Annotated in this window: 55 protein-coding genes and 1 pseudogene (1 of these 56 only partly in view); 31 read left to right on the top strand and 25 right to left on the bottom strand. The window is 59.1% G+C overall.

Features of this window, described 5'->3' with window-relative positions; all coding sequences use genetic code 11:
* From KVG95_RS26415 to KVG95_RS26400, 4 genes are all read right to left on the bottom strand, one after another.
* On the bottom strand, positions 1-68 hold the start of the coding sequence (locus tag KVG95_RS26415) for a CoA-acylating methylmalonate-semialdehyde dehydrogenase (RefSeq protein ID WP_217858485.1). The gene continues 1435 nt to the left of window position 1, outside the view; 68 of the gene's 1503 nt are visible here — the first part of the coding sequence; it begins with the start codon at positions 66-68; its stop codon lies off the left edge, out of view.
* A gap of 30 nt (positions 69-98) precedes the next feature.
* Positions 99-908 (bottom strand): 5-deoxy-glucuronate isomerase, encoded by an 810-nt coding sequence (gene iolB, locus KVG95_RS26410; RefSeq protein ID WP_217858484.1) that lies wholly within the window; start codon positions 906-908, stop codon positions 99-101.
* The gene (iolE, locus tag KVG95_RS26405) at positions 905-1798 is read right to left on the bottom strand and encodes a myo-inosose-2 dehydratase (protein ID WP_050681562.1); all 894 of its coding nucleotides are present in this window, start codon (positions 1796-1798) and stop codon (positions 905-907) included. The genes iolB and iolE overlap by 4 nt, the downstream gene beginning before the upstream one ends.
* A 176-nt stretch (positions 1799-1974) precedes the next feature.
* Entirely contained in the window at positions 1975-3912 is a 1938-nt protein-coding gene (locus KVG95_RS26400; RefSeq protein ID WP_217858483.1) for a bifunctional 5-dehydro-2-deoxygluconokinase/5-dehydro-2-deoxyphosphogluconate aldolase, read from the bottom strand.
* A gap of 310 nt (positions 3913-4222) precedes the next feature.
* On the opposite strand from KVG95_RS26400, the gene KVG95_RS26395 reads away from it, so the two are divergent.
* Positions 4223-5143, top strand: a complete 921-nt coding sequence (locus KVG95_RS26395) for a MurR/RpiR family transcriptional regulator (protein WP_052966863.1) — start codon at positions 4223-4225, stop codon at positions 5141-5143.
* A 96-nt stretch (positions 5144-5239) separates the two neighbouring features.
* On the top strand, positions 5240-5851 hold the full coding sequence (locus KVG95_RS26390; RefSeq protein WP_217858482.1) for a glutathione S-transferase: 612 nt from the start codon (positions 5240-5242) through the stop codon (positions 5849-5851).
* Positions 5852-6000: 149 nt separating this feature from the next.
* On the opposite strand, the gene KVG95_RS26385 is transcribed toward KVG95_RS26390, so the two are convergent.
* Together KVG95_RS26385 and KVG95_RS26380 are read right to left on the bottom strand one after the other, a co-directional pair.
* The gene (locus tag KVG95_RS26385; RefSeq protein ID WP_217858481.1) at positions 6001-6540 is read right to left on the bottom strand and encodes a hypothetical protein; all 540 of its coding nucleotides are present in this window, start codon (positions 6538-6540) and stop codon (positions 6001-6003) included.
* Positions 6541-6772: 232 nt separating this feature from the next.
* The gene (locus KVG95_RS26380; protein WP_217858480.1) at positions 6773-7723 is read right to left on the bottom strand and encodes a hypothetical protein; all 951 of its coding nucleotides are present in this window, start codon (positions 7721-7723) and stop codon (positions 6773-6775) included.
* A gap of 271 nt (positions 7724-7994) precedes the next feature.
* Between KVG95_RS26380 and KVG95_RS26375 the strand changes: the two genes are divergently transcribed.
* Together KVG95_RS26375 and KVG95_RS26370 are read left to right on the top strand one after the other, a co-directional pair.
* Positions 7995-8678, top strand: coding sequence for a response regulator transcription factor (locus KVG95_RS26375; protein ID WP_052966859.1), 684 nt, complete (start codon positions 7995-7997; stop codon positions 8676-8678).
* Positions 8656-10050, top strand: a complete 1395-nt coding sequence (locus tag KVG95_RS26370; RefSeq protein ID WP_217858479.1) for a sensor histidine kinase — start codon at positions 8656-8658, stop codon at positions 10048-10050. The genes KVG95_RS26375 and KVG95_RS26370 overlap by 23 nt, the downstream gene beginning before the upstream one ends.
* Positions 10051-10196: 146 nt before the next feature.
* Here KVG95_RS26370 and KVG95_RS26365 read toward each other — a convergent pair whose 3' ends face one another.
* A complete protein-coding gene (locus tag KVG95_RS26365; protein WP_052966857.1) occupies positions 10197-10703 on the bottom strand; it encodes a DinB family protein in 507 nt (168 codons plus the stop codon).
* A gap of 242 nt (positions 10704-10945) precedes the next feature.
* Entirely contained in the window at positions 10946-12055 is a 1110-nt protein-coding gene (locus KVG95_RS26360) for an NAD(P)/FAD-dependent oxidoreductase (protein ID WP_217858478.1), read from the bottom strand.
* Positions 12056-12509: 454 nt separating this feature from the next.
* On the opposite strand from KVG95_RS26360, the gene KVG95_RS26355 reads away from it, so the two are divergent.
* From KVG95_RS26355 to KVG95_RS26335, 5 genes are all read left to right on the top strand, one after another.
* Positions 12510-12803, top strand: a complete 294-nt coding sequence (locus KVG95_RS26355; RefSeq protein WP_217858477.1) for a hypothetical protein — start codon at positions 12510-12512, stop codon at positions 12801-12803.
* 293 nt (positions 12804-13096) lie between these two features.
* On the top strand, positions 13097-15817 hold the full coding sequence (gene mgtA, locus KVG95_RS26350) for a magnesium-translocating P-type ATPase (protein ID WP_217858476.1): 2721 nt from the start codon (positions 13097-13099) through the stop codon (positions 15815-15817).
* 223 nt (positions 15818-16040) lie between these two features.
* Entirely contained in the window at positions 16041-17696 is a 1656-nt protein-coding gene (locus KVG95_RS26345) for a Na/Pi cotransporter family protein (RefSeq protein ID WP_217858475.1), read from the top strand.
* Positions 17684-18037, top strand: a complete 354-nt coding sequence (locus KVG95_RS26340; RefSeq protein ID WP_217858474.1) for a DUF2493 domain-containing protein — start codon at positions 17684-17686, stop codon at positions 18035-18037. Before KVG95_RS26345 ends, KVG95_RS26340 begins: the two co-directional genes overlap by 13 nt.
* Before the next feature lie 291 nt (positions 18038-18328).
* Entirely contained in the window at positions 18329-18625 is a 297-nt protein-coding gene (locus tag KVG95_RS26335; protein ID WP_008012177.1) for a DUF2388 domain-containing protein, read from the top strand.
* A gap of 69 nt (positions 18626-18694) precedes the next feature.
* Here KVG95_RS26335 and KVG95_RS26330 read toward each other — a convergent pair whose 3' ends face one another.
* Positions 18695-19627 (bottom strand): pyridoxal-phosphate dependent enzyme, encoded by a 933-nt coding sequence (locus KVG95_RS26330; protein WP_052966856.1) that lies wholly within the window; start codon positions 19625-19627, stop codon positions 18695-18697.
* Positions 19628-19805: 178 nt separating this feature from the next.
* Here KVG95_RS26330 and KVG95_RS26325 point away from each other — a divergent pair, with 178 nt between their 5' ends.
* On the top strand, positions 19806-20465 hold the full coding sequence (locus tag KVG95_RS26325; RefSeq protein ID WP_217858473.1) for a methyltransferase family protein: 660 nt from the start codon (positions 19806-19808) through the stop codon (positions 20463-20465).
* A 106-nt stretch (positions 20466-20571) separates the two neighbouring features.
* Here the strand turns inward: KVG95_RS26325 and KVG95_RS26320 are convergent.
* Together KVG95_RS26320 and KVG95_RS26315 are read right to left on the bottom strand one after the other, a co-directional pair.
* A pseudogene (locus tag KVG95_RS26320) lies at positions 20572-21241 on the bottom strand (HAD-IA family hydrolase).
* A gap of 132 nt (positions 21242-21373) precedes the next feature.
* Positions 21374-21781, bottom strand: coding sequence for a response regulator (locus KVG95_RS26315; protein ID WP_052966854.1), 408 nt, complete (start codon positions 21779-21781; stop codon positions 21374-21376).
* 266 nt (positions 21782-22047) lie between these two features.
* On the opposite strand from KVG95_RS26315, the gene KVG95_RS26310 reads away from it, so the two are divergent.
* From KVG95_RS26310 to KVG95_RS26295, 4 genes are all read left to right on the top strand, one after another.
* Positions 22048-22581, top strand: a complete 534-nt coding sequence (locus tag KVG95_RS26310; protein WP_217858472.1) for a sigma-70 family RNA polymerase sigma factor — start codon at positions 22048-22050, stop codon at positions 22579-22581.
* Complete coding sequence (locus KVG95_RS26305) at positions 22574-23110, top strand: FecR family protein (protein ID WP_217858471.1); 537 nt, start codon at positions 22574-22576, stop codon at positions 23108-23110. Before KVG95_RS26310 ends, KVG95_RS26305 begins: the two co-directional genes overlap by 8 nt.
* A gap of 84 nt (positions 23111-23194) precedes the next feature.
* On the top strand, positions 23195-25558 hold the full coding sequence (locus tag KVG95_RS26300; protein ID WP_217858470.1) for a TonB-dependent receptor: 2364 nt from the start codon (positions 23195-23197) through the stop codon (positions 25556-25558).
* A 75-nt stretch (positions 25559-25633) separates the two neighbouring features.
* A complete protein-coding gene (locus tag KVG95_RS26295) occupies positions 25634-26572 on the top strand; it encodes a class I SAM-dependent methyltransferase (RefSeq protein ID WP_217858469.1) in 939 nt (312 codons plus the stop codon).
* Positions 26573-26847: 275 nt separating this feature from the next.
* Here KVG95_RS26295 and KVG95_RS26290 read toward each other — a convergent pair whose 3' ends face one another.
* Positions 26848-27501 (bottom strand): NAD(P)H-dependent oxidoreductase, encoded by a 654-nt coding sequence (locus tag KVG95_RS26290; protein ID WP_217858468.1) that lies wholly within the window; start codon positions 27499-27501, stop codon positions 26848-26850.
* A gap of 100 nt (positions 27502-27601) precedes the next feature.
* Here KVG95_RS26290 and KVG95_RS26285 point away from each other — a divergent pair, with 100 nt between their 5' ends.
* The 11 genes from KVG95_RS26285 (at position 27602) to KVG95_RS26235 (ending at position 40610) form a co-directional block, all read left to right on the top strand.
* Positions 27602-28243 carry a TetR/AcrR family transcriptional regulator gene (locus KVG95_RS26285; RefSeq protein WP_217858467.1) on the top strand — a complete coding sequence of 214 codons (642 nt, stop codon included), beginning with the start codon at positions 27602-27604 and terminating at the stop codon, positions 28241-28243.
* 135 nt (positions 28244-28378) lie between these two features.
* Complete coding sequence (locus KVG95_RS26280) at positions 28379-30136, top strand: L-lactate permease (RefSeq protein WP_217858545.1); 1758 nt, start codon at positions 28379-28381, stop codon at positions 30134-30136.
* Positions 30137-30362: 226 nt separating this feature from the next.
* Positions 30363-31736, top strand: a complete 1374-nt coding sequence (locus KVG95_RS26275; protein WP_217858466.1) for a glutamine synthetase family protein — start codon at positions 30363-30365, stop codon at positions 31734-31736.
* A gap of 9 nt (positions 31737-31745) precedes the next feature.
* Entirely contained in the window at positions 31746-33137 is a 1392-nt protein-coding gene (locus tag KVG95_RS26270) for an aldehyde dehydrogenase family protein (RefSeq protein ID WP_217858465.1), read from the top strand.
* Between the two features lie 3 nt (positions 33138-33140).
* On the top strand, positions 33141-34301 hold the full coding sequence (locus KVG95_RS26265; protein ID WP_217858464.1) for an iron-containing alcohol dehydrogenase: 1161 nt from the start codon (positions 33141-33143) through the stop codon (positions 34299-34301).
* A 157-nt stretch (positions 34302-34458) separates the two neighbouring features.
* Positions 34459-36024, top strand: a complete 1566-nt coding sequence (locus tag KVG95_RS26260) for an amino acid permease (RefSeq protein ID WP_217858463.1) — start codon at positions 34459-34461, stop codon at positions 36022-36024.
* Positions 36025-36263: 239 nt separating this feature from the next.
* The gene (gene yghX, locus KVG95_RS26255; protein WP_217858462.1) at positions 36264-37151 is read left to right on the top strand and encodes a YghX family hydrolase; all 888 of its coding nucleotides are present in this window, start codon (positions 36264-36266) and stop codon (positions 37149-37151) included.
* A 236-nt stretch (positions 37152-37387) separates the two neighbouring features.
* On the top strand, positions 37388-37576 hold the full coding sequence (locus KVG95_RS26250) for a DUF1843 domain-containing protein (protein WP_217858461.1): 189 nt from the start codon (positions 37388-37390) through the stop codon (positions 37574-37576).
* A 41-nt stretch (positions 37577-37617) separates the two neighbouring features.
* Positions 37618-38265: a DUF1842 domain-containing protein gene (locus KVG95_RS26245; RefSeq protein WP_217858460.1), complete on the top strand. Its 648-nt coding sequence runs from the start codon at positions 37618-37620 to the stop codon at positions 38263-38265.
* A 54-nt stretch (positions 38266-38319) separates the two neighbouring features.
* Positions 38320-38901: a DUF1842 domain-containing protein gene (locus KVG95_RS26240; RefSeq protein WP_217858459.1), complete on the top strand. Its 582-nt coding sequence runs from the start codon at positions 38320-38322 to the stop codon at positions 38899-38901.
* Between the two features lie 245 nt (positions 38902-39146).
* The gene (locus KVG95_RS26235; protein WP_217858458.1) at positions 39147-40610 is read left to right on the top strand and encodes a GDL motif peptide-associated radical SAM/SPASM maturase; all 1464 of its coding nucleotides are present in this window, start codon (positions 39147-39149) and stop codon (positions 40608-40610) included.
* 134 nt (positions 40611-40744) lie between these two features.
* Here KVG95_RS26235 and KVG95_RS26230 read toward each other — a convergent pair whose 3' ends face one another.
* From KVG95_RS26230 to KVG95_RS26220, 3 genes are all read right to left on the bottom strand, one after another.
* Positions 40745-41674 (bottom strand): LysR family transcriptional regulator, encoded by a 930-nt coding sequence (locus KVG95_RS26230; RefSeq protein WP_217858457.1) that lies wholly within the window; start codon positions 41672-41674, stop codon positions 40745-40747.
* A gap of 30 nt (positions 41675-41704) precedes the next feature.
* Positions 41705-42679, bottom strand: a complete 975-nt coding sequence (locus KVG95_RS26225; protein ID WP_217858456.1) for a quinone oxidoreductase family protein — start codon at positions 42677-42679, stop codon at positions 41705-41707.
* Positions 42680-42762: 83 nt separating this feature from the next.
* A complete protein-coding gene (locus KVG95_RS26220; RefSeq protein ID WP_217858455.1) occupies positions 42763-44184 on the bottom strand; it encodes an MFS transporter in 1422 nt (473 codons plus the stop codon).
* A 128-nt stretch (positions 44185-44312) separates the two neighbouring features.
* On the opposite strand from KVG95_RS26220, the gene KVG95_RS26215 reads away from it, so the two are divergent.
* Positions 44313-45206 (top strand): LysR family transcriptional regulator, encoded by an 894-nt coding sequence (locus KVG95_RS26215; protein ID WP_217858454.1) that lies wholly within the window; start codon positions 44313-44315, stop codon positions 45204-45206.
* 19 nt (positions 45207-45225) lie between these two features.
* Here KVG95_RS26215 and KVG95_RS26210 read toward each other — a convergent pair whose 3' ends face one another.
* From KVG95_RS26210 to KVG95_RS26200, 3 genes are read right to left on the bottom strand one after another with little or no spacing between them, the layout of a single operon-like run.
* Positions 45226-45402, bottom strand: coding sequence for a DUF1289 domain-containing protein (locus KVG95_RS26210; RefSeq protein WP_038982653.1), 177 nt, complete (start codon positions 45400-45402; stop codon positions 45226-45228).
* 3 nt (positions 45403-45405) lie between these two features.
* Entirely contained in the window at positions 45406-45777 is a 372-nt protein-coding gene (locus tag KVG95_RS26205; RefSeq protein ID WP_217858453.1) for a hypothetical protein, read from the bottom strand.
* A gap of 41 nt (positions 45778-45818) precedes the next feature.
* Complete coding sequence (locus KVG95_RS26200; protein ID WP_217858452.1) at positions 45819-46034, bottom strand: hypothetical protein; 216 nt, start codon at positions 46032-46034, stop codon at positions 45819-45821.
* A gap of 267 nt (positions 46035-46301) precedes the next feature.
* On the opposite strand from KVG95_RS26200, the gene katG reads away from it, so the two are divergent.
* The gene (katG, locus tag KVG95_RS26195) at positions 46302-48590 is read left to right on the top strand and encodes a catalase/peroxidase HPI (RefSeq protein WP_217858451.1); all 2289 of its coding nucleotides are present in this window, start codon (positions 46302-46304) and stop codon (positions 48588-48590) included.
* 97 nt (positions 48591-48687) lie between these two features.
* Here the strand turns inward: katG and KVG95_RS26190 are convergent, their stop codons facing one another.
* The 3 genes from KVG95_RS26190 to KVG95_RS26180 all read right to left on the bottom strand — a co-directional run bounded on the left by KVG95_RS26190 (position 48688) and on the right by KVG95_RS26180 (position 51269).
* Positions 48688-49305, bottom strand: a complete 618-nt coding sequence (locus tag KVG95_RS26190) for a LysE family translocator (protein WP_217858544.1) — start codon at positions 49303-49305, stop codon at positions 48688-48690.
* A gap of 519 nt (positions 49306-49824) precedes the next feature.
* Positions 49825-50418: an NADPH-dependent FMN reductase gene (locus tag KVG95_RS26185; protein ID WP_217858450.1), complete on the bottom strand. Its 594-nt coding sequence runs from the start codon at positions 50416-50418 to the stop codon at positions 49825-49827.
* The gene (locus KVG95_RS26180; RefSeq protein ID WP_217858449.1) at positions 50415-51269 is read right to left on the bottom strand and encodes a sterol desaturase family protein; all 855 of its coding nucleotides are present in this window, start codon (positions 51267-51269) and stop codon (positions 50415-50417) included. The genes KVG95_RS26185 and KVG95_RS26180 overlap by 4 nt, the downstream gene beginning before the upstream one ends.
* Positions 51270-51336: 67 nt before the next feature.
* Between KVG95_RS26180 and KVG95_RS26175 the strand changes: the two genes are divergently transcribed.
* Together KVG95_RS26175 and KVG95_RS26170 are read left to right on the top strand one after the other, a co-directional pair.
* Positions 51337-52299 (top strand): AraC family transcriptional regulator ligand-binding domain-containing protein, encoded by a 963-nt coding sequence (locus tag KVG95_RS26175; RefSeq protein WP_217858448.1) that lies wholly within the window; start codon positions 51337-51339, stop codon positions 52297-52299.
* A 184-nt stretch (positions 52300-52483) separates the two neighbouring features.
* A complete protein-coding gene (locus KVG95_RS26170) occupies positions 52484-52717 on the top strand; it encodes a hypothetical protein (RefSeq protein WP_217858447.1) in 234 nt (77 codons plus the stop codon).
* 70 nt (positions 52718-52787) lie between these two features.
* On the opposite strand, the gene KVG95_RS26165 is transcribed toward KVG95_RS26170, so the two are convergent.
* Positions 52788-53162, bottom strand: coding sequence for a tautomerase family protein (locus KVG95_RS26165; protein WP_217858446.1), 375 nt, complete (start codon positions 53160-53162; stop codon positions 52788-52790).
* A 109-nt stretch (positions 53163-53271) separates the two neighbouring features.
* Between KVG95_RS26165 and KVG95_RS26160 the strand changes: the two genes are divergently transcribed.
* Entirely contained in the window at positions 53272-54204 is a 933-nt protein-coding gene (locus KVG95_RS26160) for a LysR substrate-binding domain-containing protein (RefSeq protein WP_217858445.1), read from the top strand.
* Positions 54205-54276: 72 nt separating this feature from the next.
* Here KVG95_RS26160 and KVG95_RS26155 read toward each other — a convergent pair whose 3' ends face one another.
* Positions 54277-54831: a YdeI/OmpD-associated family protein gene (locus KVG95_RS26155; RefSeq protein ID WP_008070764.1), complete on the bottom strand. Its 555-nt coding sequence runs from the start codon at positions 54829-54831 to the stop codon at positions 54277-54279.
* A gap of 404 nt (positions 54832-55235) precedes the next feature.
* Here KVG95_RS26155 and KVG95_RS26150 point away from each other — a divergent pair, with 404 nt between their 5' ends.
* Entirely contained in the window at positions 55236-56045 is an 810-nt protein-coding gene (locus tag KVG95_RS26150) for an NYN domain-containing protein (protein WP_123722197.1), read from the top strand.
* 99 nt (positions 56046-56144) lie between these two features.
* On the opposite strand, the gene KVG95_RS26145 is transcribed toward KVG95_RS26150, so the two are convergent.
* Both KVG95_RS26145 and KVG95_RS26140 read right to left on the bottom strand, forming a co-directional pair.
* Positions 56145-56441: a DUF3144 domain-containing protein gene (locus tag KVG95_RS26145; protein ID WP_217858444.1), complete on the bottom strand. Its 297-nt coding sequence runs from the start codon at positions 56439-56441 to the stop codon at positions 56145-56147.
* A gap of 401 nt (positions 56442-56842) precedes the next feature.
* Positions 56843-57177 (bottom strand): alpha/beta fold hydrolase (locus KVG95_RS26140; protein ID WP_217858443.1); only part of this gene is annotated, 335 nt, incomplete at its 5' end.

Genomic DNA, 57177 nt, shown 5'->3' with positions numbered 1-57177 from the left:
AACCGCTCGCTGCCGCTGTCCTGCACCTGACCGTCGATGTAATGACCTATTACCGGGGCGTCACTCATTGTTCTTGTTCTCCGTTCGAATGTTTAAATTCAGAGATCCAGCAACCAACTGTGCTGCGGATCGTTATGGAACTGCCAGACGCGTTTCGGTCCGGCCATCACGTTCAGGTAATACGACTCGTAGCCGTAGGGCACGCTGACCGGGTGATAGCCCTTGGGCACGACCACCAGGTCGCTGTTTTCCACGGCCATGGCCTGGTCGATGCTGCGGTCGTCGGTGTAGACCCGCTGGAACACGAAGCCCTGGGGCGGGTTGATCTGGTGGTAATAGGTTTCTTCGAGAAAGCTCTGATGCGGCAGATCGTCGGTGTCGTGCTTGTGCGGCGGGTAGCTCGACGAGTGCCCGGACGGTGTGCGCACTTCCACCACCAGCAGCGAATGGGCTGGCTCGGTGTCTGGCAGAATGTCGCAGACATAGCGGGTGTTGGCGCCCTTGCCGCGCACGCTGCGTTTCATGCTGTCGGGTTTGATCAGCCGTGGACCGAGGTTTTCGGCGGTCGAACCGGGCGCGGCGCAGACAGCGATTTGCACATCGCTCAACGCCACCACCTGCGCCTGGCTGCCGGGCGGCAAATACGCCGCGAACGGGGATTTGTCTTCGAATACCGATTGGCGATCGCCGATATTGTCCCAGTCGAACGCGCCCTGCCCCGGCGCTTCACCCTTGATGCTGACCCGGCCGCTGAGCAGCACCAGGCACAGTTCCTTGTCACCAGCGTTGACTGGCAGGGTTTCGCCGAGGCTCAGGCGGTAAGCAGCGAAACCGACGTATTCCAGCTCCCCTTGCCCCAACTCGACCATGGTTCGCCCGCGTGCATTGCTTTTGACCAACAGGCTCATCGCGCGGTCCTCTCGTTGAGTAGTGCACGTAAGGTGTCATAGCCTTTTTTGGCGTAGACGTAACTTGGTGCCACCGCTGGATCCTGCTCGGCCTCGACCACCAACCAGCCGTGGTAATCGGCGCCCAGCAGGACGTCGAGCAAGGCGCCGAAGTCGATGTCGCCATCGCCGGGCACGGTGAACGTGCCGTTGATGATGCAGTCCGGGAAGCTCCACAGGTTGTTGCGCGCCAGTTGCACCACCGGTTTGCGCACGTCCTTGAAATGCACGTGGCAGATGCGCTCGATGTGTTTGCGCAGCACCTGCAAGGGTTCACCGCCGCCCATGTAGCAGTGGCCCGAATCGAACAGCAGGCCGACTTCACTGCCGGTCAATGCCATCAGTTTGTCGATGTCCGCCGGGGATTCGACGTAGGCGCCCATGTGGTGGTGATACGCCAGGCGCACGCCCTGGGACAGGGTGAAGCGCGCCAGTTCGGTGAGTTTGTCGGCGTATTCCTGCCACGCCTGCTCGGTATGGAAACGTGGGCGCTCGACCAGCGGAATGCGCTGGCCTTGAATCGAGTCAGCGACTTCGCCATAGACCAGCACCTTGGCGCCGTTCTTTGCCAGCAGCTCGACATGGCTGGCGATGGCGTCGATTTCCTCGGCCACGGAACGGCGGGCCAGACGGCTGGAATACCAGCCGGAGACCAGCGCCAGATCGTAAGGCCGCAGCACGTCACCGACGCCTTTGGCATCCTTGGGGAATTTACCGTTGAGTTCGAAGCCTTCGTAGCCGATTTCCTTGCCTTCGCTGAGGGCGGTGCTCAACGGCGTCTCGCCACCGAGGGACGGCAAGTCGTCGTTGCTCCAGGAGATCGGGTTGATGCCAATTCGGATAGCGGGCATGGCTGCACCTTTTATTGTTTTACACAAATCAGTAAGAACGACGCTGAACCCATGTGGGAGCGGGCTTGCTCGCGAAAGCGGTGTATCAGGCGACATCGATGTTGAATGTGCCGCCGTCTTCGCGAGCAAGTCGAATCGTCGCACCGCCGCTCCCACATTGGAGTTGCGTTAACTCATCAGGCCCGGGCTGTGCGCCAGGCGTCGATCAATTCGACGAACGTGCCCTGCACCTGGCGGATCAGCGTTTCGTCGTCGATTTCACCGGCCATCCACGCGCGGCTCGGTTCCTGGAAAATCGTCCGGCCTACGGCAAAACCTCGGCAGGTCTGGCTCTGGCTGGCCTGCTGAAACCCTTCGGCCAGCGCCGCCGCCGGGGCGTTCAGGCCCAGCAGCACCACGCCACGGCAATACGGATCGCGTTCTTGAATCAGTTGGTCGAGCTGTTTCCATTCCTCGGCGCTTTGCGCTTCGATCTTCCACCAGGCCGGGTAGATGCCCAGGTTGTAAAGGCGTTTCAGCGCGCGATACAACACGTCCGGATGCGTCGACGGATGATCCTTGGGCGGAATGATTTCCAGCAGCAGTTCATGACCGCTGACCTGGGAGGCCTGATACAAACCCTTGATCTGTGCTTCCTGCTCCAGACGCAGCAACGGCTCGTCGTCGGGGTGGAATTGCACCAGGCATTTGATGATTTGTTCTTGAGGCCAGGCAATCAGGTTGCTGCCAATCGAACGACCGTGTTCGAACGCCAATGGCCGCGAGCCCTGCACTTCCACCGGCCGTGCCACCCACCAGCCGCGACCGGTGGCAGCGTTCAGCGAGTCCTGACCGAAGCGTTGATCGGCCAACAAGCCGACATCAGCCTCGACGCCCTGCTCACGCAAATCCGTTTCGACCCGCTCCACGGCTTTGATAAAGAGTTGTTTGAGTTCGCCGATAGCATTCAGATCGCGCCCGCCCTTATGGGCCAGCTCCACCAATTGCCCGCGATGATCGAAGGCGAAGATGAACAGCTGCTTCCACTGTTTACGCGGCACGCTGACCTGATGCAGGCGCTGCAACACGGCGTCCTGGTCCGGCCGGGTAATCGGCACCGGACTGTTAAACAGATAGTCGAGTTCGGCGCGGGTCGGCATGGCCGGGGCGCAGGCATGGCGTGACACCACCAGACCGCCGCAGGCATTGGCCAACTGGCAGCAGCGCTCGTCGCTCGCATCCTCCAGCCAACCGGCGAGGAAACCCGACATGAAGGCATCGCCGGCCCCCAGCACATTCAGCACCTCGACGCGCACGCCGGGATAGATCGCGCCGTCTTCAAGACGCGCCGGAATCACCCCGTGAATCACCGTGCAGCCTTGCGGGCCGAGCTTGACCACCAATGTCGCCGCGCTCAGTTGCCGAACATTGCGCAGCGCGGTGAGCAAATCCTCGGAACCGCCGGCAATCAAAAACTCTTCTTCAGTGCCAACGATCAGGTCGAAACGCGAAAGAATTTTCTGCACGTGCTGGCTGACGTTCTGATCAGCGACGAACCGGGTTTCGCCGTCCGCCTTGCCGGCCAGGCCCCAGAGCACCGGGCGATAATCGATGTCCAGCACCCGTTTGACGTTGTGCTTCTCGGCATAGTCCAGCGCCTGGATGCTCGCCTTGTAGACGCCGTCGGTGGAGAAATGGGTGCCGGTGATCAGCAGGGCTTTGCTGGAGGCGATAAAGGCTTCGTTGATGTCTTCGGCGCGCAACGCCATGTCGGCGCAGTTTTCGCGGTAGAACACCAAAGGAAAGGTTTCGCGGTCCTTGAGGCCCAGCAGGACCATGGCGGTCAGGCGTTCCGGATCGACCTTGATACCGCTGACGTCGCAACCTTCGCGGGTCAGAGATTCAACGAGGAAGCGGCCCATGTGGTCGTCCCCTACCCGGCTCAGCATCGCCGACTTCAGACCCAGCCGAGCGGTGCCGAAAGCGATGTTGGCGGACGAACCGCCGAGGTATTTGGCGAAGCTGCTCACATCCTCCAGCCGCGCCCCGACTTGCTGCGCATAGAGGTCGACGCCTAGGCGCCCCAGGCAAATCAGATCCAATTGACGCCCACTGGCAAAACGAGTCTGGCCCATGCTGGCTCCTGTTATTTTTATCAGCCTGCGTTCGGGGCGATGAAGGCGCCGAACACTCTTGGTGGATGCAGACTAAAACGACCGGGACCGAACAATCAATAATTATTCTAAATATTTTTTACGTGGAATATTTTTTCCAATAAACTTCTACACAAGCGCTCCAGACACGGTGCATCGTTTCAGCAGACCCGATGACGGCCGCAAGCTCAAGATTTTATTCCGGCCTACCCTGTAGACTGCGCACAGCCAACCTATTGTCAGGGGATGACCTGCCTGTCATCTCTATAAGCACAAGCCAGAAGGATTCCTTATGTCCCGCACCGATCAGCCGGCTACGACCGAGAGCACGCCCGATAGCGATCTCGCCAGCCCTCCGATCAATGCCGAGCGTTTGTTGCAGCTGATCACCGATGAATATGAAAGCCTGCCGCGCCAGCTCAAACGCATCGCCAGCTACATGAGCCAGCAGAGCGACCGGATCATGGTCGACCGCATCAGCGACATCGCCCGTGAATGCGAAGTGCACCCGTCGGCCATCGTGCGGTTTTCCCAGCGTTTCGGCTTCAGTGGTTTCAGCGAAATGCAGGCGCTGTTCCGCGAGGCCTACACCCACAAAACCACGCCGGTGCAGAACTACCAGCAACGCATCCGCAGCATGATCGCCAACAAGTCCCAGAAGGCCAGTGGCGGCGATCTGGCGCGCGAATGCATCAACGCCACCCTGTCTGGCATTGAACGGCTGGGGCTGGAACTCGATGACCAGGCCTTCGACAAAGCCGTGGACCTGGTGGTGAATGCCGATAACATCTACGTGGTGGGGGTGCGCCGCTCGTTCGCGGTGGCTGATTACCTGGTCTACAACCTGCAACACACCAATAAGCGCATCCACCTGGTGTCGGGCCTCGGCGGCAGTTACCGCGAGCAGATGCGCAGCGTGCGCGCCAATGACCTGGTGATCGCCATCAGCTTCACGCCCTACGGCAAGGAAACCCAGCACTGCCTGCGTATTGCCCAGCACAATCAGGCGAAAACCCTGATCATCACCGACAGCAATCTTTCCCCTTTGGCCAAGCGCGCCAACACCGTGCTGTTGGTCAACGAAGGCAGTTCGTTTGCCTTCCGCTCGTTGAGTGCGACCTTGTGCCTGTGCCAGGCGCTGTTTATCGCCGTGGCTTATCGACTGGAATTGAAGGTTGATGAGATTCATGAGCAGGTAGGCTTTGAGGATTAGCGATAGCCTTTGAGGATTAGCGCGAGGCCGTTTGCAGGTCGCTGAACCTCAGCTAAGGTTGTCCCTCCCCCAAGGACCGTCTGAAGGAGAGGCTCAATGAAACTGATCGGCATGCTGGATTCGCCCTACGTGCGACGCGTCGCCATTTCCGCCAAATGCCTGGGCATACCGCTGGAGCACGAGTCGGTTTCGGTGTTCAGAAACTTCGAGCAATTCCAGCAAATCAACCCGGTGGTGAAGGCCCCGACACTGGTGCTGGATGATGGCGAGGTGTTGATGGATTCGACGCTGATCATCGACTACCTGGAGGTTCTGGCCGCGCCGGGTAAAAGCCTGATACCCAACGATCCGGATCAACGCTTGCGCTCGCTACGGCTGATCGGCCTGGCGTTGGCAGCGTGCGAAAAATCGGTGCAGCTTTACTACGAACGCAACCTGCGGCCAGCGGAGATTCAATACGCGCCCTGGGTGGACCGGGTCGAAGGGCAATTGGCCGCGGCGTATTCGGCGCTGGAGCGGGAGTTGGAAAAACAGCCGCTGAAGACCGACGGTTCGATTGCGCAAGACGGGATTACCCTGGCGGTGGCCTGGAGCTTTACCAACCTGGTGGTACCGGATCAGGTGCAGGCCGCGCAGTTTCCGCGGATCAGCGCGTTCACAGAGTATGCCGAGGGGCTTGAGGTGTTTGTCGGTACGCCGATTAACTGAGCCACAACGATCGTTCCCACGCTCTGCGTGGGAACGATCGTCAGCGCCCACATGATCGGCGCATGACCTGTAGCGAGCGGTGCGGCGATCCGACTTGCCCGCGAAGGCGTCCTCAAGCATTCCATTTCTGCCACGTTCGGCACCGATCTTCAGCTGGAAAACACGTAGTGCCCTTTGACCTTCTTCGAGCCGAGGAATCCCAGGTCCGGGAACAACAGCGTCTTGAGGTAAGCGACAAAAAACACCATGCCCAAGGTGATCCCGGCACCGACGAGCGTCAGCAGCGGATCTTCCTCAAACCCCTGGAACATTCGCGGAAACTGGCTCAGGGACAGGATCACGTAAATGGTGTAGGCCTGCGCAACGTTCTTATAAAAACCCCAGGCGAACAACAGCGGCACCCCTGCGGCAAACAGCGTAAAAAACACGGCGGCACCTGGCCCGATCATCGAGCCCAGGAAGTAACCGAAGACTGCACCGAGCAACGCTTGAGCAATCGTCAGGACAAGTAAAGTCTTAATCTTGCCGGAGTGCCGCTGACAGAGTGCAGGGTCCGCATAGGCACCGATCCAGTACGCCAACACGCGATCCTTGACCTCCCCGCCGGACAGCGTCTTGAAAATTTCGGTCTTCGAACGCCCGCTTTCGAGCATCGCCACCAGTTGCCGTTTGCTTTCCTTTTTGTCCAAGGTATTTCTCCTGTCAGGCAACACAAAATCAAAAGTGGGAGCGGTTGTGCTCCCACTGAGGCGATTCTCGCTGCTTAGGCACCCGAAAAGCAAAACGCCGCTTCTACCTTGGATAGAAGCGGCGCAGGCAAATGCCTCAAAGGGGTCACGTGAGCAAGGCAATCAGAATGATGATCGGGATCGGTACGCCGAGAAAGAACAGCAATATAGAGCGCATGATAGTTCTCCTGGGTTAGCGAATAGGTGGCAGTGTCGTGGTTGTGGTGGTGGTCACGTAGGCATCGGTTTCCAGGTACTCCACGGCATCCCGACGACGACCGCCGAAGATCGCGGCGAGGCTGGCAAAAAATGCACCGGCCAGCAACGCGACGAACATCCACAACGCGGTCAAGGCTGCGACTTTGGCTGCGGTGTCGGCCGCTTGTTGCGCCGCCAGTTTGGCGTCGGCGACGGCTTTTTGGGTGCGGGCATAGACTTCATCGACACGGCGTTCGGCGTCCGCTTGAGTCAGGTTGGTCCGCTGCGCGACCAATTGCGCCAGGTAAGCCCGATCCTCGGGCGCCAATTGACCGTCGTTACGCAGGCTGCGCGCGAAGATCCGGGTAACGGTGCCATTGACGGCGTCTTCGCTGACGGCGACGGGCCGATCATCGCGAAACAGGCTGTCGATGAAGTAACCGTACGGGTCACTGTCGGTATTGCCGACCGCGCTGCCGGCAGCCTGGGTCATGGCGCTGGCGGCACCGCCGGCGACCGTTGCCCCGGCCTGCACGCCACCGCTGACGATGTTGCTGACCGAACCAACCACCAGGGTTGCGGTCACCAGCGTCGCGATACACCAGGCCAGAAAGCCATGGGCCGTGTCACGGAAGTAAACCTCATCGCCGTGCACGTAGGCCCACCTCACCCGCAAGCGACCGGCGATGTAGCCGCCGAGCCCGGAAGCCACGATCTGGGTAAAGGCCAGCCAGACAATCGTCGAGATACCCAGGCTTTTGGCGCTGACGCCTTCATGGGCCCACGGCGAAACCGCCGAAAAACCCAGACCAAAACCAAGCAGCACGAGGATCAGCGATAACGCCGCAGCCGCCGCGGCCCCGGCAAAGATAGCGGCCCAGGACACGCCCGAGAGCGTGCTGAACTCATCTGCGACAGGATAAAAACCATCAGAGGATCTGTTCATTGTTGTAGTGCTCCAGGCAGGTGTTACAACTCGTCAAACGAGCAATTGCAGTCAACGTGCCAGTCGCGCCACTTGGATAAATCGTTCTATTTCAATGCGTTGAAAACAATGAACTTCTCAGGGTCATGCAGTTTGCAAGGAGCCGGCCATATCGGCGGGTTTTATGCATTGATCAAAACGAGGCCTGCATGAAATTTTATTTAGAAAACCATCGATCATTTCTTGGCAAAATGCCGTGCAACGTCTTGAACACCTAACCAGGCAAGCCCTTATGACCCGCATCTTGACCATCGAAGACGACGCTGTGACCGCCCGGGAAATCGTCGCCGAACTGAGTAGCCACGGCCTCGACGTGGATTGGGTCGACAATGGCCGTGAAGGCCTGGAGCGTGCGGTCAGTGGCGACTACGACCTGATCACCCTCGACCGCATGCTGCCGGAGCTCGATGGTCTGGCGATTGTCACCACCCTGCGCACCATGGGCGTGGCCACGCCGATCCTGATGATCAGCGCCCTCTCCGACGTCGATGAACGGGTGCGCGGTCTACGCGCCGGCGGCGACGATTACCTGACCAAACCATTCGCCACCGATGAAATGGCCGCCCGGGTCGAAGTCTTGCTGCGCCGGCAGAACACCGTGACCGCCCAGGCCACCACGTTGCGCGTGGCCGATCTGGAGCTGAACCTGATCAGCCACGAGGCCAGCCGCGACAGCCAGTTGCTGACGCTGTTGCCGACCGAGTACAAGTTGCTGGAATTCCTGATGCGCAACACCGGGCAAATTCTGTCGCGGATGATGATTTTCGAAGAGGTCTGGGGTTATCACTTCGACCCCGGTACCAACCTGATCGACGTGCACATCGGTCGTCTGCGCAAAAAGATCGATCCGCCAGGCAAAGTCCCACTGATTCGGACGGTGCGAGGCTCGGGTTATGTCATTGCTGAACCCCTCTAAAGGCTGGCGCTCCTCCAGCAGCCGCTTGCTGGCGCTCTACAGTTCGCTGTTCGTGGCCTGGAGCGGGATTCTCATGGGGGTCATGTACTACGAGGTATCCAGTTACCTGGACACCTTGGCCAAGCATTCGTTGATGCAACGCCAGCATCTGTTTTCCCGCTTCCAGGGCGAGCAACTGGAGGACGCCCTCGCGGCCAGTGTGACCTTCGACATTCGCGGCATCGATGCCTATGGTTTGTTCGATGACCAGCAGCGCTACCTCATCGGCCCTTTGCGCCAGATCCCTCAAGGCCTGCCGCTGGACGGCAAGATTCACATCCTCAGCGACTGCGTCGACGCCGACGACCCGACCCTGCCCGCCGACAGCTGCGATGCCACGGCGACCCGGACCCTGGACGGGCGCTGGCTGGTGCTGGTGCGGGACAACGGTTCTCTGTTTGCCGTGACCCGAATCATCCTGCACGCGCTGCTGTGGGGGGTGTCGCTGACCATTCTGCCCGGCATCGCCGGCTGGCACTTATTGAGACGGCGACCGCTGCGGCGGATCCGGGCGATCCAGGCCAGCGCCGAAGCCATCGTCGCCGGCGACCTGACCCGGCGCCTGCCGCTGTCCAACCGCCGTGACGAGCTGGACATGCTCGCCGCCATCGTCAACGCCATGCTCGAACGCATTGAGCGCTTGATGAACGAGGTCAAGGGCGTGTGCGACAACATCGCCCATGACCTGCGCACACCGCTGACGCGCTTGCGGGCGCAGCTGTACCGGATTCAGCAGCAGGCCGATGACGGTTCGACGCTGGCCGTGCAACTGGATTCGGTGCTCGGCGAGGCGGATACCTTGATGGCGCGTTTTCGTGGCTTGTTGCGGATTTCCGAGCTGGAGGATCGCCAGCGCCGTTCGGGTTTCGTGCAACTGGACCCGGTGCCGTTGCTGCAAGAGTTGCATGACTTTTATCTGCCGCTGGCGGAAGAAGGCGAACTGACTTTTGAACTGCAACTGCCCGAGTCCCTGCCCCGGCTCAACGGCGACCGGGCGCTGCTGTTCGAAGCCGTGGCGAATTTGCTGAGCAACTCGATCAAATTCACACCGCCGGGTGGCAAGGTGATTTTACGTGGGTTGAATGACGCTGGGCATACGCGAATCGAAGTACTCGACTCCGGCCCCGGCATTGCGCTGGCCGAACGTGAAGCGGTGTTCCAGCGCTTCTATCGCGCCGAGGGCGGAAACCCGCAAAGCGGATTCGGGCTGGGCCTGTCGATCGTCGCGGCGATTGTCAGCCTGCATGGGTTTACGCTGGAAGTGGGCAACAGCGAACTGGGTGGTGCGCTGTTGGTGCTTGATTGCCGGCAGAGTCTGATTCCCCAGGCCTGACACTATCTCCATCACAAAGAAGCTCCAGTGTGGGAGCGGGCTCGCTCGCGAAGGCGGTGTGTCAGACAACATCACTGTCGACTGGCAGTCCGCATTCGCGAGCAAGCCCGCTCCCACATTAGATTTGCTTGGGCCGGGAACTCGATTCAGTACCCCGGAACCTCGCGCAGAAACACCGGCAGATCAGTGATCGGCGGCAGGGCCGGAATCTCGACGTACATCTGGACCACCCAGCCTCGGTGATAACTGGCATGGTTGACCACATGTAACAGCATCGCGCCGGCACTCATGACCCCGCTTTCCTCTGAGACGGAGGTGAATTCGATAGGTTTATCCAGCGAATCGTCGGTCTGGGCCGAGGTCCATCCACAGAACCATTGATCGATCTCCTGTTGCGCCATTCGCAGCTCGGGGAGTTCGGTGTGGAGCAGGTCATGGGAGGTTTTGAAGTCGTGCCCTCGGCCCTCCAGATGGGCTTGCCAGATGCAGTCCACCACGTAGATGTGGTTCAAGGTGCCGATGATGTTGTTGAACACCGACACCCGTTTGCGGTTGAGCTCTTCCGGTGGCAGCGCCATGAGGCTGTCGAAGAGTCGCTGATCGGCCCATCGCCTGTAATCGGCGAGCATGCGGGCAGTGCGTACGTTGATCATCAGAGGTCTCCCATATCGATGGGCGCATTGCCAAGAATAGCCCTCGCGGTGAACGGCATCGCAGACACTGATAACCGGCACCTTCGCGCAACGCGACCTGTGTAGCAACTGGCGCAATGTGGGAGCGGGCTTGCTCGCGAAAGCGGTGTGTCAGGCAACATCATTATCGACTGGCAGTCCGCCTTCGCGAGCAAGCCCGCTCCCACATTAAATCTCTAGCGAACACAGGATTTCGTTGCGAATTAAATCAAGATCAGACGCTGCTCCACCCGTTCGGCCAGCGCCAGGCAACTGGTCAGCCCCGGCGATTCGATGCCGAACAGGTTGACCAACCCCGGCACACCATGCACATCCGGGCCGCTGATGACGAAGTCGCTGGCCGGTTCGGTCGGCCCGCTGATTTTCGGGCGAATGCCGCTGTAGGCAGGTTGCAAGCTGCCATCGGGCAACGCCGGCCAGTAGCGCCGGATCGCCTGATAGAAACTTTCGCTACGGCGGGGATCGACGCGGTAATCGACGTGCTCGACCCATTCGACATCCGGCCCGAAACGCGCCTGACCGCCCAGGTCCAGGGTCATGTGCACGCCCAGCCCGGCGTTTTCCGGTGCCGGGTAAACCAGATGCCGGAACGGCGCCGGACCGCTGAAACTGAAATAGCTGCCCTTGCACAGCCAGGACTTGGGAACGTGCTGCGCTGGCAAGCCTTCGATCCGGCTCGCCACTTCAGGCGCGGACAATCCGGCGCAGTTGATCAACTGACGACAGCTCAACGTCATCGGCTGAGCCCCACCCATGTGCAGCTCGAAACCGTGCCCGGTGCTACGGGCCGATTCCAATGGCGTGTGAAAGGCTATCGAAGTACCGCACGCTTCGGCGTCTGCCTGAAGCGCCAACATCAGGGCATGGGAATCGACGATGCCGGTGGACGGCGACCAGAGCGCGGCAACGCAGGACAACGCCGGTTCAAGCGCCCGCGCCTGCGTGGTACTCAGCCATTGCAGATCATCGACGCCGTTGCGCCTGCCCTGCTCCAGCAATGCCTGCAAGGCATGGCGCTGACGTTCATCTGTGGCCACAATCAGCTTGCCGATACGCCGGTAATCGACGCCGCGCTCATCGCAGAAAGCGTACAGCCGTTGCCTGCCCTCCACGCACAATTGCGCCTTGAGACTGCCGCTCGGGTAATAGATACCGGCGTGGATCACTTCCGAGTTGCGCGAGCTGATGCCCACGCCAATCCCCTCGCCCGCCTCGACCAGAATCACTTCTCGCCCGGCCCGAGCCAGCGCCCTGGCTACCGCCAGCCCGACCACACCGGCCCCGACCACCACGCATTCGATATCGACGCTCACCTGCCCTCCACACATTCAAGCCAGCCCTCGCTCCCGATAATCGACCACGCTGGAGATTATCGCCAGCATGACCACGAAGATCCCGTCACGGGTTACATACAGTCCGTTCCATCCAACGGTCATCAAAACGACAACTAACTGTCAATTAGCTGAACCACTGCATACTTCAGTAACCGAACCCCGTTTAACCGGCCATTAAGTGAACTTTTACGATTGACTTCACCCGCCTCGCTCAGTAAATTGCCCGGGCCGGTAACAACGGCCTTTTATCAACTCACAAAAGAATTCAATGGACACAGTATCTAGCCGCTGTCGGATGACTGCAGATATGCAGGATCTGGCACATAACCCAGACAATGACGGGACTCGACTTTTCGGTCGGGTGAGCTGCGCTAGAGCCTGAGGCTCCACCGTAACTTGCCTCACCGGAATCAGTCCGGCCCAGAGGCATGTTATGAACTTCAAAACCACTGTAATGCCGGGCGTACGCGCCTTTGCATCGACCATGCGGGTCAAGCTTTGCCGTGAGCGTCTGTTGACGACTCGGCCCAGCGCCCCGTTTTCCGCCCCTTCTGCCCACGCCAAGGCACAACCTCGTGCCAACTGGCGCGTCTGCCCGACGACGGGCCGGCTTCAGCAACGCTGGAGCTTCGACGAAAGCCTGGACCCACCGAGTCGGCGCATCGCGCACCTTTTCCAGCAGGCGAGCCTGATGCTCGGCCTGGGCGCGCACTTTCAGTTGATCTGAAGGCACTTTTGATTTTAAGGAGCTTTCAAGTCCTTCCTGAACGGTTTTCTTAAAACGAAATCCGATAACTTCTTATTGCCTGTTAAAAACAACTTTATTGGAATTAAGTTATGGACGAAGCCAGTAGTCGGTTCGCTGCCTGTCACGTGTTAGTTGATGGACAGCGAACGTTAAAACTTCAAAACACAATCATCCGACTCGATCGCTTATTTGCGGCTCGACATACGTGCGCTCGTCTTTGATTAGCTGAGTACCTGTGTGTCGTGCCGCAAGCCTGCGGCAGGAGCACAGCAATGACCCTTGTAAAAACCGCAAAGAAAACCACCCGGGGCGCCTCCAGCGACAACGCCAAGCTGTCGATGCGTGCCGCCCGGGAAGCGCAAAACGGCCTGGCCGTAACCCTCACCAACCTCAACGCCACCGCTGACGGTTTGACCGAACTCGAAGCCGAAGGCCGTTTGGCGCGTGGAGGCCACAACGAAGTCGCCCACGACAAGCCGCCTCACGCCATCGTCCAACTGCTCAAAGCCCTGAACAACCCCTTCATCTACGTACTGCTGACCTTGGCCGGTATCAGCTTCTTCACCGACTACTGGCTGCCGATCAGCCAGGGTGAAAGCGACGACGCCGACCTGACCAAGGTCATTATCATCATGACCATGGTCAGCCTGAGCAGCCTGCTGCGGTTCTGGCAGGAATACCGCTCGGCCAAGTCCGCCGAAACCCTCAAAGCCATGGTACGCACCACTGCCACCGTCCTGCGTCGCCAGCAAAAGGACCGCTCGCCAGTGCTGCGCGAAGTACCGATGCGCGAACTGGTGGCCGGCGACATCGTGCAGCTCAGCGCTGGCGACATGATCCCGGCGGACATCCGCCTGATCGAATCCCGCGACCTGTTCATCAGTCAGGCCGTGCTGACTGGCGAAGCCTTGCCCGTCGAGAAGTACGACACGCTGGGGAACGTGGCGCAGAAGTCAGCGACCGGCAGCGCAGCCGATCAGTCCAACCTGCTTGACCTGCCGAACATCTGCTTCATGGGCACCAACGTGGTCAGCGGCACCGCCAAAGCAGTGGTGGTCGCTACCGGTTCGCGCACCTACTTCGGCTCACTGGCCAAAGCCATTGTCGGCTCGCGGGTGCAAACCGCGTTCGACCGCGGGGTGAACAGCGTCAGCTGGTTGCTGATCCGTTTCATGCTGGTCATGGTGCCGATCGTGTTCCTGCTCAACGGCTTCTCCAAAGGTGACTGGAGCGATGCGTTCCTGTTTGCACTGGCAGTGGCGGTCGGCCTGACCCCGGAAATGCTGCCGATGATTGTCAGCGCCAACCTGGCCAAAGGCGCCATGGCCATGGCCAAGCGCAAAGTGGTGGTCAAGCGCCTTAATGCGATTCAGAACTTCGGTTCGATGGACGTGCTGTGCACCGACAAGACCGGCACCCTGACGCAGGACAAGATCATTCTTGAGCACCACGTCGACATCAATGGCCAACGCGACGATTCGCTGCTGGAGCTGGCCTGGCTCAACAGCCATCACCAGAGCGGCCTGAAAAATCTGATGGACCAGGCCGTGGTGCAGTTCGCCAACAACAACCCAAAGTTTCGGGTGCCGTTCGCCTACAGTAAGGTCGATGAACTGCCGTTCGACTTCGTGCGTCGGCGCCTGTCGATCATCGTCAAGGACAGCCGCGATGATCACCTGATGGTGTGCAAAGGCGCGGTCGAGGAAATGCTGACCATCGCCAGCCACCTCCACGAAAACGGCACTGTCGTGGCACTGGATGATCAGCGTCGCCAGGCGCTGCTGGCCCTGGCCAACGAGTACAACCAGGACGGTTTCCGGGTGCTGTTGGTCGCTACCCGCGAGATCCCGAAGGCACAGACGAAAAACCAGTACGCAACCACTGACGAACGCGAACTGGTGATTCTCGGTTTCCTGACCTTCCTCGATCCACCGAAGGAAACCGCCGGCCCGGCGATTGCCGCGCTGCGTGATATGGGCGTGACCGTCAAGGTGCTGACCGGCGACAACGCCGTGGTGACCTGCAAGATCTGCCGCGAAGTCGGCCTGGAACCCGGCACGCCGCTGCTCGGCCAAGACATCGAGAAAATGGACGACGCCACCCTCAAGGTGCGAGTCGAGGAACGCACGGTGTTCGCCAAGCTGACGCCACTGCAGAAATCCCGGGTACTCAAGGCGTTGCAGGCCAACGGTCACACCGTGGGCTTCCTTGGTGACGGCATCAACGACGCCCCTGCCCTGCGCGATGCCGACGTCGGTATTTCGGTGGACAGCGGCACCGACATCGCCAAGGAATCGGCCGACATCATCCTCTTGGAAAAGAGCCTGATGGTGCTCGAAGAAGGCGTGCTCAAGGGCCGCGAAACCTTCGGCAATATCATGAAGTACCTGAACATGACCGCCAGTTCCAACTTCGGCAACGTGTTCTCGGTGCTGGTGGCCAGCGCGTTCATTCCGTTCCTGCCGATGCTGTCGATCCACTTGCTGCTGCAAAACCTCATGTACGACATCTCTCAGCTGGCGCTGCCGTGGGACAAAATGGACAAGGAATTCCTGCGCAAGCCACGCAAGTGGGATGCGAAGAACATCGGCCGTTTCATGCTGTGGATCGGGCCGACCTCATCGGTCTTCGACATCACCACCTTCGCCCTGATGTGGTACGTGTTCGCCGCCAACAGCGTGGAAATGCAGGGCTTGTTCCAGTCTGGCTGGTTCATTGAAGGGCTGCTGTCCCAGACCCTCGTGGTGCACATGCTGCGCACCCAGAAAATCCCGTTCTTCCAGAGTACTGCGGCGTTGCCGGTGATCCTGATGACCGGGCTGGTGATGGTGCTGGGCATCTACATTCCGTTCTCGCCACTGGGCACGCTGGTCGGTCTGCAACCGCTGCCGTGGGCGTACTTTCCATGGCTGGTCGGCACGTTGCTCAGCTACTGCGTGTTCGCGCAGGTCATGAAGACCCTCTACATCCGTCGCTTCAAGCAATGGTTCTGATGGTGTAAGCCCCCGAAGCGAGGGAGCAAACCCAAATGACTTGAACACCGCAATCCCTGTGGGAGCGGGCTTGCTCGCGAAGAGGGAGTGTCAGTCGGCATCGATGGCGCCTGACACACCGCTTTCGCGAGCAAGCCCGCTCCCACAGGTTTCGTGTTTACCGCACCATCCCTCCGGCTCTCGGGCCGTCAATAAATGCAGTACGTAAAAAGGGAGAGTCCTCATGTCGGGAACTACTCTACTGATCAACCTCGCAGGCGCCATCGCCCTGTTGCTGTGGGGCACTCACATGATTTCTTCGGCGTTGTTGCGCGGCTTCGGTACGCCATTGCGTCAATGGCTGGGCCACAACCTGAATAACCGCTGGATGGCTTTGTTGTCCGGCGTAGGTATCACCGGCGTCCTGCAAAGCAGCACCGCCGTCAGCCTGATGGCGACTTCGTTCACCGCTGCCGGGACGCTGGCACTGGCGCCGGCACTGGCGGTGATGCTCGGCGCCAACATCGGTTCGACCCTGGTGGTGCAACTGCTCAGCGCCGATGTGTCGATGCTCACACCGATCGTTCTGCTGGCGGGCCTGATCGTCTTTCGGCTGCGTGATGACTCGCGCTACGAAAGCGTCGGCTGCGCGCTGATCGGCCTGGGGCTGATGCTGCTGGCCCTGCACATGCTCGGTTCGACGCTGGCGGAAGTCGAAGGCACGCCAATCTTCCAGCTCATCATGCAGAGCCTCGATGGCGACCTGCTGATTGCGTTGCTGGTGGCGCTGATCCTCACTTGGCTCTGCCACTCCAGCGTGGCTGTGGTGCTGCTGATCGTCTCGTTGGCCGCGACCGGCATGCTCTCGGCCAGCACGATTGTCGCGCTGGTACTGGGGGTGAACATTGGCGGTGCGCTGCCTTCGGTCATCAATGCCGGTTCGAGCATCGGCCGACGCCTGCCGCTGGGCAATCTGCTAGTGCGGGCGGTCGGTGCCCTGGTGGTCTTGCCGTTTGCCGGGTTGCTCGCTCAGGCGCCGCTCGCGCCTTCGACGCTGGTGGTGTGCCTGCACACCGGTTTCAATCTGCTGCTGGGATTGGCGTTCATCGGCTTGACCGACGTGCTCGCCAATGCCCTCACCCGCTTGCTGCCAGCGCCTGAGCGGGATGTCGACCCTGGCATGCCGCACTACCTGGATGAGGCCGGTCTGGAAGTGGCGAACATCGGCTTGTCGAATGCCGCCCGCGAAGCCTTGCGCATGGCTGACATGCTCTCGGCCATGCTCGGCCGGATGCTCCAGCTGTTCCACACATCGCAACTGGCCTGCGCCGATGAAGTGCGGCGAATCGATCAATCCCTGGACCTGCTCAGCGCGGCGATTCGGGCTTATCTGGCCGACATTGGCAAGGAAGGCATCAGCGACAGCGATGCCGATCGCTCCCAGGAAATCCTTACCTTCGTGATCAACCTCGAACATGCCGCGGACATTCTTTCCAGCAGCCTCGCGCAGTTGGCCATGCGCCGCTTGCGCCGGGGTGAACAGTTCTCGCCCTTCGAACTGGGCAACATCGCCCCGCTGAACGACGCCGTGCTGGACAGTTTGAGCCTGGCGATCACCGTGTTCCTGCGCGAAGACATCGCCACCGCGCACCAATTGATCCAACGCAAAGAGACTGTCAGAAGACTCGAAGCAGAAGCCAGCCGCGAGCACTTTCGCCAGTTGCAGGAAGACAAAAATACCTGGGCGGAATCCGGCGATATTTTCCAGCGGGTCCTGCGTGATTACCGGCGTGTGCATCACCACATCGCCGCGCTGGCATATCCGCTGCTCGAACGCGCGGGTGAGCGAACGATTGAGAACATCGATCTGGTGAAGGAGAACCCGTCATGCGCCTGCTGATTTGTGCCGGGCGTCATTACGCCGATAAACGTCTGTGCCGACGAGTACTCGACGCCTTCCAGCGCATGCACCCGGTGCACGTGCTGATTCATGGCGGTAACCGCTTTCTGGGCGGCGAAATAGAAGAGTGGGCCCGGGAACAAGGCGCCGACATCGTGCGCTACCCACCCAATTGGCAGCGGCACGGCAAGTCAGCCGAACGCCTGCGCAACCACTTCATGCTGCTCGACAGCCGACCGGACGTAGTGATCACACTGCCCGGCGGCGAAGACACCGAAGAACTGGTCGCCCAAGCCCGGGCGACCGGTTTGCAAACCTTATCGGTCGGAGATCGGGGCTGATCCTGATGCCGATCAATCAAGCAACTTCAACCGCAACGCACCCGCTGTAGCAGCTGCCGAGCCTGCGAGGCTGCGTTCGGCTGCGAAGCAGTCGTGAATCCGGCTAACGCGGTCTGCCTGATACACCGCAATCTCTGATTTTACGACTGCTGCGCAGCCGAACACAGCCTCACAGGCTCGGCAGCTGCTACAGGGCGCCTATGCATATATCGAATCGGCAGGGAACTCCTGGGCGCTGTCAGGCATCCTAAATTATGTGTTACTTCCTTTACGCTTTCGGAGGACGCCGTCATGCGCCGTCTATTGCTCATATCTTCACTAGTGCTTTGTTTGCCCGTTGGTTCGGCCATGGCCGATGTAGATGCAAAAGATGTCGCCACTTCGGCTGGGGTCTCCGCATCGCTGTACTCGACGTTCAAAGATGACAAAATCGTGATTCCCGCACGGGATGACGCCTCTAGCTTCGTGGCGAGTGGCGGTACGATTCGCGGCGTTTACCTGGAGTCGGTGTTGAAGGAGATTCGACAAAATCATCCCGACCTCAAGGCAAGCGACGAGGACCTGGCCAAAGCGATCCTCGCTCAATAAGGTCCAATCGGTCGCTAAAACCTGTAAAAGTCAGCCGTGGGGCTCGCAACACTGGATAGTGTTCGGGCCCTAGGTTGCTTGCGCCCCAGCGGACAGGCGCGCCCAGCCGGCCACTAACTGTGCGCTGATGCTGACGCCGCCACACACCACAATCACCACATCATGGGCCTCGGCAATCGCGGGATGGTCCAGGTACGCCACCGCCAATGAAACGCCGCACGCCGGCTCGACCAACTGACGCAGGTCGTTGGCGTAACGAACCACGCCCATGATCGCCTCATCATCGCTGAGCACCACGCATTCGTGGGCAAAGTCGAGGATGTGCTGCACCGGCCAGGCCGCCACTTGCGCCGCCCCGAGTGACGTAGCGACGGTATCGATGCGCGGCAATCTGACCGGGTGACCTGCACTCACGGCGGCCGCGAAAGACGCTGCGCCCTGGGTTTCGCAAGCAACGATTCGACAATCCATGCGCTGATGACGGATCAGACCAGTGAGCAGGCCCGCCAGCAAACCGCCGCCGCCCACCGACGTCACCAACACATCGACCTGAGGACAGTCCTCGAGGATTTCATCGACCATCGTGCTGTGCCCTTCCCACAGCACCGGATGATCGAAGGCTGGCACGTATTCAGTGTCCGCGCCCTTTGCGAGTTCTTTCGCCCGTTGATTGGCTTCGTCCCAGACCTTGCCATGGACGATCACCTCGGCACCGGTTTTCCTGATCCTGGCGCGGGTGGTTTCCGGGGTGGTTTTCGGCACCACGATGCAGGCTTTCAGCCCAAGGCTGGCGGCGGCGACGGCGGTGGCCAACCCGGCGTTCCCCCCGGAAGGACAAACCACTTTGCGCTTGCCTTGCTCCGCTGCCTGGCTGCACAGCAGGCCCATGCCGCGAAGTTTGAACGAGCCGCTGGGTTGCAGGTTTTCCAGCTTGAGCCAGATTCGCCGGGCCGGTGTCGACAGGCCCGGGTGCAGAATCAGGGGCGTTCTGATGTGAAGCATCGTGTGCTCCTGGTGACGCTCCCGGCTCGTCGAGATGTTCAGCGAGCAGGGAGTGAATAGATAGAAATCATCCTTATCCAAAGCTTAGTTCACCCAGCCCCGCGGCTACCGTTCTGGCCATGACACGATGCCCCGCGGCAGCTCCTACACTGGTTTTACGTCCTTTGCGAAGTCAGTCATGAACATCTCGCCCAAACTCGCCTTTTTCACCCTCGTCAGCACCCTTGCCTACCTCGCGCTCGCGGTGTTCGGCATGGGCGGGTTGGCGGCTTTTTTCTCCCGCCCGCCGTTGGCGGTCATTGCGTTGGCAACCCTGGTGATGGCGGTCGTGTCTTTGTTCAGCGAAGGCAACCTGAGCTCCGGCGAACGTGAAGACCGGGCCAATCGCTGGGTGTTGCCAGTTTTTGGGGTACTGGGATTGCTGAGTGGGTATCTGCCGGCCTACACCGACCGGATCGATTTCTGGACCTTCGGTGGTGAGGGCGTGCGTTGGCTCGGCGTGCTGTTGTTCATCGGCGGCGGCGCGCTGCGGATGTGGCCGGTGTTTGTACTGGGCAAACGCTTCAGCGGACTGGTGGCGATTCAACCGGGACATCGCCTGGTCACCGACGGGATTTATCGGACCTTGCGCCACCCCAGCTATCTGGGGCTGCTGATCAATGGCGTGGGCTGGGCGCTGGCCTTTCGTTCCGGGGTCGGGTTGCTGCTGGTGGCACTGACGTTGATCCCGCTGATTGCCCGCATTCGCTCCGAAGAAGCGCTGTTACGCACGCAGTTTGGCAGTGAATATGAGGCTTATTGCGCCCGAAGCTGGCGATTGATTCCCGGAATCTACTGAACCCATCACAATCTACTGTGGGAGCGGGCTTGCTCGCGAAAGCGGTGTATCAGTCGACATCAATGTTGAATGATGAACCGCCTTCGCGAGCAAGCCCGCTCCCACATTAAAGTGTGTACAGGCTGATCTGGCTGTGGAGATCCATTCGCGCCTTGACCGAGTCATAACTGGCCAAAGTAGTATGCGGGGTCTGAAGCGGATGAACATGCGTCGCGGTGATGACCATGACGTGGGCACCCGCCGCTTCACCTGCGCGAATCCCCACGGCGGCGTCTTCGAAGATCAGGCAATCAGTGGGCTCGACCCCTAACCGATGGGCAGCCAGCCGATAACCCGCAGGGTCAGGTTTGCCGGCACTGACGTCTTCGGCGGTGACCATCACGCCAGGTGCGGGAATGCCTGCCGCCGCCATTCGGCGCAGGGCTAGCGCCCGTGGCGCGGAGGTGACAATGGCCCATTGATTGGCGGGCAGCGACTTGAGGAAACTCGCCGCGCCGGCCACCTCGACAATCCCTTCCACATCCTCGATTTCCGCCTCGGTGATCCACGCGGCTTCAGCTTCGGCGTCTACCCCCGGGCAATGCCAGGCGGTTGATGGTGTCGATGGCTCGAACGCCGTGGATGGTTGGCAGGAAGGTATCGACATCGACCCCGTGGCGCAGGGCCCAGATGGTCCAGATCCGCTCGGCGGCGGCGATGGAGTTGAGGACAGTTCCGTCCATATCGAACAGAAAGGCGCGGTACGAGGTGTTGAACACGGAGGCTTGAACGGACAAAGGGCGATTTCCAGAACCAGGCGAATGTTGTCAGGCAATGTACATCACCCGCGTAGGCGCTGCCGCAAGCTGCTATCTTTTGATTTTGCTTTTTAAAAGCGAAGATCAAAAGATAGCAGCTTGCGGCAGCGCCTACACGGGTCGGTTCGAGTGCAAGGCGTTTTGCACACAATCGAGCAATTGCCCTACCGCCCAGGGCTTCTTGATGAACGCAACCTGATGCTTGACCCCGGAGCTTTTCGGGGTTTCGAAACCGGACATGATCATGATCGGTTTGTCTGGCCAACGGTCGCCGAACTGATTGGCCAGGTCCGCGCCATTGAGTTTGCCCGGCATGGTGATGTCCGTCAGCAACAGGCCTACCTCCGGCGCGTGCTGCTCCAGAAACTGCGACGCGGCGTCCGCGCTGACCTGTGGTTCAACCGCAAAGCCTTCCTCCTGAAGAATTTCGCACAGAAACTCCAGGATCAACGGGTCATCCTCAACCACAAGAATCAAACCGTCAGACAAGTGCCCGCCCGCCGTCGATACTGGACCCATGACCGTGCCACTCCCTGATTGCATAAATGATTTCGCAGGCTCAAATCCGCCACTTACAGGTATGAGCAGCGGACTTCGAGGAAATTCATTTTTGATACAGTCAGACGACGAAATCGGCTGAAGCGGATTCCTTGGAGCAGCTGGCGATTTTCATTGCGTCCTGGCTCAGGTTCTCGCCTCAGACTTGAACGTCGCGCGCCAACATGACAGCATTCGCAATTGCAACAGCTTCCCATTTGCGAATTATCTTCGTTCGAGGTTTCGTCGTGTCGGGTCAGTCCGCTTCGTCCCTTTCCGAGCTTTACCGTGGGCATCACGGCTGGCTGTTCGGCTGGCTGCGCAAAAAGCTCGGCTGCCCCGACAATGCGGCCGACATGGCCCATGACACCTTCGTCAAACTGCTGGGCCTGGACGTTTTGCCGACACTGCAGGAACCACGGGCCTATCTACTGGTGGCAGCCAATCGGCTGTTGATCAATCAGTATCATCGGCGCCGAGTCGAGGAAGAAACCCTGCGCAGCATGGTCGTTCTACTCGATCATCAGGTCCAACAAGGCCCGGAACAGATCATTGCCGTGCGCCAATTGCTCGGCAAAGTGCTGTTGCTGTTGCTCGAAGAGCTGGAAGAGAAACCGCGCAAGGCTTTTCTGATGGCGCGTGTCGATGGCTGTTCCTATGCCGACATTGCCAGGCACCTTCAGGTCTCCGAAAGCAGCGTCAAGCAGTACCTGGCGAAGTCGCTCGCGCATTGCCATGCCCGTTTGTTCGACGCCTTGCCCGAGGGGTTGAGCGATGACTGAAAGCCTCACCCAGGATCAGATCCGCGAGCAGGCGGCCCATTGGCTGGTGCGTCTGGATGAGGCGCCCTCGCCAGAAGTTCTGGCCGAATTCAACACCTGGCACGCCGCCGATGTGCGCCATGCGCAACTGTTCGAACAACTTCAGCAGCTTTGGCAATCCTTCTCGCCGCCACCGAAAACCCGGCCTCGTCGCGCCCGCCTGATAGGCGCAGCTCTGGTGTTGCCAGCGGCGATTGCCGTCGGCCAGTGGCTGCCCGTGCAGAGCTGGATGGCGCCCGCCACGCAGACGATCACTTCGCCCTCCGCCCGGCTTATTTTCCACGACAGGCCACTGCCCGAAGTACTGGCCGAAATTGATCAGCATCGTCGGGGAGTTATCTGGGCGTCGGATGCGCAATTGCAAACCCTGCGCTTTACCGGCGTGCTGCCCGCGCAAGACAGCGATGCCGCATTGGCCTTGTTGCAGGCGGCCTTGCCGATTCGTATCGAGACCTACAGCAAATACGTGGTGCAGGTGCGGCGGCGCTGAGCAAAAAAATCTTCAAGACAACTGCCCGATTTCATTTCAGCCCGGTCATTGGAGTTAATACAGTCGATTCCATGAGCAACAACAATGACCAATCAGACCTTTTCCTTCTTTCGCCTGAGCGCTCTGGCACTTGCCTTGAGCTGCGCTGTACCGGCCTTCGCCGACTCCGCGACAGACACTTTTCACTTCGAACTGGCGAGCCAGCCACTGGACTCGGCACTGACGGCACTGGCCACGCAGACCGGGCTGTCCATCGGCGTCGACGCGGCGCTGTTGCGCGGCAAAATGGCGCCGTCGCTCAAGGGTGATTACAGCACCGAACAGGCACTCAATAGCCTGTTGCGCGACAGTGGCCTGCAATGGCGCTTCAGCGGTAAAAACAGCGTCACGCTACAACCGGCTCCGGCGCCGCTGGAACTGGGCAGCGGCTCGCTGTCACTGTCCGACACCGTGGTGTCCGCCACACGCAGCGAGGCCAGCATCGCCTCGATTCCCGGCACCGTGCAGTTGATTCAGGCAAAGGAGATCGCGCAACAATCCGCTGCCGGGCGTAAGGTGGCCGATGTTCTCGGCACACTGGTGCCCGGTCTGGCGCCCTCTTCCGGCACGATGAGCAACTACGGCCAGACCATTCGCGGGCGTAACGTGCTGGTGCTGATCGACGGTGTGTCGCAGAACGCCAGTCGCGACGTTTCACGCCAACTCAACAGCATTGCGCCATCGAGTATCGAACGCATCGAGGTGGTCTCCGGTGCCAGCAGCCTCTACGGCGCGGGCGCCTCGGGCGGCATCATCAACGTCATCACCAAGCGTAACGAGGGGCAAGCCCTGGCAATGAGCAGCCGCGTAGGCCTCAGCACTGCCGACAACCTCAATCGCAAAGGTTTTGCCTACGAAGTGTTCCAGAGCGTGACCGGGCGCCAGAACGCCTTCGACTGGTATTTGTCCGCCGACCTGTTGCAACGCAATGACCAGTTCGACGGCAATGGCAACCGCATCGCCCAGGAAGCGTTTCAGGGCAGCAACATGGACACCGAGAGCCATGACCTGCACGCCAAATTCGGCTTCGATCTGGATGACGACCGACGCCTGAGCCTGTCCGTGCAGGAGTATGAGGACAAACAAGACACCGGCTATGTGGCCGGCTCTCGCAATGGCGAGTCGGTGGCGATCAAAGGCTTGCAGTTGAGCGACCAGCCGTTCACCCATAACCAGGCCGTGAACTTCAATTACACCGATCGCGATCTGTTCGGCCAGCACTTGATGGTGGAAAGTTACTGGCGCAAACAGCAGGCGCGGTTTTTCCCTTACAACTGGGGCGCCAACGCCGGGGTTGTGGCTTCCGAGAGCGAAGCCGAGGTCTATGGCCTGCGCACCGCCGTGGAAAGCCCCCTGCCCTCGATTGGCAGCGCTACCGGCAACCTGGTCTGGGGCGCCGACTTCGAGAACGAACAAATCAGCCAGCAGGGCGACCGCTATCGCGTCGACGGCTTGGCCTACACGCCGACAGGCGAGCGCTACGCCTTCGGCCCGGACATTGAAACCAACACCACGGCACTCTTCGCTCAATCGAGTTGGGACATCGGCGACTGGACCCTGCGCGGCGGTGCGCGGCACGAGTGGATACACAGTGATGTTGCCGACAGCATCGCCTTTGGCGGCATTTGGCAAGCGGGCGTGACCGAGGTGTTACCCGGCGGCACGCTGAAGTACGAAGACACCCTCTACAACCTCGGTGCGGTCTACCACATCAGCAGTGCGCAGGATGTGTTCGTCAACTTCAGCCAGGGCTTCTCGCTGCCCGATGTGCAGCGTTTCCTGCGTGATGTGCGCGGCAGTTACAACATCCAGGACCTCAACGCTCAAGCGATCAAGGTCGACAGTTACGAACTCGGTTGGCGCGGCGACTGGGAGTCATTGCAGGCCAACGTCACCCTGTTCGAGAATCGCTCGGACGTGACGCAGTACTACGACTCCGTCACCCGTGCGCAACGGCTGATCGATCAGAAAGAACGCGTGCGCGGTGTCGAGACCAGCCTGACTTATCACCTCGATCAAGCCTGGTCGCTGGGCGGAACCTATGCCTGGACCAAAGGCGAAACCCATCAGAACGGCGAATGGTTCGACCTGCCGGCCACGCGCATCTCACCGGCCAAAACCACTGCCTTCGTCGCCTATGAGCAGGATGACTACAACCTGCGGTTGCAGGCGATGCGCCTGGACAGTTACGACGCCGGTTTTCAGGATGGCAACGGTCGTAAAATCGAAGGCTATACCACGGTCGACCTGCTGGCCGGCGTGGAGCTACCGGTGGGCAAACTGGACATGGGCGTCTACAACTTGAGCGATCGCAACTATGAAACGCTCTACATGCAGGCCAATGCGGCCGCGCCTTACCCTCATGCCGAAGGGCGTCGATTGGCGGTCAGCTATTCGGTGGATTGGTAACCGCGCGCGCTGTTGGTTCGTGGGGGGCGAATTGTGGTTAAAATGCCGCCCCCTTTACATGGCCGACCTTGCCCGATGAACCCAGATGCCCTCTCCGTCCTCCACGCCCATTTGCTGACTGCGCTTGCGGCTGCACCCGCAGAAACCCGTCGGCTGTTCCACGGCCGTGGCCGCCGCTGGCCGGGGCTGGAGCAATTGACTGTCGACTGGCTGCAGGGCGTGGTGCTGGTCTCGCTGTTCAAGGAGCCAGACCCTGCGCAACTGGAGGATTTGAAGCGGTTGCTGATGGAGATCACTCAGGCGCCGGCGTGGAAACAATCCGGCGCGCACACCTTGCTGCTGCAACATCGCTATCTGCTGCAAAGCACCACCGAATGGCTGCTAGGGGAGCCGATCGACGAGATGACGATCACCGAGGGCGGCCTGCATTATCGCGTGGACCTGGGCCGCAAACAGAACACTGGCCTGTTCCTCGACATGCGCTACGGCCGCGACTGGGTGCGGGCCAATGCTCAGGGCAAACGCGTTTTGAATCTGTTCGCCTACACCTGCGGCTTCTCGGTAGCGGCCATCGAGGGGGGCGCGTTGCATGTGGTCAATCTGGACATGTCCAGCCCGGCCTTGAGCCGTGGCCGCGAGAATCACCGGCTCAACGGCCATGACCTGAGCAAGGTGAGTTTTCTCGGCCATGACCTGTTCAAGTCCTGGGGCAAGGTGATCGGCAAGGGTCCATACGACCTGGTCATCATCGACCCGCCGTCCTTTCAGAAAGGCAGTTTTCTGCTGACCAAGGATTATCAGCGCGTGCTGCGCCGCCTGCCGGAATTGCTCAGCCCTCAGGGCACGGTGCTGGCCTGCATGAACGATCCGGCTTTCGGTGCGGACTTTCTCATCGATGGCGTCACCCGCGAAGCGCCGAGTTTGCGGTTTGAGCAGCGGTTGGAGAATCCGCCGGAATTTCCCGATGCCGATGTTGAGTGTGGGTTGAAGGCGTTGGTGTTCAAGCAGGGTTAATTGACGATCAAAAGATCGCAGCCTTCGGCAGCACTCCAACACCTTGCTCAAAGCGCTGCGCCAGGCCGGTTGGCCGGGAGGATTAGACTAATGGTACTTGAGTGCCAGCCCCCGGCTTCTTACGATGTTGATACGTGGCGGTTGGAGGTTTAAGCCGTTGCGTAGGTGGTGAGTGAACTGAACCCCAATAAGCTCACCACTTGTTTCATGCGCATCTTGAGCCTCCGGCTCTACTTCCTCCCCATCAAAGAGCTTCGAGGCTCTTTTTTTGTCTTTCAAAAAGCATTGGCGCTGGCCGGTTGGCAATGGTGAACATCCTGGGCCGCGTCGCTGCACCTGGATGCATCGAAAAGATCACGACCGATCACCCGCGCAGCCTCCAGATGAACCGTCGGCGCCTGGATTTCCGAGTCGAGCAGCAGCTCGGACGTCACAACGCTGGCACCGCAATAATCGAAGATCCCATGGTCGATCTGCGTCTTCATGGCGTCGGCATAACCATGGCGCGCGTAGGTTCCAGCATCGGCGCCACCGACACCCACAAGGTGAACCCGCAGGTGGCGAAGCTTCTTCTCCAATTTGGCATCCGCACTGAAATCGAATGCCCAGCCGTTGGCGAACACCCGATCGATCCAGCCTTTGAGCAGCGCCGGCATCGACCACCAATAAACCGGATACACCAGCACCAGTGCATCGGCGCGATCGATCCTCGCCTGCTCGGCCGCAACATCGGCGGGAGGCGGTGCTTGCCGATGATGGACGGCGAGATCGGCCGCGCCGAACCTCGGATCGAACCCTTGCGCCCAAAGGTCTGCGATTTCGAAAGAGTGGTCGGAATCAGCCCCGGACACACCTTCGGCGATCTGCCTCGCGAGGCTATGGGTGAGCGACTGAGGGTCATGGTGAGCCACAACGATGAGTGCATGCATGTCGAAACCTCCTGCTACGGAATGAGTGATTGAGGGCTAGAGACGAGCCTTATATACTCTTGGTAAGTTACGATCAGTAAGCTACTTTTGGTACATAAGCATGTCAAGCACCGAAACACCTGAGCAGGATTCCAGCCCGCAACCGCGCCGCCGGATGTCACGAGAAGAGCGCCAGCGCCAGTTGTTGGATGTCGCCTGGCAGCTGGTTCGAGAAGAAGGCACGGAAGCCTTGACCCTGGGGCGGCTCGCCGAACAGGCGGGGGTTACCAAACCGGTGGTTTACGACCATTTCACCACCCGCCCCGGGTTGCTGGCGGCGCTTTATCAGGAGTTCGACGCGCGTCAGACCGCACTCCTGGACGCCGCGCTTCAAACCAGTGAACCGACGCTGGCCAGCAAGGCAATGGTCATCGCCTCGTCTTATGTTGATTGCGTCCTTCTTCAGGGCCGCGAGATACCCGGCGTGATCGCCGCATTGACCAGCTCGCCCGAGCTGGAAAAGATCAAGCGCGAGTACGAAGTGATCTTTATGGACAAGTGCCGCAACGCCCTCCTTCCCTTCGCCGGAACGGGTGAAATCGCGCCAGCGAGTCTTCGGGCAATGCTCGGTGCAGCGGAGGCGCTGTCCCATGCCGCCGCGACTGGCGAGATCACGCCCGTGCAGGCACAGGACGAACTGTTCGCAACGATCGTGGCGATGGTCGAAAGGAGCGCACGCACTGGAAGCAGCCTCAAAGACTGAACAGCGTTCAACGCCTGGCAAGCAACTTCAGCGTGAGACAAGCCCCGCCAGGACAGCAGCGTAATGCCACCTATACTAGAAGCCACCTTCCCCCCTGGGGGCCTGCGCTACAACAATAAAAAGCAGAGGTGGAACATGGTCTGGCAGCAAATCTACGACCCTTTCGATAACCCGATGCTATCAACCATCATGGCGGCGGTGCCGGTGGTGGTGATGCTGGTCTCCCTGGCGTTTTTCCACATCAAGGCGCATTTGGCGGCGTTGTTGGCCCTGGGCTCGGCCTTGCTGATTGCGATTTTCGCCTTCGGCATGCCGGCGGACATGGCAGGCTCGGCCGCACTCTACGGCGCCGCCAACGGTCTGTTGCCGATCGGCTGGATCGTGCTCAACATCATTTTCCTGCACCGGCTGACGACCGAGAACGGTTCGTTCAAAGTGCTGCAGGATTCCCTGGCGCGCATCACTGACGATCGACGTCTGCAACTGCTGCTGATTGCCTTCTGCTTCGGTGCCTTCTTCGAAGGGGCCGCCGGTTTCGGCACCCCCGTGGCGGTGACCGGGGCCATTCTGATCGGGCTGGGCTTTTCACCCTTGGCCGCGTCTGGCCTGGCGTTGATCGCCAATACCGCACCCGTGGCGTTCGGCGCCTTGGGCACGCCCATTATCACCCTGGCCAAAGTGACCGGGCTGGATGAAATGGAGCTGTCGATGATGGTCGGCCGGCAACTGCCGTTCTTCTCGGTGATCGTGCCGTTCTGGCTGATCTGGGCCTTCGCCGGCTGGCGCAAGATGCTGGAAATCTGGCCGGCGATCCTAGTCGCTGGCGTCAGCTTCGCCATACCGCAGTTCCTCGTGTCCAACTACCACGGGCCGATGCTGGTGGATGTGATCGCCGCGCTGATTTCCATGGCCTGCCTGACCGGTTTCCTCAAGGTCTGGAAGCCGGCCACTGTGCATACCTCCGCCGCGTTGTCAGGCCGGGCCGACAACTCCACGGTGGAGGCGGACCCGGACGAGAAACCCAGCGCGACCTTTGCCCGCGACGCCAAACCCGCCGTAATGCGCGCATGGATGCCGTGGATCATCCTCACGGTCTTCGTCTTTGCCTGGGGCACTCAAAGCTTCAAAAACCTGTTCGATACCCGTCCGGTCATGGATCCGCAAACCCACTCGGCCAAGCTCGATCCCCAAGGCAAGCCGATGCGCGAGGCCAACCCGATCTTTGCCCCGACCTTGACCTTCGCCACGATTCACCAACAGATCGAAAAGGTCCCGCCCGTGGTACCCACGCCTAAAAAAGAGGACGCGATCTACAAGTTCACCTGGCTCACCAGCACCGGCAGCGGCATCTTGCTGGCGGCGATCCTTGGCGGGCTGCTGATGGGTTATTCCATCCCGCAGCTGCTGCACCATTACCTGCGAACAATATGGGTGGTGCGCTACTCGCTCATCACCATCGTGGCCATGCTTGCCCTGGGCTTCCTGACCCGCTACTCGGGCCTCGACGCCACGATGGGTCTGGCCTTCGCCGCAACGGGCATTTTCTACCCCATGTTCGGCACGCTGCTCGGCTGGCTTGGCGTTGCCCTGACCGGCTCGGACACGGCCTCCAACGTGCTGTTCGGCGGCTTGCAACGGGTAACGGCCGAGCAATTGGGCCTGAGCCCGGTATTGATGGCCGCGGCCAACAGTTCCGGCGGGGTCATGGGCAAGATGGTCGATGCCCAGTCGATCGTGGTCGCGTCCACCGCCACCCGCTGGTACGGCCATGAAGGTGAAATCCTGCGCTATGTGTTTTTCCACTCCGTGGTGCTGGCGATTCTGGTCGGCGGGCTGGTGACGTTGCAGGCGTATGTGGCACCGTTCAGCCATATGGTGGTGGGCGGGAATTAACCGAGGCGACTGCTGTTGACCATGGCCCGGGTTCGCAACCGGGCCATGGTTCAGACCAGATAATCGCTGCTCATTTCAGGCCGAAACTTGCGCATAGCAACAGTAGGCTAAGCTTTCAGCAGCTCATTGCTCACGATGCTCGATTCTGCAGGTTTTGGTTTGTTCTGGAGAGCGTCTGCAACAGCTATTTCAGACAGGCCCAAACCTTTCACGCAGGATTGACGTGATGACCGAGCCCCTCCTCAGCTTTGATGCACTCAAGCGCGCCGCTGCCGCAGGCGAGATCGATACCGTGTTGGTCTGCATGGTCGACATGCAAGGGCGACTGGTCGGCAAGCGATTCCAGGTCGAGTTTTTCATCGACAGCGGCCACGAAGAAACCCACTGCTGCAACTACCTGCTGGCTGACGACATCGACATGGAACCGGTGCCGGGTTACGCCGCGGCCAGCTGGAGCAAAGGCTATGGCGACTTTGTCCTGAAACCCGACATGGCCACCTTGCGTCGGGTGCCCTGGCTTGAGTGCACGGCGCTGGTGCTCTGCGACGTGCTCGATCATCACCATCGGCGCGACCTGCCCCATAGCCCACGGGCGATCCTGAAAAAGCAGGTCGAACGACTGCGCGAACGCGGCTATACCGGTATGTTCGCCTCTGAGCTGGAGTTCTATCTGTTTGACGAGAGTTACGAGGCTATTCACAAGCGCAACTACCACAAGCCAAAGACTGCCGGTCACTACATCGAGGATTACAACATCCTGCAGACTACCCGCGAGGAACCGGTGCTGCGGGCGATTCGCAAACACCTGCAGGCATCCGGCATTCCGGTGGAAAACTCCAAGGGTGAATGGGGGCCAGGGCAGGAAGAGATCAACATCCGTTATGCCGATGCCCTGACCATGGCTGACCATCACGTGATCATCAAACACGCCTGCAAAGAGATCGCGCAACTGCAGGGCAAGGCGATCACGTTCATGGCCAAGTGGCGCTATGACGCCGCCGGTTCCAGCAGCCATGTGCACAATTCGTTGTGGGACAAAAATGCCAAGAAGCCGCTGTTCTTTGATCCCAAGGCCGAATTTGGCATGTCGAAGCTGATGCGCTCCTGGGTGGCCGGACAGCTCAAATACGCCAACGACATCACCTGTTTTCTTGCGCCCTACATCAATTCGTACAAGCGCTTTCAGGCCGGCACTTTCGCGCCGACGCGGGCCGTCTGGAGTCGGGACAATCGCACCGCAGGTTTTCGTTTGTGCGCGGAAGGCAGCAAGGCCATCCGCATCGAATGCCGTATCGGCGGTGCCGACCTCAACCCCTATCTGGCCTTCGCGGCCTTGATCGCCGCGGGTCTGGCCGGTATCGACGAAAAGCTCAGCCTTACGCCACCCTTCGAGGGCGATGCCTACGTAGACGAGCACCTGCCTGAAGTGTCGAAAACCCTGCGCGAGGCCTGCGCCGCACTCAAGGCGTCGAGCATGTTGCGCGAAGCGTTCGGCGATGAGGTGATCGACCACTACGTGCACACCGCCGAGTGGGAACAGAAAGAGTACGACCGGCGAATCACCGACTGGGAACTGCAGCGCGGCTTCGAGCGTTATTGAGCACACACCATGACTGAGATCGTTCAACTTATCTCCCCGGTCGATGGCCGGGTCTACGCCGAACGCCGCCGTGCCGATGCAGCGCAGATCGAGCAGGCTCTGGCAGCTGCCGCAACCGCCCAGGCGCAATGGAAGCGCCGACCACTGAGCGAACGCGCAGCCTTATGCAGCGCCGCCGTGGACGCGATGCTGGCGATGAAAGACGAGATCGTGCCGGAACTGGCCTGGCAGATGGGCCGCCCGATACGCTTCGGCGCCGGCGAACTGCGCGGCTTCGGAGAACGTGCGCGGCACATGATCGCCATTGCGCCTGAGGCATTGGCAGCGATTGAACCTGCACCCATCGCCGGTTTTCGGCGCTGTATCAAACGTGAACCGCTGGGTACGGTGCTGGTCGTCGCACCGTGGAATTACCCCTATCTGACGGCGGTGAATACGATCATTCCGGCGCTGATGGCGGGCAACAGCGTCATCCTCAAGCACGCCACGCAAACGTTGCTGGTGGGCGAGCGTTTCGCCGAGGCCTTTCGCCGCGCCAATCTGCCCGAAGGACTGTTTCAGAACTTGCTGCTTAGTCATCTCTATACCGCAGCGATCATTGCCTCTGGACGCGTACAACAGGTGAACTTCACAGGCTCGGTGGACGCCGGCAAGGCCATGGAACAAGCGGCCGTCGGAGGTTTCCTCGGCGTAGGCCTGGAGCTTGGCGGCAAAGACCCCGCCTACGTCCGGGCAGACGCCAACCTTGAACATGCGGTGGAAAACCTGGTGGATGGCAGCTTCTTCAACTCCGGGCAGAGCTGCTGCGCCGTCGAACGCATCTATGTCGATGAAAAAATTTACCCGGCCTTTATCAAGCGCTTCGTCGCCTTGACCCGCCAATACGTACTCGGCAATCCGCTGGACGAAGCCACCACCCTCGGCCCCTTGATCACACCGAGCGCCGCTGAATTCGTTCGCGGGCAGATCGCCGATGCACTGGCACAAGGGGCCAGGGCGCTGATCGATCCAAAGGACTTTCCCGCCGATGCACCGGGCAGCGCCTACCTCGCGCCGCAGGTACTGGTGGACGTTACCCACCAAATGTCGGTAATGCGCGAAGAAAGCTTTGGCCCGGTGGTCGGCATCATGCCGGTGGCCAGCGACGACGAAGCTATCGCCTTGATGAACGACAGTGAGTTCGGGCTCAGCGCTTCTATCTGGACGCAAGACCTCGCCGCCGCCGAACGCATCGGCGACGAGATCGCCACCGGCACCGTATTCATGAACCGCTGCGATTATCTGGACCCGGCCCTGGCCTGGACCGGGGTGAAAAACAGCGGGCGCGGCGTAACGCTGTCGCGCCTTGGCTATGAACACCTGACCCGCGCGAAATCCTTCCATCTGCGCCACGAGATCTGAGCCATGAGCCTGACCGCGAACTGGAACTACCCCACGAGCATCCGCTTTGGCGTCGGCCGCATCGCCGAACTGGCCGAGGTCTGCCGCAGCCAAGGGATCCAGCGACCGTTGCTGGTCACCGACAGCGGCCTGGCGCGTGCCCCTATCACCACGGCAGCGGTGGAATCCTTGCGCGCTGCCGGCCTCGGTGTAGCGCTGTTTTCTGATCTCAAACCCAACCCCGTTGAAGCCAACCTCGCGGGTGGGCTCGATGCCTGGCGCGCCGGCAAACACGATGGTGTGGTCGCCTTCGGCGGCGGTAGCGGCCTGGATATGGGCAAGCTCATTGCATTCATGAGCGGCCAGACCCGACCGGTTTGGGATTTCGAAGACATCGGCGACTACTGGACACGCGCCGACGAAAGCAGCATCGCCCCGGTCATTGCGGTGCCGACCACCGCGGGCACCGGTTCCGAAGTCGGCCGTGCAGCGGTGATCATCGACGAACGTACGCACACCAAACGCATCATTTTCCACCCGAAGATGATGCCGCGGGTGGTCATCAGCGACCCGGCCCTCACCATCGGCATGCCGGCAAAAGTCACCGCCGGCACCGGCATGGATGCGTTTGCCCATTGCCTGGAATCGTACTGCGCTCCCGGTTTCCATCCCATGGCCGAAGGCATTGCGGTGGAAGGCATGCGCCTGGTGGCCAATGCGCTGGTGCGAGCCGTACACACCCCCTCCGATCTCGACGCACGCGCGCAAATGCTGGCGGCTGCCGCGATGGGCGCCACCGCTTTCCAGAAAGGTCTGGGGGGCATGCACGCACTCGCGCATCCGGTGGGCGCCCTGTACGACACCCACCACGGCATGACCAATGCCACTTTCATGCCCTATGTGCTGAAGTTCAATCGCCCGGCCATTGAGGAACGCATCACCCGTCTGGCGGCGTATCTGCGCCTGCCCTCCCCGGGCTTCGACAGCTTTCTGGCCTTCGTCCTCAAGCTGCGCAAAGACATCGGCGTGCCGCATACGCTGTTTGAGCTGGGCGTGGATGACAAACAGGCCGATCTGATCGCGGACATGGCGATTGTCGACCCCTGCGCCGGTGGCAACCCGTTGCCGTTGACACGAACGGGCGCGGCAGAAATTTTCGACGCGGCGTTTCACGGCCGGCTCTAGAGCAATCGCCTGTCCATGGCCAACGTGTGAGCACGCAACCTGGATGGGTTTCAACCGTTAGAGGCAGGAGCAGTACGACAGGGGGTTGAAGACAAACCCATTCGGCAACGCACCACGCGGATGGATGTGGATCAAAACCTGAACAAGAGCACACGCTATGAGTCCAGTAAGCCAACCCGGCGCCACCGCGCCACAAGACGACGACCTCAAGGTGTTGCACAGCATGGGCTATGCCCAGCAACTCTCGCGACGCATGGGCGTTTTCTCAAACTTTGCCATTTCCTTTTCGATCATTTGCATCCTCTCGGGTGGCATCAACTCGCTGGCCCAGGGCACCTCGGGTGCGGGCGGTGCAGCCATCGGTATCGGCTGGCCACTCGGTTGCCTGATCTCCGGGGTTTTCGCCATGGCCATGGCACAGATTTCCTCGGCCTACCCAACGGCCGGCGGTCTCTATCACTGGGGCTCGATTCTCGGTAACCGCTTCACCGGCTGGCTGACGGCCTGGTTCAATCTGCTAGGGCTGATCACGGTGCTCGGCGCGATCAACGTCGGTACCTATTACTTCTTTTTCGGTGCCTTCGGACCGGCCCTGGGAATGGAAGACACCATCACCACACGGATCATTTTCCTGGCGATCCTGACCGGCATCCAGGCTTTGTGTAACCATTTCGGCATCGGCCTGACGGCAAAGCTCACCGACTTCTCGGGCTACCTGATCTTCGCCACGGCGCTCGCACTGACCATCGTCTGCCTGATCGCTGCACCCAGCTATGAGTTCGTCCGGTTGGTGACCTTCGGCAACTATTCCGGCGAGGCCGGCGGCAGCGTCTGGCCACAGGTGTCGAACGGCTGGATTTTCATGCTCGGCCTGCTCTTGCCGATCTACACCATCACCGGCTACGACGCCTCCGCGCACACCTCCGAAGAGACTCGTCAGGCAGCCTGGTCGGTGCCGCTCGGGATGGTCAGCTCGGTGGCCTGGTCGTTGCTGTTCGGCTGGGTCATGCTCTGCTCGTTTGTACTGATGTTGCCGAGCATGGACGAAGCGGCGAAGCAGGGTTGGAATGTGTTCTTCTGGGCGATGGACACTCAGGTGAACCCGGCGATCAAAATGGTGCTTTACCTGGCGATTTTCATCTCGCAGGTTCTCTGCGGGCTGGCGACCGTGACCTCGGTTTCACGCATGATCTTCGCGTTTTCCCGTGACGGCGGCCTGCCCTTCTCGAAAGCATTGGCCTCGGTCTCTCCGACCCATCGCAGCCCGGTGGCGGCGATCTGGACCGGTGCCACTCTCGCGGTGTTGTTCGTGTGGGGATCGTCCCTGGTATCGATCGGTGAAACGCCGGTTTACACGATCGTGGTCTCCTGCACGGTGATCTTCCTGTTCTTCTCTTTCATCATTCCCATCGTGCTGGGCCTGTTTACCTACGGGACTGCGAAGTGGCCGACCATGGGACCGTGGAACATGGGGCGCGGGTTGTATTCGTTTTTCGCCATCCTCTCGATCCTCTCGATGGTGCTGATCTTTGTCATCGGCATTCAGCCACCGAACGATTGGGCGCTGTACATCACGCTCGGCTTCCTGATTCTGACGGCAATCATCTGGTTCGCCTTTGAAGCCCGACGCTTCCAGGGCCCGCCCGTGGGCGAGATGATCATCAAGCGTCAGGCAGAAATCGCAGCGGCTGAAGAGGCGTTGAATAAACAGGCTGGGAGCTAATTGCCATAGCCCAAAAGCGGGGGGCTGAGCGCTAATGCCAGTCAGTTAAGCAATCCATGTGGGAGCGGGCTTGCTCGCGAAGAGGGCGTGTCAGTCGACATTAATATCGCTTGGCACACCGCTTTCGCGAGCAAGCCCGCTCCCACAGGTTTCGCATGCTTAACTGACTGGCATTAGGCGCTGCCCCTCCGCTTTTTATGAAGTGGCGCAATCGGGATCAACCAACAGGAAGCACGCAGATGGACCGTCTTACGGCGAAAGATTTTGCCCCTGAACTGCTCGAACTCTACGACTACTACGCCCACGGCAAAATCAACCGGCGAGAGTTTCTTGATCGTGCGGCGCTGTTCACCTTGGGCGGCCTGACGGCCACAGCCCTCCTCGCCGCCCTGAGCCCGAATTATGCGCTGGCCGAGCAGGTGCAATTTACCGACCCGGACATCATTGCCGAGTACATCACTTACCCCTCGCCCAAGGGTCACGGGCAGGTTCGTGGCTATTGGGTGCGCCCTGCCAAAGCCACCGGCAACGTGCCGGCGGTGGTGGTCGTGCATGAAAACCGTGGGCTCAACCCTTACATCGAGGATGTCGCCCGGCGTCTCGCCAAAGCGGGGTTCATCGCACTCGCCCCTGACGGCCTGACGTCGGTAGGCGGCTATCCCGGCAACGATGACAAAGGCCGGGAATTGCAGCAGACCGTCGACCCGGAAAAACTCATGAATGACTTTTTCGCCGCCATCGAATGGCTGATGAAACATGACGCCACCAGTGGAAAAGTCGGCATCACTGGTTTCTGTTATGGCGGTGGGGTTGCCAATGCCGCGGCCGTGGCCTATCCAGAGTTAGGGGCTGCCGTGCCCTTTTATGGCCGTCAGCCGAAGGCAGAAGATGTCCCCAGAATCAAGGCGCCTTTATTGCTTCACTATGGCGAACTGGATACACGCATCAATGAAGGATGGCCCGCCTACGAGCAGGCGTTGAAAGCGGCCGCCAAGACCTATGAAGCCTATATCTATCCTGGCGCTAACCACGGTTTTCATAACGACTCTACACCTCGATACGATGATGCCGCCGCCAGGCTTGCCTGGGACCGAACCCTGGCCTGGTTTCGGCGTTACTTGGCTTGATTAATCAAACACGAATAATGGCGATAAGGAACTTAACGCTTATGAACAAGTAACTTAACAGGTCTTCCTTCATCGCCAATCTTAATATTGAACATATCGCCTCCTAACCCATCGCGATTAATAAAATAATATTAAAAATTACTCTTCCATTGCCCATTGCATATTTATCGGCGCCTGCTTAACTGCAAAAACTGCTGATGACAGCAGTGCCCGTAAACACCACGGAAGGAATCGTTATGAGCAGTTCAACTCGCCATAGCATGCCCCCCTATGGGGTGGCCATCCAAAGCGCGATCAAGGCAGGCGACCTGCCGCAAATGAAGACGCTATTGAAACAACGCGATGCATCCACACCAGAAAACAAAGAGCTAAGTACTGCTTACGAGCAGTTGGCCAAGGAAGTCGCACGCCTGGAAAAGCACTAACAGCTATTTCCGCTCCCCTTATTGCAATGGAGGCAATAACCATGTCTGGTTCTAATCAGCAACTTGTCGGTTTGTTCCCGCTCGGCTACCGAATTGGTACTTCGATGCCGGGTGCACAAAGTCTGGCACTCAATCTTCTGGTCTTTACCCCTGATGAGACTGTAAACGGCACCGCTGCAATCACTCAGGCGACCAACCCGCCGCTGGATGTGCATTCCGATGTCTGGGGCGAGTACACCTACCTGACGGTCATGTCACCCGGCGTCAGCAAAATCCTGATCACCGCACAAGGCAATCATGGCGGCTCAGGCTCGAACTCCATCGTGAATTTCAAGTTGCAACTGGTGGTGGGCACCGACTGGAAAGAAGGCGTCGCCAACTATTCGTACTTGAATGGTCAGCAGCAGTGGGTCGAGGTTAACAATGCGCCCGCCCATCTCATTGAGGCGGTGCCGTCCCACGTCTCCCCGTTGCCGTTGGAGCCCGGCCCGGTGATTCCGCCGGAGTCGTCTTATCCGCCCATCATGCCGCTGTACGCCGCACCGATTCAAAGTGCAATGGCCAGTGGTGACCTGGCCCAGATGAAAAACCTGTCGCGCCTGGCCCAGCAGCAATTGGATCAGCAACCCCAACTGCAGAGTGCGCTTGAAACGGCCAAGGAAGAAATCAGCCGGCAGGAACGCCGCTGACTCGACCACGAAATATGCCCGACTTGTCTTGAATACAAATAAGGGAGTAGCACCATGTCAATCGGACTTTTTCATACCCGCCTCAACGTCAGCAATCACCTGCTGGGCGCACCGGTTTTAACCCTCGATTTGCTAGTGGATACCGCAAAGAAAAAGGTCAGCGGAATTGCCAGTATTTTCCAAAGCACTTATCCGCCCCTCAACTTCCGTGCCCGTGTCTGGGGTGAGTACTCCGAGGCCAAACTGGTGCCGACGGCTGAGAACCACATCATCCTCACCTTGGCCGGCAGCCCGAGCGGCCCTCTCAGCCAGATCGCCCAGACCTTCGGTTTGAAGGGCATTTTAGGCGGCGATTGGGCGAGCGGTTATGCCGACTACAAGTACGAGAATCAGGGCCAATGGCATTACGTGAAACACGCAGCGGTCAGCCAGGCTCCTGTTATTGTGCGCCCAGAGCATCCGCACCATGCGGTGCCGCTCTACGCCGTCGCGGTCCAGCAAGCGCAAACCAGCGGTGACCTGGCACAACTGAAAGCCGTGGTCAGCCAGGGTGAACAGCAACTGGCCCACAGCGGTGCGCTGCGCAATGCACTGGATCAGTTGAACGTTGAAATCGCTCGGCTGGAGGCTCGCTAACTCGTCGGCCAATGCCAGTCAGGCAAGCACAATCCATGTGGGAGCGGGCTTGCTCGCGAAGGCGGCAGCACAGTCAATATTGATCGCCTGACGCCCGCTTTCGCGAAACGAACCCGCCCTGCTGCTGACTGGCCCCGGTTCATTTCAACAACATAAAGGTAAATCCGGTCGCGCCACTGACACAGGGAAGGCGCGAACACTTCGATGGATTCGTGCCGCGCACGCGTCGTGCGCAAGGATTTCCCATGTCAGACAGTCGCCCTGCCCGCTACCTCAGTGAAACCGACCTCAAACGCTACGTGCCAGTGCATGTAGTCTGGGAAATCACCCTGGCCTGCGACCTCAAATGCCTGCACTGCGGCTCACGTGCCGGCCATCGACGCCCCGACGAATTGAACACCCGGGAATGCCTGGACGTCATTGATTCCCTGGCGGCCCTTGGCACTCGCGAGATCACCCTGATTGGTGGTGAAGCCTATTTGCGCAAGGACTGGACGCAACTGATCCAGGCCATCCACGATCACGGCATGTACTGCGCCATACAAACCGGTGGACGCAACCTGACGCCCGCAAAAATGCAGGCAGCGGTGGATGCCGGGCTCAATGGCGTCGGTGTTTCACTGGATGGATTGGCCCCGCTGCATGACGCGGTGCGCAATGTTCCGGGCTCGTTCGACAAGGCGGTAGACACCTTGCGACGCGCAAAACAGTCCGGCCTTGCGGTGAGCGTCAACACCCAAATCGGCGCGGCCACGTTGCCCGATCTGCCCGAGCTGATGGACCTGATCATCGGCCTCGGCGCCACTCACTGGCAGATCCAGCTGACGGTCGCGATGGGCAATGCCGTCGATCACCCAGAGCTGTTATTGCAGCCCTGGCAACTGCTGGAAGTGATGCCGTTGTTGGCGCGCCTGTATCGCGAAGGCGTCGATCGCGGCCTGCTGATGAACGTGGGCAACAACATTGGTTACTACGGTCCTTATGAACACATGTGGCGTGGTTTCGGTGATGAGCGCGTGCACTGGAGCGGCTGCGCCGCCGGCCAGACCGTGCTGGCACTGGAAGCCGACGGCACCGTCAAAGGTTGCCCGTCATTGGCAACGGTGGGGTTTTCGGGGGGCAACGTGCGCAACATGAGCCTGCACGATATCTGGCACTACAGCGAAGGCATGCACTTTGGCCGCCTTCGCGGTGTCGAGGACCTGTGGGGTTACTGCCGAAGCTGTTACTACAACGATGTCTGCCGTGGCGGCTGCACCTGGACGTCGCACTCCCTGCTCGGCAAACCCGGCAACAACCCCTACTGCCATTACCGCGCGCTGGACCTGCAAAAGCGCGGGCTGCGCGAGCGCATCGTCAAACTCGAAGACGCGGCAAAGACCTCCTTCGCCGTCGGACGTTTTGACCTGATCACCGAACGCATCGACACCGGCGAGAAGGTCAACAGCGTCAGCGACAGCGGTCAGGTGATCAAACTGGCCTGGGCAAACCAGGGCCAGAAATCGCCGGACGAAGGACGCATTCCGCCGCAACTGGCGCTGTGTCGCGGCTGCTTGCAGTACATCCATGCGCACGAAGTGACTTGCCCTCACTGCGATGCCGATGTCGCCGCCGCAGAAGCCGTGCACCAGACAGACCGTGCGCGGCAACAAGCGATAATCAACACCCTGACCGGCCTGCTGGGGTTGCCGCAAAATACCTTGATGTAAGGGAGTAATGGCCAGTCAGTCAAGCGCAATCCATGTGGGAGCGGGCTTGCTCGCGAAGACGGCGGCACAGTCAACATTGATGTCGCCTGACACACCGCTTTCGCGAGCAAGCCCGCTCCCACAGGTATCGCATCTTAACTGGCTGGCATTTGCCAAGGCGGTCCTTGCGCAAATCTGGCCTCCAGCCATTCCTTGAAGGCCATGAGCGTTGCCGGTGTGAACGCGGCGGATGCTCGCACCAGATAGATCCCGCCCTGAGCATCCAGGTCCCACTCCGGCAGAACGCGAATCATCTGGCCGTTGGCGATTTCGCGGCTCATCAGCCACTCACCGGCGCCCAAAATACCGACGCCAGCCTTGGCCGCGGCGAGCAACGCCTCGCCGTCGTTCGAGGTCAAGGTTCCCCTGGTGATGACCCTCTCCTGCCGATCACCCTTCGACAAACGCCATTCAGGAAACGCCGCAAGGCCGGTAAAGCCCAGGCAGTTGTGCTCGGTCAGTTCTTTCGGGCTGGCCGGTAAACCATGCTGTCCTATGTAACTCGGTGAGGCGCAGAGAATGCGGCGATGATCACTGAGCTTCTTCGCAACCAGGCGGTTGTCGTTCAATTCGCCAATACGAATCGCCGCATCGAATCCTTCACCAATAATGTCGACGACGCGATCGCTGTAATCCACCTCGACGGAGACCAGTGGATGAGCCGCCAGAAATTCCGGCAGCATCGACGCCAGCCACAAGCGCCCCATCGCGGCAGGAAAAGCCAGGCGCAAAACGCCACGAACCTGCGCCGCGCCCAGTGACGCTTCCTGTTCGGCCTCGATGATCAACCCCGTGGCAGAGCGCAGACGTTCGACGAGGCGGCTGCCGGCATCGGTCAACCGCACCTGGCGCGTCGTGCGCTCCATCAGCCGCACGCCCAAGCGCTTTTCCATCGTCGCCAGGCGCTTTGAAATCACCGTCGGATGGCGTTGCAGCAACCGTCCGGCAGCCACGAACGAATGCGCCGAAGCGACCGCAAGAAGTGCTGCAATTTCATCGATGTGGCGGCTGTCCAGTGGGTTCACAAAACACTCTTTTTTTCAGATAACAGACGATCAGGGTTTGAGGACGATCGCTCCGCGAGATTGGCCGCCTTCCAGATCGGCATGAGCTTTGGCCACATCGGCCAATGCATAGCGGCCCCAGATACCGGGCTTGATTATGCCCGCCTCGACCGCGGCCAGTACATCCTCGGCCCGTTGCCGGTATTCAGCGATGTCAGTGGAGTGCGCGGCGAGTGAAGGACGAGTCAAGAACAACGAGCCCTTGGCATTGAGCGTGCCCAGTTCGACCGCTGTCGGCGCCCCGGAGGATGCCCCGAAAGACACCATCAACCCACGCGGTCGCAAGCAGTCGAGCGACGCTTCGAACGACACCCGCCCGATGGGATCGTAGACCACATCGGCTTTCTTGCCGTGGGTGATCTCCGCCACATCCGCGGCCAGTGTCTGTGCATTGAACACCAGCACCGCATCGCAGCCCAGCGCCTTGGCTGTCTCGATACTCTCGGCCCGGGACACAATGCCGATGACAAAGGCTCCCAGGTGTTTGGCCCACGTCGCCATGATCTGCCCGAGACCGCCCGCTACGCCATACAACACCAGGGTGGTGCCGGGGCCGACCGGATACGTCGTCTTCAGCAGGTACTGCGCGGTAATGCCTTTGAACAACACCGCCGCGGCCTCTTCAGCCGTCAACGCATCGGGGATCGGCACCAGCCGCTCGGCCGGAAACAGCCGCGCACTCGCGTAAGCGCCAATAGGCCCTGTTGCGTAGACCACCCGATCACCCACCTTGACGTTGCTCACTCCCGCGCCGATGGCGGCAACCCGGCCCGCCCCTTCAAGGCCAAGACCCGACGGCAATGGCAGCGGTACGGCGCCCTTGCGCTGACTCACATCGAGGAAGTTGACGCCAATCGCCTCCTGCTCCAGCCAGACTTCACCCGGCCCCGGCTCACGCGCCGGCACTTGCTCGATGGTCATCACCTCAGGTGCGCCGGTGTGTGCGATACGAACGACAGAAACCATGCCTGACTCCTTCACTTCAGCGCAGCCCATCTGCGCAATGTACGGGAAGTATCGGCACTCGATTTAAAGTGAACAATACAGCTTTACTGCAGTTCATTACTGCACACGGTGCAGCAGTGTGAAACGCGCAGCGTCAGCGCGACAACAAGGGCCAGAACGATCAAGACTACAGCGACGGCAAACGTTATCCGCATCCCGTTGGCGATGACTGCGGGAGATGCCGTGGTGATGTCTGCCGTCGCCGAGGCAAAGGCGAACACCGCGCCCATGACCGAGGCTCCGGTGATCAGGCCGAGATTGCGCGACAGGCTGAGCATCCCGGCAATCACGCCGCGCTGATCCGGACGGATATCGGTCATGATCGCGGTGTTGTTCGCGGCCTGGAACAACGCATAGCTGGCCGTGATCACCGCAATGGGCGCGAGGTAACCGAGGATGCCGAAACCCACCGGCATCATGGATAACCCCCCCGTGCCGAGCGTCATTGCGACGAGCCCGACGAGGGTCATGCGCCGAGTGCCAAAACGGTCCACCAGGCGACCGGCCGGCACACCGGTCAGCGCCGCCACCAACGGGCCGACCGACAAGGCAAGTCCGACAAGCGCTGTACCTAGGCCAAGCGCACCCGAAAGATAAAACGGCCCGACCACCAGTGTCGCCATCATCACCGTCGAAACAAGCGTGCTCATGGCCAGGCTTGCGCTCAATCCTGGCTCGCGGAACAGCGCCAATTTAATCAATGGCGAGGCAACCTTGGCCTCGACGATTATGAAAAGCCCAACGCCAACAACAGCCGTCATCAGCAGCGCAATATTGAGAGGCCCCAGCTCACCCTGGCCGATCGTCATGGCCAGCGCATACGCCCCGAGCGTCAACGCCAGCAGCAACGTGCCTGCCTTGTCGAAACCCACCCGCTGCGATTTCGACCGCTGAAGTTCCGCCGGCAAATAGCGATACGCGAGCCAGATATTCAGAACACCCAGCGGCACGTTGAGCAGAAAAATCGCCTGCCAGCCGAAGCCGGAAATCAACAACCCACCGAGTGACGGCCCCAGCGTGGTACCGACCGCCGACATCGTGCCGAGCAATCCCATGGCGCTGCCGGTCTGCGCTTTCGGCACCGTCTCACCGACAAACGCCACGGTCAGCGCCAGCATGATCGCCGCCCCGAGCCCCTGCACGGCCCGGGCACCGACCAGCCACCCAAGCGACGGCGCGACACCACACGCCAGCGATGACAGGGTAAAAATGCCGATGCCCGCCAGCAGCAAACGTCGACGGCCGACGAGGTCACCGAGTCGTCCGACGCTGACAATCAGCGTGGTGATCGCCAGCAGATACGCCAGAACAATCCACTGCACTTGCTGGAAGGACGCATCGAATGCCTCGGCCAATATCGGCAAACCCGCGTTGGCGATGCTGGTGTCGAGTGAGGGCATCAACATCGACAGTGAAAGGCTCGCGAGCGCCCAGCGAACCGAGCCTGATTGAGTGATGAGTTTCATGGTTTGGCCACATCTGAAAGGTAGATCAGCAGCGTATTCCCGTGCGTGACAAGGCGGAAGGCGCAGCATTTGCACTTTATAGATGCGCTTGACGCCATGTCATCCGCACGTCGTGCTAACGTTGAGGCATGACGACTCCCGACCTGAATTTGCTGATTACCCTGGATGCGCTGCTCGCCGAAGGCAGCGTCGCACGCGCCGCCCAACGACTGCGTCTGAGCCCGTCGGCCATGAGCCGGGCGCTGGCGCGATTGCGCGAAACGACGGGCGACCCGCTGCTGGTCCGGGCCGGACGCGGGCTGGTGCCGACGCCCCGAGCACTCGAACTGCGCGAACACGTCAGTCGATTGGTGCAAGACGCCGGAGCCGTTCTACGCCCCGCCGAACAGCTCGACCTCAAGCAACTGGTGCGTACATTCACGCTGCGCACCAGCGACGGTTTCGTCGAAAACTTCGGCCCGGCACTGATTGTCCGCGTCAGTGAACAAGCACCCGGCGTACGCTTACACTTTGTGCAGAAGCTGAACAAAGACAGCGCCGCACTTCGCGACGGTTCCGTCGACCTGGAAACCGGTGTGGTCGGCGGCACGACGAGCCCGGAAGTGCGCACCCGTGCGTTGTTCGAAGATCGCTTCATCGGCGTCGTGCGCACGGGGCATCCGCTGAGCCAGGGCGAGGTCACCGCCTCCCGTTATGCCGCTGGCAGGCACATCCTGGTCTCGCGACGCGGGCTCGATAAGGGGCCTATGGATGAAGCCTTGGAAGGGCTGGGACTGGAGCGCGAGATCACTACTGTTGTCGGCGGCTTTTCGGTTGCGCTGGCGCTGGCTCGCGCCTCGGACCTGATCGCCACCGTGCCTGCGCAACACACCCGAAACCTGCGCGCCGGCCTGCACAGTTTCGCCCTTCCGTTCGACCTGCCGCCGATCACCATTTCGATGCTCTGGCACCCACGCATGGATGCCGACTCTGCACATCGGTGGCTGCGTGAATGTGTTCGAGAGGTTTGTGCGCAGTCCTAGAGTTTCACACCTGACCGCTTCATTTTTTCTGCAGCCCCTTCAACCGCAAACTCGCCCGCTGCACCGCCGCCATTTTTTCCGGGCGCTTCATGCGTTTCCATTTTCTGATGTCGTCCTTAGTGCGGCCACAACTGACACACAGTTCACCGCTCAGCTGGCAAATAGAAACACACGGATTTTCGATATCCTTGGCCACGTTTCAACCCCGCGTCGAGCGCTTGGGCGCCAGGCGTTGCTGCCAGTTGCCGGCATTGGCGCGCTGACATTGTTCTTCAGAATCAAACTGCACATGGGCCGCTACCGGGCTGACGAGAACGTCCGCTTCGCTTAACGCCACGGCCGTCAGTTCGACCATGCGCTCGCCCTGCCCGCTCGCCAGCGCCTGATCCTTGTTGGCCTGCGTATCGAAGACCCAGACCACCCGCAGGCTGGAAGGAAAGACGTCGTAATCGACTTCGTGGGTCAGCCAGCAGAACCCTACTATTTCCGCTTTGGCGATTTCACACGCCTCGGTCAGGGTGGCGACCAGGCGACGTTCGATGTGGGCCTGATCGCGTTTGCTTAAAGACATCGGGTAAGGGTCCTTGGGTGGGCGGCGATGGAAGGGGCTCATCATACGATATCGTTCAGTGAATAACGGTGGACCTGAATTTCGGGCTGATCCGAGAGTTGCTGCGTCTGTGCCGCCGTCATCGCGGGCAAGCCACGCTCCCACAGGTTTTGTGTTGGAACATGGTCATGTAAACGATGCATGCCTGAGCTGTCGAAGGTTGCGATCTTTTGATCGGCTCCATCCCGACGGCTCAGATAAAAGAAAATACCTATCACCCCCCAATACTCCACCTATTAGCTGACTGCTTTATAGGCGTCTAACCTTATTGGAGCGCTGGCGTGAGCTGGCCGGTTGAGACTTGATAAAAGATACGAATGAGTCAGAAGCGTACTAGGCTTGCCGTGGGCCACCGTATTGGCAACTCGATTGCTGCTCTCCAGATTTCCCGTGTGACCACGACGATCGGTTGATCGAACGGCTGCAGCCTATGTCATTGATTTCGCTCGTCGCTATTGCGCGCCCACCCCGGGCCGGATAGCCGGATGAATACGACCAAAGGTAGCGCACACATGGCAAATGAATCGAAATGCCCGTTCAATCACGCCGCCGCGGGCGGTGGTACGACGAACCGCGATTGGTGGCCGAACCAACTGAACCTGAAGATCCTGCACCAGAATTCGCGGCTGTCCGACCCTACGGATGAGGGCTACAACTACGCCGAAGCGTTCAAAAACCTGGACTTTCAGGCGCTCAAGCAAGACCTGAACGCGCTGATGACCGATTCGCAAGACTGGTGGCCGGCAGACTTCGGTCACTATGGGCCGCTGTTTATTCGCATGGCCTGGCACAGCGCCGGCACCTACCGCACCGGTGACGGTCGTGGCGGTGCCGGTTCCGGTCAGCAGCGCTTCGCACCACTCAACAGTTGGCCGGACAACGTCAGCCTCGACAAGGCGCGCCGGCTGCTTTGGCCGATCAAGCAAAAGTATGGTCGCAACATCTCCTGGGCCGACCTGATCGTGCTCACCGGTAACGTCGCGCTGGAATCCATGGGCTTCAAGACCTTCGGCTTTTCCGGCGGTCGGCCAGACGTTTGGGAACCGGATGAGGCCGTCTACTGGGGCTCGGAAAACAAGTGGCTGGGCGGCGACACCCGCTATGAAAAAGACAAAAAGGAACCCATGCAAGAACCCGGCGAAGGCCCACTCGTTGCTGAGCCGGGGGAAAATGAGGACAGCCGTACCGACGGAGGACGCAACCTGGAGAACCCGCTCGCCGCGGTGCAAATGGGCTTGATTTACGTCAACCCGGAAGGCCCGGAAGGCAACCCGGATCCGGTCGCTGCTGCGGTGGACATCCGCGAGACCTTCGGGCGCATGGCGATGAATGACGAAGAAACCGTCGCGCTGATCGCCGGCGGCCACGCCTTCGGCAAGACCCACGGCGCCGGCCCTGCCGACAACGTCGGCGCCGAGCCCGAAGCCGCGGGCCTCGAAGCTCAAGGCCTGGGCTGGAAGAGCACCTTCGGCAGCGGCAAGGGCGGCGACACCATCACCAGCGGCCTGGAAGTGACCTGGACCACCACGCCCACCAAGTGGAGCAACAACTACCTGGAAAACCTGTTCGGTTTCGAGTGGGAACTGACCAAGAGCCCGGCGGGCGCCAACCAGTGGACGGCGAAAGGCGGTGCTGGCGCGGGCATTATTCCGGATGCTCACGACCCGTCGAAGCGGCGTAATCCGACCATGCTGACCACGGACCTGTCCCTGCGATTCGACCCGATTTATGAGCCGATTTCACGGCGCTTCCTGGCGAACCCGGACCAGTTGGCCGACGCATTCGCCCGCGCCTGGTTCAAGCTGCTCCACCGCGACATGGGCCCCCTCTCCCGCTACCTCGGCCCGGAAATGCCCAACGAAGAACTGCTGTGGCAAGACCCGATTCCGGAGGTTGACCATGCCCTGGTCAACGACAGCGACGTCGCCGCACTCAAAGGCAAACTCCTGGCCTCGGGCCTGACCGTCTCGCAACTGGTATCGACCGCTTGGGCAGCGGCCTCCACCTTCCGCGGCTCCGACAAACGCGGCGGCGCCAACGGCGGACGTCTGCGTCTGGCTCCGCAAAAATTCTGGCAGGCCAACCAACCTGAACAACTGGCGAGCGTACTGGCGAAACTCGAGAGTATTCAGAACGAGTTCAACAACAGCGGCAAGAAAATCTCGCTGGCAGACCTGATCGTGCTGGCCGGTTGTGCCGGTGTCGAACAAGCAGCGAAAAATGCTGGCCAGACTGTGACGGTACCTTTCACACCAGGCCGGATGGACGCCTCGCAAGAACAAACGGACGTTGAATCCTTCGGGTTCCTCGAACCCGTCGCCGATGGCTTCCGTAACTACCTCAAATCCCGCTACAGCGTACCGGCCGAGGCCTTGCTGATCGACAAGGCACAACTGCTGACGCTCACCGCGCCAGAAATGACCGTGCTCATCGGCGGCCTGCGCGTGTTGAACACCAACGTCGGGCAAACCCAGCATGGCGTCTTCACAAAGCAGCCAGAAGCGTTGACCAACGACTTCTTCAAAAACCTGCTCGATATGAGCGTGGAATGGAAACCAGTGTCGGAGGCCAATGAAGAGTTTGAAGGACGCGATCGGAAAACCGGCGACCTTAAATGGACGGGTACGCGTGTCGATCTGGTGTTTGGCTCGAATGCGCAGTTGAGGGCGCTGGCTGAGGTCTATGCCTGCGACGACGCGAAGGAGAAGTTTGTGAAAGACTTCGTTGCGGCTTGGGTCAAGGTGATGAATCTGGATCGGTTTGATTTGAGATGAACTGAGCAATATTGCTGAAAACCCGCAACGCCTCCCTATGTGGAGGCGTTGTGCTTTTTGCTGATCTATCGGCCAGGATAGACACTCAATCGTGGGCTTATTGAATCAGCTGCCGAATTCCCAGAGACAAAATCAAACCGCCGCACAGTCGATCAATAGCTTTTTTTCTCCGTCGATACGCTGAAGCGATCTCAGGTTGCGAAAGAGCGATTGCGACCACTCCATACCAAGTCATCGAAACCACAACTACGACTGCCAGCATCGACAAAAACGTGCCTGGTGCAACGTGGGTGGGGGCTGCGGCTGAGAAAATAGCGGCATAGAAGGCCATGGATTTAGGGTTGCCAATGTTCGTCACAACCCCCTGAATGAATGATTGCCGAAAGTTACCGACGACTGCATTGCTACAGGGGGCAAGCGCGCTCTTCCCGGCCTTGAGCAGCAGTCCGAATCCAAACCACATCAGGTAGGCTGCCCCCAGAACTTTTACGATCAGCGCCGCCCAAGGGAACGCAGCAAATACAACGCCGATACCTGCGATTGCACAGGTGGCCCAGAACAAATTGACCAATACGATGCCTGCTACCAAGGCCAAAGCTTCTGACCGCGTAGCAGCCACCGCTTTGTGAACTACGGCAACGAAATTTGGCCCTGGAATAACGACACCGGCCAGGTAAACCAAAAAGACTGTCAAAACGGCGGGACCATCGATCATCTGCATTCCTTGCGAGTGTTGTGCCCAGGGACAGTCTTTCAGATCAAGGCCGCCCGCGGACTCAACGTACAACGAAATAATAATTCGATACAGGGCTTTTCGGCATGGTTGTATTTTTACGCCAGGAACAGTCATTTTCAGGCTCGGGCCGCGCTTGATCTTCAAAGAAAAAGCCCCACCCACCTAAAAATGGGACGGGGCTTTTTACTGCGCAACTCACTGGAATATGGGCACCCCACCTTCTCCTTACACCGGAGAAATCGTGGCAAGCGCACCAATCAAAATGGTCAACACCAGAAATCCGCCCAGGAAAAATGCCATCTTGCCCATGGGGCCTCCTACGTTATGAGTTTGCGGTGCAGCGGCTACCACAACTGCTGACCGTGCTGTCATTGTGAGCCGCAGGCTGATCCCATTACAGATGCAGATAACCCAAAAAAATACGGATCAGAACGACGCAGCCCCCGCCACAAGAAGCTGCCGAAGGCTGCGATCTTTTGATCTTCAGCATCCGTGGCTTTACATCCCGGTAGAGAACTCTGGCGGGTGTTCAATTGCAGGTCGTATGGTGCGTAAAGCTGCATCGTATTGACAAAGTATCTGCAGAGCCCAGTCGGCACGCGTCCGAATGCGATGATCATTTTCGTCTGCAGGCCTTTCGCTGTTTAACATCGACTCTACGTTTCTAATGACGAGTTGTTCAGGCAAATACATGATCCGGCTATTTTTGTAGCTCGATGCGCGTAATTCAGCAATTGGATATGCCCCGCCAAGTCCTGCCGAAACGCCCACCAAGAGCGCAGGCTTATGTCCAAGTTCGCTGAGCCCTGCGTACAAAAAGAAGTTTTTCAGGGCCGGGCAAGCCATGCCATTCCACTCAGGGCTGATCACGATCAGTGCCGTCGCTTTTTTGAGAATGGATTGCTGGGCATTCCAGACTCTGTCGGTGTCTTCTTCTGGCCAAAGCGGTAGCCGACTGGAAGCCAGGTCTATCAGTTCGCTTGAGTCACACAACTCAAGTTTCTCTAATCGGTCGCGCAGATACCTGGCGACCTTGATTGACTGACTGTTTGATCTGTTCGATCCAGACAGCAGAACAATATGACGACTCATCGCGCCACCTTCTGGTTAGCGTTTACCTTGGGTGCGGAACGGCGGGAACGCACGATGGGCCAGAACAATTCTTCTTTCCAGCTTATCGGTGACAAGTGTTCGATTCCGTAGGCTGGCGGGCGCCGACGGGTAATTTTTGCGGTTCCGAACAGGATGTCCCAAAAAAATAACAGGTTGCCGAAATTGCCTTTGTAATGGGTAACGCCATCCTCGGCAGTCAAACCGTGATGCGCAGAGTGAGTGGAGGGTGTGGAGAAGGTTCGCTCCAAAACCCAAACAAGTGGGCGTAACGCGGGGATGCGATAAAGTTTGTCGTCCCATGCAACGCTGCTGTGCGCTGCGAAAATTACAGTCATCTTTACAATCAAATAAACATAATAAATGGGAGCAAGACCGAGATATATCAGCATGCCAGACAGCCAGATCCCGGGCATCAGAAGGTAGTAAAAGCTGTTATTTCGATAAACAATTCGAACACTCATGTAAGGCGCGGAATGATGTGCTCGGTGCAATGCGTAAAGTGCGGGAACCCGGTGAGTCAGGCGATGCCACCAGTATTGGGTCATGTCATCGAGCAGTAAAAACAATACAAATCCTGCAATCCACGGGATTCCAGCCAACGCGTCCTTCATGTCCGGTACAGCCTGACTTAGTATCTTGCCACTTAGCCACATGACTAGAGGGAATGTAACCGCCAGCAGTATGCCGGAGCCGACGACTTCAATGAGTACGTCACGTTTGCCGCCTGACGACTGACGAAACGAGGAACAGGCAAGCTCTAGCAAAATGAAGGCAAGGAAAATCCCGGCCACTATCAACGCAGGGTTATTGGCGAGCATTATTGTATTCATGGCACTCTCGATTTAGGCCCTTGCGGGCAATGCCATGTCATTAGAAACCCAGGAGTCAGCCCTCCCAATGCGCGAAATGGACAGAATTGAGCTAGAACCGGCCAATCGCCCGCCCCAGCGCTTTCATCGAGGCAGGCTGGGCCAAGTGCTGGAGCGCTTTCTTGACAGCCAGGTTGCCCGAAAAAGCACGGATTACAGCCTGATCGAACTGGATCAGCTGTGGCGCGAGGCGGCGCGCATTGATCCGGCGATCGGGTTAAAACTGTTCGCGCTGTTCACGCCTCAGGACTGGCACGTCCTGGCTTATCTTTGCCTGTATAGCCCCGACGTTTTGTCGTCCATGCAGCTTTGGGCCCGATACGCACCGCTTGCATCGGACACCGACAATGTGAGGTTGGTGAATGACGAAAACGGCGTCGGAATTGAGTTGTGCGTCGATGCGCCAAGAGAGTTGGCGCGGTATGTCATCGAACATTATGGGGTGATGTCCATCGCGCAATTGCGACGTGGAACGGGGCAGGATGTGCAGCCAATTCTGGCAAAATTCATGCATTCGCGTCCGTCGTATTACAAGCAATATGCCCAGTGGTTTGGAGACCGCATCGAGTTTGACTGCCCGGTTAACCGCTTCTATTTCCATGCACAAAGCTTGAGCCTGCCAATGCAAACCCGTCATCACGGGATGTTGGAGTTATTGACTCAGGAACTGGATCGACGGATTGCCGCGCATCGCAATTTCAACGGTTGGTCAGCCAAGGTTGCCGAAGGTGCGCGACGATCTCTGGCGAGAGGTGAAACTCCGAATCTGGACGATCTGGCAAAGGCGTTGCACCAGACGCCCAGGACATTACGCAGACGCCTGGAAGAACAAGGCACGACCTTCAGGCAATTACTCGATCAGGTTCGTGCAGAACTGGAACTGCATCTTGAGTTGCAAGGCGAGTCGTTGACGGAGATTGCAGCTCAATTGGGCTACAGCGATTTGACTGCCTATCTCCATGCCCGAAGTCGATGGCGGGACGCTAAATAATTGGCATCTGCGAAACCGCTGAAACTCAAAAGATCGATCATTACCGTATCGACTATCCGATCGGCGTAGTCTTCATGTGGGGTAGGAACTTTCCGATTTTTCAAAGGGCCTCTGAGAGGTCTTCGGCCAATATGAACCCTCTGCTAGGCTAGCCGTCAGGGGTTATTTGGTTTTGGAAGGTCATATGAAAATTGTTAAAGGGACATTGTTCGTCATCCTTATCGTTGCCTTGGCCATCGGGGCGTTTAATTTGATATTCGTGGCAGTGTCTAGCTACTTTGGGCCGTTCTACGAGGGTGATGCGGACCAAAGTCGGAACTTTGCAATTTGGCTTTTGGGTAATGTAGGGGTTGGGTTGCTTTCGGTTGTTATGGGTGTTGTTTTGTATCGGCGATATCTGCGCAGGGCACCTGTTTGAATGAACAACTTCGGCACCGATGGTGGTGAGCGACCGGTGCCCCTCGTGCTGTTGCCCACCTGATAGAAAACTAGTTGCCCCGCCCGCCACCAAACGACCATTCATCTGCCGCGGTAGTGGTAATCACCACCATGACGTCCTCAGGGTCGATGCCTGGCGCTCGACTCAGTCTCTCGACCAAGGTGCGATAGAAACGCTGTTTCGTCTCGATGTCTCGAGGGCGACCGGCAGTAATCGCGATCAGCACAAAATCATGGCTGCGCGGACCGCCCAGGTAGCCGGGATCAAATATCAGTTCGCCCACTTCATGTTGGTGAATGACCTGGAACCGGTCGGCCATCGGCACTTCGAAGCTTTCTACCAACGCGTCGTGCAGCCCCTGTGAGAGGGCCTGTAAATACTCGGCCGACTTTCCCCGGTGCAATGAAATACGTGCAAATGGCATAACGGTCTACTCCTGCAAAACCCACTGACAGGAGAAAAACTATCAAGTCGCGATAATTCTGAATATCCGATTTAATGGCGACCATAGTCCTGAATGAGTGGATGATTCGATGCGCCGTCCGACCTTCGATCTTGATGTGCTGCGTACTTTCGTGACCGGTGTGGAGTTCAACAGCTTTGCCAAAGCGGCGGATCGGCTCAATCGCTCGACGTCTGCCGTGAGCGCACAACTCAAGAAGCTTGAGGAACAGATAGGCGCGCCAGTGCTGTCCAAATCCGGTCGAGGGCTGGTGTTGACGCCGGTGGGTGAATCCCTGCTCAGCCATGCCCGCCAACTGCTTGAAATGAACGACAGCATTTTCCAGACCCTGCACGAAAGCCAGACCGCCGCAACGGTACGTCTGGGGCTGCAGGAAGACTTTGGCGAACACTTTCTCAGCGACATCCTGCGACGCTACGTCAAGATGTACCCGAAGGTGAGCCTCGAAGTCAGGATCGCGCGTAATACCGAACTGCTTGCATTGATCGACAGCGGTGGCCTGGACCTGGCCCTGACGTGGGACACAGGGCACAAGTCCCCTTATGCCACGCGCCTGGGTGAAACGCAGATGCACTGGATCGGGTCTCGTGACACGCCACCGCTCAACTGCGATATAGATTCTCCCCTGCCCTTGATCATGTTCGACGCCCCTTGTGTGTTGCGCAGCGCGGCAACCCAGTCATTGGATGAGGCGCGGATCCCTTGGCGAATCGCGCTGACCAGCCCCAGCGTTGGTGGAATCTGGGCGGCCGTTGCTGCCGGTTTGGGCCTCACGTTGCGAACCCGCATGGGGCTGCCAGGACATCTCGCTGTCATTGCTGGCCTACCCACGCTGCCGACCCTCGGCTATGTGCTTTATCGTGGAGCAGAACACCTGGCGCCTGCCACCCGACAACTGGCTGCGTTGATACAAACCCGTCTGGAGGAGCAGGCATTCAGTATCACTGCAGGCGCCGGGAAAGGGCTGGACATCGGGCTCGCTAACAGGCGAGCAAAAGCGTAGCTTTTGCGAGTCCAGTGAGCGAAGCGAGCGGTGTTGAGCGCCTTGTTAGGCGTATTCAACGGAATGTTCCATTTAAAAATTTTCTGCCTCGGGCGCACGGAAGGCCTTACTGTAGTAGCCAGACGGGTCGAAACAGCAAACCTGCTTCTTGCCGGATGCAAGCATATCGCAGGCATCACCAATTCGTTTTGCGCGCGTCTTAAGTTGCTTGGCTGAAGTAATCCAGTGTATCCAGTCTACTCGTGCGATGGTCGTCGTATTGTTCCAAACTTTACGAGCCTCAGGAGTGGCTGCCAGTGCCTCCTGAAAATCTGGTGGGATGTCAGGCTCGGGTTCCTTCTTCACAGGGGTTAGCTCTAGTGTAACGATATCCCCAACGGCCGCGCCTGCGGCTTCGTGTAACTCTCTACTTACCTGCAGCCAATGGCTCAGCTGACCATCCGGCTCAAGGGTTGCCTGGAAATGGTGCCCATTGATTGTACCTTCAACTGTCGTCCTTCCTCGTCTCGGAAGCTGTTCACTCGCGTCTCTTGGCAGTACTACGAACGCCCACGACGTATCATTACCAGGCTTTGCCGGACGAAGAAGCTTTGCTTCGAATCGGGATTTCACATCGATTGTTGTCATTGCAACTCCTCCAACTAATACGCCTAACTACTATTTGGCGACATCACTGTCGCGTTTAAACGCGACAGTGATGTCGTATAACGTTCCTTGTCGTCCTGCAAGCCCTTGTCTAGCCTGGAGGAATTGCAGCGAACGCGACATAGCCCAAGGAGAAACGGGACATGGAAGACGCCAAGCTCAGCTGCGGTAAAGATTCAGTGCAGAAGGTCGACGCTAACTATTTGCCACTAGTCTGTCCAGCGGCTGCTATCGGTCGATTAAAAGTCATTGGCTAATCGTTCCGCTTTGCACATCACCGCAAACCCGTTGCCATTGGCAAAACACGCTCTCTAGCGCGAAGCGGTGATCCCTTTGTTCATCCGTGATTTAACGGTATGTTGAAGTCCTCAACTCAAGGACGACCCATGGCCATCCACGCACCCACCCCCACGCAAAAACACTTGGCAGTGTTAATCGACGCCGACAATGCCCCCGCAGCAATTGTTGAAGGTTTATTCGAAGAAATCGCCAAGTACGGTGTCGCCAACGTCAAGCGGATCTATGGCGACTGGACTGGCCCTCAGTTGGGTGGATGGAAAAAGGTGCTACTCGACCATTCGATTCAACCTATCCAACAGTTCGCGTACACCAAAGGTAAGAACGCAACAGACAGTGCCTTGATCATCGACGCAATGGACTTGCTGTACACCCGACGCTTCGACGGTTTCTGCCTGGTTTCGAGCGACAGTGACTTCACCCGCCTCGCTTCGCGGTTACGAGAAGAAGGTTTGACGGTCTACGGGTTTGGTGAAGAAAAAACCCCGAGACCGTTCGTGTCGGCCTGCGACAAGTTCATCTATACCGAATTGCTGCGCGGTGAAGTGCTTGTTACTGCAAGCAATGGACATGGTCGACCCGAACCTGAGCCACCCGCCGAAATCGAGGCCGTCAAAGTCGCCAGTACGCCCGAAGTAAAAAAGCTACCCAAGGCACCAGTAAGTTTCATCGCAAAAATCCTGGATGACATTGCCGACGAGGACGGCTGGGCTCACTTGGGTGCGCTGGGCACCAACATCAGCAAATTGAGACCTGAGTTCGACCCTCGCACCCATGGTTATAAAAAGCTCAGTGAGTTGATCAAGGGATATCCGGATACGTTTGAACTGCAAACTAGAGGAACGTCGGGAGTGGGTGGTTCAATACTCTATGCCCGGCACCGACAGCCGAGCTCGTAGCCCCCGTCACCAGCGACCGCTCTGGCCGATTCCTGCCTGTCATGACTGGCCGAAATCGACCCAAAGCGGGAGATCACCGAGGTCGACGGACCAGGATAATTAAGCGCTTGTCGCGTTCATGTACTTACTGAAATTGTTGATGTGGTCGTCGAGATTATCCTCAAGCATCATCCGGTACTGCTCACAGAAATAGTTCAACATCTCTTCGCGAGCCTGCGCCATCTCCGCGCCGGATTTGAAGCCCCGAGCGCTTACCCAAGCATTGAATCGTGTGGTGCCAAACATCATCGATGCGCTTACTTTGCCAAGGTTTTCGAATTCCCTTAGCTGCTCGTTTGATAGGTTTATATGCGCGTCTGCACGATCGTAGAATGATTTGTCACTGTTATCTGGCATTGCTAGTTACCTTTTTGACCATTTTTAATTATTCCGTAATGGGCGTACTTCTTACTTCAGGCAGCTAAAAAGCGGAATGAAGAATACCAAAGGATGATTCTTTTGACCGGTTGCGGCCCGTCACCAAGGGCCGCAATCGACAAAGCAGACGGTGGCGTGTCTACGAAATCAGGGGCGATTCAAAAAGCCCTGCTCTAGAATTGCCCCCAGATAAGCGTGGATCGCTTGTCAAGTATTCACTTAAAGGATGAACACGATGGGCCGCACCAACCATATAGGCTAGGGGTGATCGGCTCATTCGTCAGCGACCGGGCCTTCCGGTTGTCTGTCCGCAATCCAAGATGTCTTGAAACGCACGGGGCCCCACAATCAGTCCCACGCGGTGGCAACAAGTGTTCCGCTCACCAGCAGGCCAGATGTCTCTCGATCAACCTCGCCACCTCGGCTGCGTGAGTAAAGCCCAGACTGTGATCGGCGCCAGGGAAAACGTGTAGTTCCGCGCGGGGTAACAGTTGAGCAAGGCGCTGGCCGACGCGAACGGGGCTGATCAGATCAGAATCTCCCCAGAGGAGCAGGACTGGCATGCGCAACTCGACCAACCGGAGCGTGAGGTCGGTGCGGTCGTCGAGAAACCACCTCGGCAGTGTCGGGTTGGCGGCAGCAAAATCCGGGCGCCAGTCATGCGCGTCCAGAGCAGACATATCCACCCCGCCAGAGGTGACGGTCAGCGTCAGGT

Origin of the sequence: Pseudomonas farris (assembly GCF_019145235.1) — a bacterium.
Lineage (GTDB): Bacteria > Pseudomonadota > Gammaproteobacteria > Pseudomonadales > Pseudomonadaceae > Aquipseudomonas > Aquipseudomonas farris.
This window is presented reverse-complemented; position numbering and strand designations above follow the sequence as displayed.

Coding starts and splice junctions, on each gene's coding strand:
- KVG95_RS26265 (WP_217858464.1), top strand. CDS start 33,141: ATGAGCCTGACCGCGAACTGGAACTACCCCACGAGCATCCGCTTTGGC.
- KVG95_RS26205 (WP_217858453.1), bottom strand. CDS start 45,777: ATGTCTTTAAGCAAACGCGATCAGGCCCACATCGAACGTCGCCTGGTC.
- KVG95_RS26305 (WP_217858471.1), top strand. CDS start 22,574: ATGACTGAAAGCCTCACCCAGGATCAGATCCGCGAGCAGGCGGCCCAT.
- KVG95_RS26330 (WP_052966856.1), bottom strand. CDS start 19,627: ATGCTTCACATCAGAACGCCCCTGATTCTGCACCCGGGCCTGTCGACA.
- KVG95_RS26235 (WP_217858458.1), top strand. CDS start 39,147: ATGTCAGACAGTCGCCCTGCCCGCTACCTCAGTGAAACCGACCTCAAA.
- KVG95_RS26375 (WP_052966859.1), top strand. CDS start 7,995: ATGACCCGCATCTTGACCATCGAAGACGACGCTGTGACCGCCCGGGAA.
- KVG95_RS26400 (WP_217858483.1), bottom strand. CDS start 3,912: ATGGGCCAGACTCGTTTTGCCAGTGGGCGTCAATTGGATCTGATTTGC.
- KVG95_RS26145 (WP_217858444.1), bottom strand. CDS start 56,441: ATGCCAGATAACAGTGACAAATCATTCTACGATCGTGCAGACGCGCAT.
- yghX (WP_217858462.1), top strand. CDS start 36,264: ATGGACCGTCTTACGGCGAAAGATTTTGCCCCTGAACTGCTCGAACTC.
- KVG95_RS26290 (WP_217858468.1), bottom strand. CDS start 27,501: ATGCATGCACTCATCGTTGTGGCTCACCATGACCCTCAGTCGCTCACC.
- mgtA (WP_217858476.1), top strand. CDS start 13,097: ATGACCCTTGTAAAAACCGCAAAGAAAACCACCCGGGGCGCCTCCAGC.
- KVG95_RS26275 (WP_217858466.1), top strand. CDS start 30,363: ATGACCGAGCCCCTCCTCAGCTTTGATGCACTCAAGCGCGCCGCTGCC.
- KVG95_RS26180 (WP_217858449.1), bottom strand. CDS start 51,269: ATGAATACAATAATGCTCGCCAATAACCCTGCGTTGATAGTGGCCGGG.
- KVG95_RS26325 (WP_217858473.1), top strand. CDS start 19,806: ATGAACATCTCGCCCAAACTCGCCTTTTTCACCCTCGTCAGCACCCTT.
- KVG95_RS26155 (WP_008070764.1), bottom strand. CDS start 54,831: ATGACAACAATCGATGTGAAATCCCGATTCGAAGCAAAGCTTCTTCGT.
- KVG95_RS26365 (WP_052966857.1), bottom strand. CDS start 10,703: ATGATCAACGTACGCACTGCCCGCATGCTCGCCGATTACAGGCGATGG.
- KVG95_RS26170 (WP_217858447.1), top strand. CDS start 52,484: ATGAAAATTGTTAAAGGGACATTGTTCGTCATCCTTATCGTTGCCTTG.
- iolB (WP_217858484.1), bottom strand. CDS start 908: ATGAGCCTGTTGGTCAAAAGCAATGCACGCGGGCGAACCATGGTCGAG.
- KVG95_RS26250 (WP_217858461.1), top strand. CDS start 37,388: ATGAGCAGTTCAACTCGCCATAGCATGCCCCCCTATGGGGTGGCCATC.
- KVG95_RS26270 (WP_217858465.1), top strand. CDS start 31,746: ATGACTGAGATCGTTCAACTTATCTCCCCGGTCGATGGCCGGGTCTAC.
- KVG95_RS26370 (WP_217858479.1), top strand. CDS start 8,656: ATGTCATTGCTGAACCCCTCTAAAGGCTGGCGCTCCTCCAGCAGCCGC.
- KVG95_RS26380 (WP_217858480.1), bottom strand. CDS start 7,723: ATGAACAGATCCTCTGATGGTTTTTATCCTGTCGCAGATGAGTTCAGC.
- KVG95_RS26240 (WP_217858459.1), top strand. CDS start 38,320: ATGTCAATCGGACTTTTTCATACCCGCCTCAACGTCAGCAATCACCTG.
- KVG95_RS26245 (WP_217858460.1), top strand. CDS start 37,618: ATGTCTGGTTCTAATCAGCAACTTGTCGGTTTGTTCCCGCTCGGCTAC.
- KVG95_RS26300 (WP_217858470.1), top strand. CDS start 23,195: ATGACCAATCAGACCTTTTCCTTCTTTCGCCTGAGCGCTCTGGCACTT.
- KVG95_RS26185 (WP_217858450.1), bottom strand. CDS start 50,418: ATGAGTCGTCATATTGTTCTGCTGTCTGGATCGAACAGATCAAACAGT.
- KVG95_RS26150 (WP_123722197.1), top strand. CDS start 55,236: ATGGCCATCCACGCACCCACCCCCACGCAAAAACACTTGGCAGTGTTA.
- KVG95_RS26260 (WP_217858463.1), top strand. CDS start 34,459: ATGAGTCCAGTAAGCCAACCCGGCGCCACCGCGCCACAAGACGACGAC.
- KVG95_RS26190 (WP_217858544.1), bottom strand. CDS start 49,305: ATGATCGATGGTCCCGCCGTTTTGACAGTCTTTTTGGTTTACCTGGCC.
- KVG95_RS26285 (WP_217858467.1), top strand. CDS start 27,602: ATGTCAAGCACCGAAACACCTGAGCAGGATTCCAGCCCGCAACCGCGC.
- KVG95_RS26345 (WP_217858475.1), top strand. CDS start 16,041: ATGTCGGGAACTACTCTACTGATCAACCTCGCAGGCGCCATCGCCCTG.
- iolE (WP_050681562.1), bottom strand. CDS start 1,798: ATGCCCGCTATCCGAATTGGCATCAACCCGATCTCCTGGAGCAACGAC.
- KVG95_RS26295 (WP_217858469.1), top strand. CDS start 25,634: ATGAACCCAGATGCCCTCTCCGTCCTCCACGCCCATTTGCTGACTGCG.
- KVG95_RS26280 (WP_217858545.1), top strand. CDS start 28,379: ATGGTCTGGCAGCAAATCTACGACCCTTTCGATAACCCGATGCTATCA.
- KVG95_RS26355 (WP_217858477.1), top strand. CDS start 12,510: ATGAACTTCAAAACCACTGTAATGCCGGGCGTACGCGCCTTTGCATCG.
- KVG95_RS26175 (WP_217858448.1), top strand. CDS start 51,337: ATGCGCGAAATGGACAGAATTGAGCTAGAACCGGCCAATCGCCCGCCC.
- KVG95_RS26335 (WP_008012177.1), top strand. CDS start 18,329: ATGCGCCGTCTATTGCTCATATCTTCACTAGTGCTTTGTTTGCCCGTT.
- KVG95_RS26390 (WP_217858482.1), top strand. CDS start 5,240: ATGAAACTGATCGGCATGCTGGATTCGCCCTACGTGCGACGCGTCGCC.
- KVG95_RS26340 (WP_217858474.1), top strand. CDS start 17,684: ATGCGCCTGCTGATTTGTGCCGGGCGTCATTACGCCGATAAACGTCTG.
- KVG95_RS26160 (WP_217858445.1), top strand. CDS start 53,272: ATGCGCCGTCCGACCTTCGATCTTGATGTGCTGCGTACTTTCGTGACC.
- KVG95_RS26395 (WP_052966863.1), top strand. CDS start 4,223: ATGTCCCGCACCGATCAGCCGGCTACGACCGAGAGCACGCCCGATAGC.
- katG (WP_217858451.1), top strand. CDS start 46,302: ATGAATACGACCAAAGGTAGCGCACACATGGCAAATGAATCGAAATGC.
- KVG95_RS26220 (WP_217858455.1), bottom strand. CDS start 44,184: ATGAAACTCATCACTCAATCAGGCTCGGTTCGCTGGGCGCTCGCGAGC.
- KVG95_RS26315 (WP_052966854.1), bottom strand. CDS start 21,781: ATGGGTCCAGTATCGACGGCGGGCGGGCACTTGTCTGACGGTTTGATT.
- KVG95_RS26165 (WP_217858446.1), bottom strand. CDS start 53,162: ATGCCATTTGCACGTATTTCATTGCACCGGGGAAAGTCGGCCGAGTAT.
- KVG95_RS26225 (WP_217858456.1), bottom strand. CDS start 42,679: ATGGTTTCTGTCGTTCGTATCGCACACACCGGCGCACCTGAGGTGATG.
- KVG95_RS26215 (WP_217858454.1), top strand. CDS start 44,313: ATGACGACTCCCGACCTGAATTTGCTGATTACCCTGGATGCGCTGCTC.